The sequence below is a fragment of the Azorhizobium sp. AG788 genome, from assembly GCF_943371865.1.
Taxonomy (GTDB): domain Bacteria; phylum Pseudomonadota; class Alphaproteobacteria; order Rhizobiales; family Xanthobacteraceae; genus Azorhizobium.
Genome location: NZ_CALRWL010000018.1, coordinates 1 through 55538, shown reverse-complemented (window position 1 = coordinate 55538; position 55538 = coordinate 1). Strand labels below are relative to the sequence as shown.

The following is a 55538-nucleotide window of genomic DNA, read 5'->3' as shown; positions in this document are numbered from 1 at the left end:
GCGGAGAATCGCTCCCCCGCCCTGGCCGGCATGCCAGCTCAGAAATAGCTCTGCAGCGGGCGCACCTGGAGATCACCGCCCACATAGGCTTTGACCCCCTGCGCCGCAGCAATGGCTCCGGACAGCGTGGTGTAATATGGCACTTTGTGCAAGAGGGCCGCCCGACGCAGCGAGCGGCTGTCCGACAGCGCCTGCGCGCCCTCGGTGGTATTGAACACCAGCTGCACGCCGCCATTCTTGATCAGGTCGACCACATGGGGCCGGCCTTCCAGCACCTTGTTGATCTTGCCCGCCGAGACGCCATTCTCTTCGAGGAAGCGCTGGGTGCCCGAGGTGGCGATGACCTTGAAGCCCAGTTCCGCCAGCATCTTCACCGTTGGCAGGATGCGCGGCTTGTCGCTCTCCTTAACCGACACGAACACCGTGCCCGATTGCGGCACCTTGGTGCCGCCGCCCAGCTGGCTCTTGGCGAAGGCCACGCCATAGTCGGTATCGAGGCCCATCACTTCGCCGGTGGAGCGCATCTCCGGGCCGAGCACCGTGTCCACGCCCGGGAAGCGGGCGAAGGGGAACACCGCCTCCTTGATAGCGATGTGGTTCAGCTTTTCCTTGGTCAAGGCGAAGCTGGCGAGCTTCTCCCCCGCCATGATGCGCGCGGCGATCTTGGCGATCGGCTTGCCGATCACCTTGGCCACGAACGGCACCGTGCGTGAGGCGCGCGGATTGACCTCCAGGACGTAGATCTTGCCGTCCTTGAGGGCATATTGCACGTTCATCAGCCCGCCGACGCCGAGGGCGAGCGCCATGGCCGCGGTCTGCTTCTCCAGCGCGGCGATGGTCTCTTCGTCCAGCGAATGGGCCGGCAGAGAGCAGGCGCTGTCGCCGGAATGGATGCCGGCTTCCTCGATGTGCTCCATGATGCCGGCGATGAACACGTCGGTGCCATCGCACAGCGCGTCCACATCCACCTCGATGGCGTCCGACACATAGCGGTCGAACAGCAGCGGGTTCTTGCCGAGAACGGTGTTGATCTGGCCGGTCTTGTCGTTGGGATAGCGCGCTTTCACATCCTGCGGCACCAGGCCCGGCAGGGTGTCCAGCAGATAGTCGCCCAACTGGCCGTCGTCGCGGATGATCTGCATCGCGCGGCCGCCCAGCACGTAGGACGGGCGAACCACCAGCGGGTAACCCAGTTCGCTGGCAATGGTGCGGCCCTGCTCCACCGAATAGGCGATGCCGTTGGCCGGCTGGCGCAGCTTGAGCTTGTCCAGCAGATGCTTGAAGCGGTCGCGATCCTCGGCGAGGTCGATGGCGTCCGGCGAGGTGCCGAGAATCGGCACGTCCGCCTCTTCCAGCGCCCGCGCCAGTTTGAGCGGGGTCTGGCCGCCGAACTGCACGATCACACCCTTCAAGGTGCCATTGGTGCGCTCGCGATCAATCAGCTCCAGCACGTCCTCGGAGGTCAGGGGCTCGAAATAGAGCCGATCCGACGTGTCGTAGTCGGTCGACACCGTCTCCGGATTGCAGTTGACCATGATGGCCTCGTAGCCCGCTTCTTTCAAAGCGAAGGCCGCATGGCAGCAGCAATAGTCGAACTCGATGCCCTGGCCGATCCGGTTGGGACCGCCGCCCAGGATCACCACCTTCTGGCGGTCGCTCGGGCGGGATTCGTCCGCCATGACGCCACCGAAGGGCGACTCATAGGTGGAGTACATATAGGCCGTGGGCGAGGCGAACTCCGCCGCGCAGGTGTCGATGCGCTTGTAGACCGGACGCACATCCAGGGCGTGGCGCAGCTCGCGCACCTCCGCCTCGGGCATGCCCGCCAGCGATCCCAGCCGGGCATCGGAAAAGCCCTGGCTCTTCAAGCTGCGCAAGGCGCCCGGCGTGGTCGGCAGGCCGAACGTGCGCACCTTGGCTTCAGTGTCCACGATGCCGCGGATCTGCTCCAGGAACCACGGATCGATCTTGCAGGCGGCGTGGATCTGCGCATCGGTCAGGCCGAAGCGCATGGCCTGCGCCACTTTCAGCAGGCGATCAGGAGTCGGCACGCCGATGGCGGCGCGGATGGCGCTCTTGTCATCGCCCTGGCCCAGGCCCTCGATCTCGATCTCGTCGAGGCCGGTCAGGCCGGTCTCCAGTGAGCGCAGCGCCTTCTGCAGACTTTCCTGGAAGGTGCGGCCGATGGCCATGGCCTCGCCCACCGACTTCATGGAGGTGGTCAGCGTATGGTCGGCGCCGGGGAATTTCTCGAAAGCAAAGCGCGGGATCTTGGTGACCACATAGTCGATGGTCGGCTCGAACGCCGCGGGGGTCGCCCCGCCGGTGATGTCGTTGGCGATTTCGTCCAGCGTGTAGCCAATGGCTAGGCGCGCGGCGACCTTGGCGATAGGGAAGCCGGTGGCCTTGGAGGCCAGCGCCGAGGACCGCGACACCCGCGGGTTCATCTCGATCACGATCATGCGGCCCGTTTCCGGGTCGATGGCGAACTGGACGTTGGAACCGCCGGTCTCCACGCCGATCTCGCGCAGCACCGCCAGGGAGGCGTCGCGCATGATCTGGTATTCTTTGTCCGTCAGGGTCAGGGCCGGGGCCACGGTGATGGAATCACCGGTGTGCACGCCCATGGGATCGAGATTCTCGATGGAGCAGATGATGATGCAGTTGTCCGCCTTGTCGCGGACCACCTCCATCTCATACTCCTTCCAGCCCAGAACGCTCTCTTCCACCAGCACTTCATTGGTGGGCGAGGCGTCGATGCCGCGCTCGATGATCTCGATGAACTCGGCCTTGTTGTAGGCGATGCCGCCGCCAGTGCCGCCCATGGTGAAGGACGGCCGGATGATCGCCGGCAGGCCGACCACTTCGAGGGCTTCCAGCGCCTGGATCAAGGTCTTGATCTGCACCGAACGGGGCGTGTCCAGGCCGATCTTGGTCATGGCATCGCGGAACAGCTCGCGATCCTCGGCCTTGTCGATGGCCTCGGCGGTGGCGCCGATCATCTCCACGTCGAACTGTTCGAGCGTGCCCATCTTCTTGAGCGACAGGGCGCAGTTCAGCGCGGTCTGTCCGCCCATGGTGGGCAGGAGCGCGAAGCCCTTGGAGCGATCGCCTCGCTCCTTCTCGATGATCTTGGCGACGATCTCCGGCGTGATCGGCTCGATGTAGGTCGCGTCCGCCATGTCCGGATCGGTCATGATGGTGGCGGGGTTGGAGTTCACCAGGACGACCCGGTATCCCTCCTCCTTCAGCGCCTTGCACGCTTGCGTGCCGGAATAATCGAACTCGCACGCCTGGCCAATCACGATGGGGCCGGCGCCGATGATGAGGATGGTTTCGAGGTCCGTGCGTTTCGGCATTTATCTCTGGCGCTCGACGGGCGCAAAAAAAGGGCCGCGGGTCACGCGCCCCTGAATGACGAGGGTCCGTCTCACGGACGGCGGCTGCATCACGAGAATGGTGAAATTCTCCCCATCCCGCATGCGGATTGGGCTTCCTTAGACCATAATTGCCCGCGACGGAAGACGCCTCGACAGTTCATGGTCGCGTTGGAGCTTACCCTTTGCTTGCCACCCTCACCCGCCTCGTCCAGCGCCACCGTGCATTCCTGTTGCAATTCGCCACCTTCGTTGGGGTGGGGTTGAGCGCGGCGGTCTGCCATTTCATTACCCTTGCCATCCTCGTGGAACTCCAGATGGCCGGGCCGGTGCTGGCTTCCCTGGCCGGTTTCATCGTCGGCAGCGTCATTTCCTACAGTCTCAATCGCCGATTCACGTTCGAATCAACCCGGACCCATGCGGGCGCCCTGCCCCGCTTCGCCGCGGTGGCGGGCATCGCCTTCGTCATGACCGGCCTGCTGATGGAATTTTTCGTCCACTGGCTGGGGATCTACTACATGTTTGCCCAGATCCTCACGAGCGGCATCGTGCTGGTGTGGACCTTCACCGCCTACCGGCTCTGGGCCTTCGCCCACAAGGCGGGCGCGCGCCGTCCCGTCGCCTGAGTCGCGCTATCTGGGCACGGCGCGGAAGGCCATGCGGCGCTGGTTGTGGCCGATATTGGTGGGCAGGCGCTCCACGGAAAATCCGGCTGCGGCAATCAGCGCCATGATCTCCGGCTCGGCATAGGTGGAGAGGCCCAGGTCTGCCCGCAGCTTGCGGTAGGGGGAGACAGCGGTCCGGGCCAGCCCGACGAAGGCGGCGATGAGGAAGCCTTCCCGAGCAGCAAATGTCAGCAAGGCCGTGGCATCCTGTATGGCGCTCACATCGGGCGGGATCACATCGGCGATCACCAGCGCCCCGTCCGGCGCCAACAGACGCCGCCAGACGGACAGCAGCCCGACGAGGTCCGCCCGGGACAGATATTGCAGCAGGGAATTGACGATCACCACATCCATGCTGCCCGACGGCAGCGCCGCCGTCTCCTCGGGGGAAAGCACGGAGATCTTGGCCTCACCGGCAAAGCGCTGCTTGAGCTTGGCCCGGATGGTGGGGGCAGCGTCCGCCAACGCCAGAGCCCCGCAGGAACGGGACAAGTCCTGCGCCCCCAGCGCTTCGCCGCAGCCATAGTCGAGCACGCGGGCATCCGGCCGCGGCACCAGGGCGGTGATATCCGCCGTGATGCGGGCGTAGTGCACCTGCTTGTGGCGGTCACTGACATAGATGGAATGGGCACCATCCCAGAACGATACCCAATCCATACCTGTCTCCGGTTCACATTTCGCCGCAAGGGACCGGCATGCCGGCATCGAAATACCTTCGGCCGCGCGAACGGCCCAGGGTGCACATCACCACGCCATGGCCCAGAGGCGGCATCATGGCGTCCGGCACCGCGGATGCAACCGCGGCACCGCGAGCACGCCCCTTCTCACTGCGCGGCGAAGGCGATTCCCGCTTCGGTCTGGGCGATGGCGCCATTGACCAGTTCGATGGCGCGATCGCGATGGCCGCCCTTGTTGGGCTCCGCCTGGATCAGATTGGCGCGCGCGGCTCGCAGGGAGGCGAGAGCGGCTTCCATGAACGGCTGATTGGCCATCGCCCGGCTCTCCAGCAGCGCCTGCCCGCCCCACGCGCAGGCCAGGCCGAGAAGAAAGGCGGCGACGACACGAGAATTGGGAGTCCGGCCCATGGTCCTGCTCCAGCTGGGATGCCACCGGGAGAGTCTATGCGGGGACGGCAGCCGCCGGGAAGTCGTCCCCGGCCGGGGGGATGCAAAATTCAGTGGGCAGAGTTCGGTACCTTATTCCGGTCGCCGGGGCCGCTTGGCCCCAGGCGACCGGGATTTGCCGACACTCAGTTATACAAAACCCAGAACTTGCCCACCGTGGGCTTCAACGCGCGCACGTTGCGGTCGCTGGACAAAAAGACCTTCGGCCCCACGACCTTGGCCTGCGCCGAGGCCGGAGCCAGAGCGGATATGGCCAATTGCACATTGAGGTTGCAGCCTCCGGCCAGACCGCTCAGGGCGCCGCCCTGCCAATCGGTGATCACGCCACCGCCGGTGCCGCCGAAGCCCACCAGCCGGAACGGCTTGCCATTGGCCTTTTCCAGGTCGGCGAGGCTGGCGCCGATGCCGATGCCGGAGACGCTCCACGCGGTCTCTTCGCTGAAGTTGGCGCGGGTCGGTCCGGTGTAGCCGAACCCGTCGGCCCAGGCGACGGCCACCCGCAGCTTGGGGTCATTGGGCAGCAGCACGCTCCCGGGGCCAACGCTTCCATCCGGCTGGAGGACGTCCGTGGAGGTCACGACGTTGCTCTGGCCGAAGATGCCCTTCATGGTCACGTCGCTGGTGTTGGGCGCGAACGGACCGTTGCACTGGAACGAGCGTGGCGTCCCGGTGGGCACCGGCACGTTGACGATCGATTCGTAATAGCCGAAGGCGTCGCTTTCCTTCACGACGCCGGTTCCCCAACTGGGCCCGGGCGCCTGGCACCCCGCCGCGAGAAGACCGAATGCCACCGTTCCCGCAACGGCGCGCCCCGTGGTCCACACTGCCTTCGTCATGCCAGCCTCCAACCTGCTTAGGCTTGGTCATAGCCGAGGCGCGGCGAACCGACCAGGGGTGCACCCGAACCGTCACATTACCTTCACGGACCGAAGGCAAGTGTCCGACGCTGGTGGGGGAGTAGGGCGTGATGCGAGTTCAGAGCGAAACCACCGCGGTCGGGGCGCTTCAGCCGGACGTGCGCTCGGTCCAGGATTATCTGGACGAGACGCCGGTCTGGCGCGACGGCACCGACCTCCCCTCAGCGCCCATGACCGCCATGCAATGGCGCATCTGGGGGCTGGCCGCCGCCGGGAAGTTCTTCGAGGGGCTGGTGGTGTTCATGACCGGCGTGGCCCTGCCGCTCATGGGCGCGGAATTCGGCATGACGCCGCTGCAGCACGGGCTGGTGAGTGCGGCGACCTTGTTCGGCATTCTGATCGGCGCACTGACCCTGGGCGGGCTGGCGGATCAGTTCGGCCGCAAGCCCATGTTCGTGTTCGAAATGGCGCTGTTCATGCTGTTCCTGGCGCTGCTGGCGGCGGCGCCGACCTTCGGTTGGATGCTGGTGTTCCTGTTCGGCGTCGGGCTGGCGCTGGGCTGCGACTATCCCACCGCGCATCTGGTCATTTCCGAGAGCATTCCCAGTTCGGCGCGGGGGCGGCTGGTGCTGGGAGCGTTCGCCTTCCAGTCGCTGGGCGCCCTCACCGGCACGGCGGTGGGCTATCTGGTGATGACCTTCGACCCGACGCTCAGTGCGTGGCGGGTGATGTACGCCACCGCGATCATTCCCGCCGCTTTGGTGCTGGCCGGGCGCTTCTTCATCACCGAGAGCAGCCACTGGCTGTTGTCCAAGGGCAAGGTGGCCGAAGCCGAGCACGCCATCCGCAAGCTGCTGCGACGCCACCCGCACTATCCCAAGCATGTGCATCTGAAGTCGCGCCATGTGGAGGGCGCGCCCCGGCCGGAGGCGCATCTGCTGGTGCTGTTCCGCCCCAAGAACCTGCGCGCCACTTTGCTGGCCTCCATCCCCTGGTTCCTCCAGGATCTGGGCACCTATGGCATCGGCATCTTCACCCCGACCATCCTGGCCGCCACCATCGGCGAGCGGGTCGCGGCCAGCCCGCACAATATCACCGCCTTGATCGCCAACGACATGCTTGCCGCCAAGGGGGCGGCCTTCATCGATCTTCTGCTGATCGTCGGCATGATCGCCGCGGTGTTCCTGGCGGACAAGCTCGGCCGCATTCCGCTCCAGGTATTCGGCTTCATCGGCTGTGCCGCGGGGCTCCTGCTGGCGTCCTTTTATGCGGACTTCACCGGCGCGGCGCAGACCCTTTTGATCTACGCCGGCTTCATGCTGTTCAACTTCATGTGCAACCTCGGACCCAATGCCCAGACCTATCTGCTGGCGGGCGAAGTGTTTCCCACCCACATTCGCGGCCTCGGGGCAGGCTTTGCCGCCGCCTTCGGCAAAGTGGGCGCCGTCACCACCGCTTTCCTGTTCCCGATCCTGCTCAGCACACTTGGCACGCAGAACCTGCTTTATATGCTGGTCATGACCTCGCTGCTGGGTGCATTCGTCACCTGGCGTTTGCGCATCGAGACCACCGGCCGCCGGCTGGACGATATCGGCCTCTGACCCTCGGGAACGAGGCCGGTTCAGCCGCCCTTCCCCTTGGGCGGCTGTTCGGGGAGGAGCCGTTTGCGGGGCGGCTCCTCCCCCCATCCATAGCGTTCGTCTCAGGCCGCTCAGCCCCAGCGTTCGCTCACCACCTGCCAGTTGACGCGGTCCTTGAGCACCGCCTCCACATGGGCGGTACGGCGGTTTTCATAGTCCAGATAGTAAGCGTGCTCCCACACATCGATGCCCAGCAGCACCGTCTTGCCGTCGGGCAAGGGGTTCGCCGCATCCTTCAGCCCGACGATGGCGAGGCTGCTGCCATCGCGAACCAACCAGACCCAGCCCGTGCCGAACACCTTGTCGCCCTGCTCCACCATCTTGCGCTGAAGCATAGCGAGGGACTGGAAGTCCTTCTCCACCGCCTGGGCAAACGCGCCGGTGGGGGCGGCCGGGCCGGCCTTGAACGAGGCCCAGTACAGATCGTGGTTCCAGGCTTGGGCGGCGTTGTTGAAGATGTCCGCGTCATTGGCCTTGCGGGCGGCCACGATCACCTCCGGAAGCTTCATGTCCGCATAGGGCGTGCCCCCCGCCAGCAGGTTCAGCTTGTCGTAATAGCCCTTGTGGTGCTTGCCATAATGCAGGCCCACGGTGCGCGCGGAAATGGTGGGCACCAGCGCATCCTCCGCATAAGGCAGCGGCGGAAATGCGAACGGCACGGCCGCGCGGGCCACATGCGGCTTGAGCACCGCCCCGGCCACGGCGGCAGCGCCCAGCGCCAGCGCGGTGCGTCGGCTGAAGGCGGTGCGCGCCGATGCGGGCATTGATTGAGTGAGGATATCCATGGGTGTTTCCTCCGCCGGCCTTTGATGCGGAACGGACCCGCTCTGAAGCCGGATGGGTCAGACGATGGATGTTAAACGCCGCTGCCCCGCAATGGCTCCGCATGGGCGGGCCAGGGGGGTAAACTCTGCTTGAAGCCGGCGAGCGCAGCGCCGCGCGCCCGATCAGTCCGCGGCGGCTTCCAGCACCCGCTCGAAGATCGCCCGCACCCGCACCTGGGTCTCCGTCAGATGCGCATCCAGGGTGGCGAAGTCCGGCAGTTCGCCGGCGCGCGCCAGCAGGGCCTTGAGCGCCGGGCTGGCCTCCGCCGGCACGAATGGGCGGTCGATGGCCAGACGCAGCACCTGGGTGAGATCCTGATAGAGGCGGCAGGCGTCGGACAGGGCCTGGGTATCCTCGGGCGGCAGCAGTTCCAGCCAGCCGGCCACCGCCAAGATGCGCGCGGTGGCGGTGTCCACGATCTCCGGATGGCGTACCGCGTGCACCAGAACCAGATATTGCGCCAGAAACTCCACGTCCACCTGCCCGCCGGCGGCGTGCTTCAGGTTCCAGCGATCGCCCTCGCCCTTTTCCGCGGCGATGGCGCGGCGCATGTCGAGAATGTCGCCGGCAATACGACGCGGGTCGCGGGGGCGCGCCAGGACCTGGAGGATCACCGCCTCCACCCGCGCGGCAAAGGCGGGGCTGGCGGAGATGATCCGGGCGCGGGTCAGGGCCATATGCTCCCAGGTCCAGGCCTCGGTGCGCTGGTAGGCCTCGAATGACCCCAGCCGCGTGGCCACCGGGCCGGCGCGGCCGGACGGACGCAGGCGCAGGTCCACGTCATAGAGCTTGCCGGCATTGGTCAGGCTGGTGAGCGCACTCACCAGCCGCTGGGTGAACCGGGCAAAGTAATGCGCCCCCTGGAGCGGGCGCGGTCCATTGGAGTTGGGCTCGGCTTCCGGGTCGAAATCATAAAGCAGGATCAGGTCGAGGTCGGAACCTGCGGTCATCTCCCGGCTGCCCAGCTTGCCCATGGACAGCACCGCGGTCTCAGCCCCGGCGATGGTGCCGTGGGCCTCCTGGAACCGCGCCCAGACGCGGGCGTGCAGCGCCCGGATGATGACTTCCGCCAGCCGGGCATAGGCCTCGCCCGCCCGCGCCGCCGGCAACGTGCCGGAGGCGATCCGCACGCCGATCAGCACGTGCTGCTCCTGGCGAAACCGCCGTGCGCGATCCAGTTGCTCCTCATCGCTGCCAGCGGCATCCAGAAGCTCGTTGAGACGCGTCTCCAGCGCCGGCTGGTCGGGCAGCACGTCGAAAAAGGCGGGGTCCAGCAGCGCATCCGCCAGGGAGGGACGCCGGGCCAGGGTTTCCCCGAGGCGCGGGGCCGCGCTGACGATGGTGGCCAGCAGGCGCACCAGATCCGGATTGTGCTCCAGCGCCGCCAGCAGATGCGGCCCCGGCAGCTCGCACAGGAAGCTGTCCATGGCCTGGAGGGCGCCGTCGGGATCGCCGCCGTGGGAGAGCTGCTCCAGCAGCAGCGGCACGATCTTGGCGAGGTGCGCCCGCGCCGCATCATTGCGCAGCACGCGCGGCTTGCTGGCCATCCAGGACCGCACCGTGCGGCTGGCGGCCACCGGCTCGCGGAAGCCCAGGCGCGCCAGGGTGGCCAAAGTGGCGCGGTCGTCCGTCTCGATGGGAAAGGTCAGTTCGCCATGCAGGAAGGCCGGCGGCGCATTGTCCTCGAACAGTTGCGCATAGTGCCGCTGCACCCGCTGGAGGCGCTCCACCAGCGCGGCGGCAAAGGTGTCGCGGTCAGCATAGCCCATGAAATGGGCAAAGGCCTCCAGCGCCGGGCGCTGCTCGGGCAGGGAATGGGTCTGCGCATCGGCGACCATTTGCAGGCGGTGCTCGACCCGGCGCAGGAACACATAGGCCTCGGCCAGATCGTCCCGCACCTCCGGAGCGATCCAGCGGTCCGCCACCAGGGTATCCAGCGCCTCAAGGGTGCGCGGCGAGCGCAGGCCGGGATCCCGCCCGCCGGCAATGAGTTGCTGGGTCTGGACGAAGAACTCCACCTCGCGGATGCCGCCGCGCCCGAGCTTCACATTGTGCCCCTCCACCGCCACCACATCGTGGCCGCGGAAGGCATGGATCTCGCGCTTCATGGCATGCACGTCGGCGATGGCCTGATAGTCCAGCACCCGCCGCCAGACGAACGGCACCAGATCGGCCAGGAACGCCCGTCCCACAACAAGATCCCCGGCCATCGGCCGCGCCTTGATATAGGCCGCCCGCTCCCAGGTCGCCCCTTCCCGTTCGTAATAGGCCAGCGCCGCGGCGGTGGAGAGCGCCACCTGCGTGGAGCCGGGATCGGGGCGCAGGCGCAGATCCACCCGCAGCACATAGCCGTCCTCGGTGCGCTCCTGCAGCAGGCGCACCAATGCCTTGGTCAAGCGCACATAGACCGGTGCCGCCTCCATGCCGGTGGCCAGCGGCGCCACATCGCGATCATAGACCACCACAAGGTCCACATCGCTGGAGTAGTTCAGTTCGCCGGCGCCGTGCTTGCCCATGGCGATGACCGCGAGCCCACAGCCGATGCCTGGCGCATCGAGATCGGCGATTTCCAGCCGCCCGGCCGCTGCGGCCTCGCGCAGCAGGAAATCCAGCCCGCACGAAATGGCGGTGTCGGCGATGGCGGTCAGAGCCGTGGTCACGGCCATCAGGGGCAGCACGCCACCGATGTCCGCCAAGGCGATCACCAGCGCCGCCTCGTTGCGCATGCGGCGCAGGGCGCGCATGGCGCCCGCCTCATCCGGCGCGGTTCGCACGGCGGCACGGGCGTCGGCCACCAGCGCGGCGATACGCTCGCGGGGATCGGCAGCCAGCGCCCGCAGCAGCCGCTCCGGCTCGCGGCGGATCACGTCCAGAAGAAAGGGCGCGTTTTCCGCAATGGCGAGCACGACCCCATGGGCCACCGGATGCGCGGCGAACGCCGCCTCCAGCACCTGCCGGCGATCCGTCTCCAACCGCTCCAGCGCGTGGGCCAGCTTGATCTTGGCCATATCCACGTCGGCAATGACCGGCATCTCCCGCATCGCGGATGCGAGATCGGGCCAGAGTGACGAATCCGGTGCGACCGTAGCTGTCATTGCCTGCCTTAAAGGCACGACGCACGGGCGCTGCGCAAGCCCATTGGCGGCAACGAACCGCGAAAGCCGGGGTTGAATTTGCTTTTCTTATGACGCCGGCAATGGGTCTAAGCCACTTCAACTATGAGGGAAGTTGTTCGCCGGCGCTCAGGGCGCCTTGGCCGGCAGGCGCAAGGTCGCACGCAGGCCCGGTCCCGCATCGGAAAAGCTCAGCTGCCCTCCGTGCAACCGCGCCACCGCCGACACCAGCGCCAGCCCGAGGCCTGAGCCGGGCCGCGAGCGGCTGGCCTCCAGCCGCACGAACCGTTCCACCACCCGGTCGCGGTCGCCATCGGCGATGCCCGGTCCGCTGTCGGTGACCTCAAGTACGGCGAACGCGCCGTCGCGCACCAAGGTCACGCGGATCAGCCCGCGGGCGCCATCCGCCGGGCGGCCATATTTGATGGCGTTGTCGATCAAATTGGAGAGCGCCTGCGCCAGCAATTCGCGCATGCCGTGAATGCTCATGGGGACGATCTCTGTGACCAGATCGAGCCCCTGCTCGTCGGCCAGCGGCTCATAGAGCTCGGCCACATTCTCCGTGATGTCGGCCAGATCCACATCCACCATGCTGTCGCGCGCCTGGCCCGCCTCTGCCCGGGCGATCATCAGCAGCGCATCGAAGGTGCGGATGAGGCCGTCGCTCTCCTCGATGGTGGTCTCCAGCGCCCGGCGCCATTCCTCCTCGGAGGTGGCCCCGCGCAGTGCTTCCTCGGCCCGGTTGCGCAGGCGGGTGAGCGGGGTCTTCAGATCGTGGGCGATGTTGTCCGAGACTTCCTTCAACCCGGCCATCAGCGCCTCGATGCGCTCCAGCATGGTGTTGAGGCTGCCGGCCAGCCGGTCGAACTCATCCCCCGAGCCATCCACCGTCAGGCGCCCGGTGAGGTCGCCCGCCATGATGGTTTCCGAGGTGGCGGTCATGGAATCGATGCGCTTCAGCACCCGCCGGGTGACGAAGATGCCGCCGGCCAATCCCATGATGAGGATGAGCACCAGCGCCACCTGCGCCGGGCGCACCACCAATTGGCGCAAGGTATCGCGATCCTCGATGTCCCGGCCCACCAGCAGGCGATAGCCGCCGGGCAGCATGAACACCTCGACGAAAGCGAGGTTCTCCTTGGCCCCCGGCTCGTCGGAGCGGCGATAGGCGGTCACGCGGGTGCCCGGCTGGTCGAGAAGGCCGATGGGCAGTTCGGAGACGTTGGACGCCAGCACTTCGCCGGCATAATTGGTCAGAAGATAGATGGAGGAGCCGGGGCGGCGCGTGCGCCGGTCGATCACCAGCACCAGGCGCTGCACGCCGCCGACGCGGTACTGATCGGCCAGGAAGCGCACCTCCGCTTCCACCTTCTCCGAGACCTGGCTCTCGATCAACTGGCTGGTATGCCAGGCCACATAGGCGATCATCGAGACCGCAAAGACCGCGAACACCAGCAGATAGACCGCCAGCAGCTTGAAGCCGGTGGTGCGGACGAGGCGGGAGAGATTGCGCCTGATCTTGGGGTTGCGCTTGAATTTCAGTCGCTGCGCGAACGTCATGGCCGGCAGGCCCGCATCAGCGCGGGTTTCCCCACCGCCGCAGGACCGCTGGTCTCAGCGCCGGCCATCACACCGCGGGCCATGTCAGCGCATTCCCACCCGGACCATATAGCCGGCGCCCCGCACCGTATGGATCAGGGGCACGTCAAACCCCTTGTCGATCTTCGAGCGCAGCCGCGACACATGCACGTCGATCACATTGGTCTGCGGGTCGAAGTGATAGTCCCAGACGTTTTCCAGCAGCATGGTGCGGGTCACCACCTGCCCGGCGTGGCGCATGAGATATTCCATCAGCCGGAACTCCCGCGGCTGCAAGGGAATGTCCTTGCCCGCCCGCGTCACCCGGTGCGCCAGCCGGTCCAGTTCCAGATCGCCGACCCGGTAGACGGTCTCCGCCGCCTGCGGCGCGCCGCGCCGGGACAGCGCTTCCACCCGCGCCAGCAATTCGGTGAAGGCATAGGGCTTGGGCAGATAGTCGTCGCCACCGGCGCGCAAGCCCACCACCCGGTCATCCACCTGCCCCAAAGCGGAGAGGATCAAGACCGGCGTGGCATCGCCGCGACCGCGCAATTCCGCCACCAGCGACAGGCCGTCGCGGATCGGCAGCATGCGGTCGACCACCATCACGTCGTATTTGCCGTCGAGCGCGTGGGCGAGGCCGTCTTCGCCGTCGGCGGCGTGATCCACCACGTGGCCGGCCTCACGAAAGGCCTTGCGCAGATAATCCGCCGCGTCGTGGTCATCCTCGACGAGGAGCAGTCGCATGGAGAGGCTGAAGTCCGTTTCAAGATTCGGGTTCATGACACTCTAGCCCACGATCTGCGCCCAGCGCATCAGGTTGTAGGGACATTCCCCGCGACGGAACCTGGAACGGCGCGGGAAGCTGTGCTTTCCGCGCCGATCGGGCGTTGGCGGCGTTTGCGGCGACGGAAGGTACCGCTTCGGCACCAATGAAAAAGTCTCCCGATCGGGCAGCCGCGGTGAAGCCGCTTACCCGATCGGGGGGCGCGCCGCGGTTCCCCCGCGCACGGCGCACCATCTGGCCGGCATCCCGATCCGCATACGCTTTACGCGCCGACCTGGGACACCCACCGGAACCCTTGAGGGCGGCCCGCGCCGCAAGGCGCGGGACGCTTTCTACCGCTCGGTTCAGCCGCGGGCCTTGGGGTCGATGGCGATGGCGACGAAGCGCACGCCCTGCTCACCCTTCACCCGCATGAGCACCGCCTTGCGGTTCTCGGTCTTGGCAGCGGCAAGGCCGTCGCGCACATCCGCCGGGCTGGAGACGGCCTTGCCGCCCACATCCAGGATCACGTCGCCGGAGCGGATGCCACGGGCGGCAGCCGGTCCGTTGGGATCCACTTCGGTGACCACCACGCCGTCGGCGCCGGCACCCTTCACGCTCTTGGCCGGAGCCAGTTGCAGCCCGAGGCGGGGCACGTCATGGCCGGGAGCGCCATTGTCATTGAGGCTCGCGGTCTGCTGCTCGCCGGGAAGCTGCTCCAGCTTCACGTCCAGGTTCATGGCCTTGCCGTCACGCATCACGGCGAGGGCAACGCTGGTGCCCGGCTTCATCATGCCGATCTTGCGGCTGAGGTCGCGGGCATCCTTGATCGGCTCGCCATTGAGCTTGGTGACCACGTCACCGCTCTTCAGGCCGGCCTTGGCACCTGGGGTGTCCGGCTGCACCTGCGCCACCAGCGCACCGTCGGCAGAGCTGAGGCCGAGACCGGAGGCGAGGTCATCGGTCACCGGCTGGATCTGGACGCCGATGTAGCCCCGCGCCACCGAGCCCGACTGGCGCAGCTGGTCCACCACCGTCTTCACCGTCTCGGAGGGGATGGCGAAGGCGATGCCCACATTGCCGCCGGAGGGCGACACGATGGCGGTGTTCATGCCGATGACGTTGCCCGAGAGGTCGAAGGTCGGTCCACCGGAATTGCCCCGGTTGATCGGCGCGTCGATCTGCACGAAGTCGTCATAGGGACCGGAGCCGATGTCGCGGCCACGGGCCGAGACGATGCCGGCGGTCACCGTGCCGCCGAGGCCGAAGGGATTGCCCACCGCGATCACCCAGTCGCCGACCCGCGGCACGGTATCGGACAGCTTCACCCACGGCAGGTCGGTCTTGCCGTCGATCTTCAGCAGGGCCACGTCGGTGCGGGAATCCGCGCCGATGACCTTGGCGGTGTATTCCTTGCCGTCGGTGAGGGTCACGTCCACCTCGGAGGCGCCGTCCACCACATGGTTGTTGGTGACCACATAGCCGTCGGCGGAGATGATGAAGCCGGAGCCCTGGCCCACGACCCGACGCTGGCCGGGCTCACCACGCGGTGCGCGCTGGGGCATCTGGCCCTGCATGCCACCGGGACCGTTCTCGAAGCCGAAGCGCTTCAGGAAGCGCTCGATCTGCGGGGGCACGTCGCCGCCCATGCCCTCGTCGCCGCCCATGGCCATCTGCTGGGCGCCGTCCTTCTTCACCTTCACCGAAACCACGGCGGGCGAAACCTTCTGCACGATGTCGGCGAAGGAGAAGGTGCTGGCGGACAGCGCGGGGGACACCGGCGCCTGGTTGGTCTGGGCAAAGGCGGGAGTGCTCGGGTAGCCGAACTGGCCGACCGCCACGCCTGCAACCGCCAAGCCGACAACGCCCGCCAGCAGGGCGGTCCGACGGCGCTTCGTCAAAGAAGGGAAATTCGTGGAGCGGGTCATGCGCTGTGCATCTCTCTCTGGTGTGCGACCGCCCTTGCGGGCCGGCTTGAGAGAGAAACTAGGCCTTGCCGCCTTACAGGCCCCTGGCGGCAGAGTTACCGTTTTGTAAGGCGCGTCACGGCTGCGTGAGCGGAAACGGTAGCCGGCGGAGCGAGCCGGTCGCCTTAAGCGCCGTCGCGGCCACCCGGATCGGGCTGGCCGGCCAGGAGCGTCTGGACCCGCGCCTCTTCTTCCGGCGTCAGAGCCGTGAGTTCCTTTGCATCGGTGCGCCGACGGCGCCATGCGACCACCGCCGCGCCACCGCCCAGCAGCAGCACGATCGCCGGCGTGCCCCAGAGGAGAGCGTTGCGCCAGGAGAACACCGGACGCATCAGCACGAACTCGCCATAACGCGCCACCAGGAAAGCCAGCACTTGGCTGTCGCTGTCACCGGCCTTAAGACGGTCGCGCACCAGCAGGCGCAGATCGCGGGCCAGCGGCGCATCGCTGTCGTCGATGGACTGGTTCTGGCAGACCATGCAGCGCAATTCCTGCGACAGCTCGCGGGCGCGGGCCTCCAGCTTGGGGTCCGGGAGCACCTCGTCCGGAAGCACCGCATGGGCTGGGACCGACAGCAGCAGCGCCACGCCCACAAGCAGGGGCGCCGTCACGCGTCGGATGATGTTGAAAATGCCCACGGCCCTACTCCGCCGCGACCGGCGCGGCTGCACGGCGGCGCGCCGGCTTCGGCGCCCCCACCCGCAACCGGCGATCCGCCAAAGAGAGGCCGCCGCCCAGGGCCATCACCACGGCGCCGAGCCAGATCAGCGTCACAAGGGGCTTCCAGGTGACGCGCACGGAAACCGCGCCGTTGGTCTCTTCCTCGCCCATGGAGAGATAGAGCTGGCTGAAACCGAAGGTGCGGATGCCGGATTCGGTGGTGGCCATCTGCCGGGCAGCGAACATCCGCCGTGAGGCTTCCACCGTGCCCTGCGACAGGCCGCCGGAGCGGATTTCGAAGATCGCCGTGCGGGCGGTGAAATTGGCTCCCGCGCGATTCTCGATGCGGGCGAAGGTCAGGTCCCGGGTGCCGATGGTAATGGTGTCGCCCAGCTTCACCGAAGCGATGCGCTCCAGGCTCCAGGTGGTCTCGGAGACGATGCCGATCAGGCACACCCCCACGCCGAAATGCGCCACCGCCGTGCCGAAGGTGGAGCGCGGCAGACCGCGCAAGCGTGCCCAGGCCACCGGCGCCGAAACCCGGCCGATGCCCGCGCGCTCCACAATGTCGGTGAGGGCGCCGGCCATGATGAACACCGCAAGCCCGATGGCCACAGCCGCCAGCACCGGCCCGCCTTCCGCCGCCGCCGTGACCACGCCCGCGATCACCGCGAAACCGGCGGCCAGGGTCAGGCGCTGCGCCACACCCAGCAGATCGCCCCGCTTCCAGGCCAAGAGCGGGCCGAACGGCATGGCGAACACCAAGGGCAGCATCAGCCCGCCGAAGGTGAGGTTGAAGAAGGGCGGGCCCACCGTGATCTTGGCGTCGGTGAGCGCTTCCAGCGCCAGCGGATAGAGCGTGCCCACGAACACCGAGGCGGTGGCGGCGGTGAGGAACAGATTGTTGAACACCAGCGCGCCCTCGCGCGACACCGGCGCGAACAGGCCGCCCTGGCGCAGTTCACCCGCGCGCAGCGCGAACATCAGCAGCCCGCCGCCGATGAACAAAGTGAGAATGCCCAGGATGAACACGCCGCGGGTGGGATCGCTGGCGAACGCGTGCACCGAGGTCAGCACGCCCGAGCGCACCAGGAAGGTGCCGATCAGCGACAAAGAGAAGGCGAGGATCGCCAGCAGGATGGTCCAGATCTTCAGCGCGTCGCGCTTTTCCATCACCACGGCGGAATGCAGCAAGGCGGTGGCGGCCAGCCACGGCATCAGCGAGGCGTTTTCCACCGGGTCCCAGAACCACCAGCCGCCCCAGCCCAGCTCGTAATAGGCCCAGTAGGAGCCCATGGCGATGCCCAGGGTCAGGAACAGCCAGGCGGCCAGGGTCCAGGGCCGCACCCAGCGCGCCCAGGCGGCATCGATCCGCCCCTCGATCAGCGCCGCCATGGCGAAGGAGAAGGCGATGGAGAGGCCCACATAGCCGAGATAGAGCAGCGGCGGATGAATGGCGAGGCCGGGATCCTGCAGCACCGGATTGAGATCGCGCCCTTCCGCCGGGGCGGGGATCATGCGCAGGAACGGATTAGACGTGAGCAGGATGAAGCCCAGGAACGCACTGGCGATGGCGCCCTGCACGGCCAGCGCATTGGCCTTGAGGCGATCGGGCAGGTTGCTGCCGAACAGCGCCACCATGCCGGCGAACACCGCCAGCACGAACACCCACAGCATCATGGAACCCTCATGGTTCCCCCAGGTGCTGGTGATCTTGTAGACGAGCGGCATCTGCGAGTGGGAATTCTCCACCACATTCACCACCGAGAAATCGGAGGTGACATAGACCGCCACCAGCGCGCCGAAGGCGAAGGTGACGAACCCCAGCACCGCCAGCGCCACCGGCGCGGCCACGCCCATGAGAACCGCGTCGTCCTTGGCCGCGCCCCAGGCGGGCACCACCATCTGCACCAGAGCCAGGGCAAGGGCGAGGATCAGCGCATATTGGCCGAGTTCCGCGATCATGGGGCGGGGCTCCGGGAGGAGGCGGAGGCGGGCGTCGCCGCGGGCAGGATGGAGGACGGCACCGCCGCGCCGGACGGCGCCGGCTTCGGGGTGGCGGGAACGCTCTGCTGCGGCACCGGTCCGCCGGGCTCGCCTTCCTTCCAGTGGCCGGACTTCTTCAGCGCATCGGCCACCTCGCGGGGCATGTAGCGCTCGTCATGCTTGGCCAGCACGCTGTCGGCGGAAACCGTGCCGTCCATCTGCAGCACGCCTTCGGCCACCACGCCCTGCCCTTCCCGGAACAGGTCCGGCAGCAGGCCGCGATAGGCCACGATCACCTGATGGTTGCCGTCGGTGACGGCAAACCGCACCGCGGCGCCGGTCTTCTCGACACTGCCCGGCTCCACCAGTCCGCCGAGGCGCACCCGCCCGCCCGGGGCGATCTGCTTCTGGGCGATCTCCGTGGGGGTGCGGAAGAAGACGATGGTGTCGTTGAGGGCGGTCAGGATCAGCCCGGCGGCGAGCGCCAGCACACTCAATCCGGCACCGATCAGGACGAGGCGGCGGCTTTTGCGCGTCACGACTATTCGCCTCCCAGCCCGAGTTCGGTGCGCGCCGCGTCGATGCGGCGGGCGGCGTCATCATCGCCGGCAAAAGCCGTACGCGCCGATTGCAGCGCCGCCGTGGCCTTGGCCTTGTCGCCCAGAACACTCCAGGCGCGGGCCAGACGCAACCAGCCGTCCAGATCCTTGGGATCGGCCGCCAGCCGCTCTTCCAGCCGCGAGACCATGCCTGCGATCATGGCGGAGCGCTCCTGCGGGCTCTGCCCGGCGGCGGCGGCCACGTCCTGCGCGGTGGGACCAGGGGCTTGCGGGCTCGCAGGCGCAAGGCGCGGCGAGGTGGCCGAGACCGTCGGCGGGGAGGCCGGCGCGACGCCCAGCCGCGCCAGGGCCGCTTCCAGCATGGGGCGCCAGGGTGCGCCGGCCGGGGCCTCCTGAAGCATCTGCCCCCAGATGGCCACCGCATCCGCGCGCCGGCCATCCTGCTCCGCCGCAAGGCCGAGGAAATAGCGGGCCTTGACCGTGTGTGGGTCCAGCGTCACCGCGGCGGTGAAGGCCTTGGCGGCTTCCTGGGTCACCATGCCATCGGCGCCGGCGGTGAGGACTTCGCCCAGGGCCGCCTCGCGCTCGACGCTGGGGCCGAGAATGCGGATCGCCTGCCGGTAGGCGCGCGCGGCATCATCCATGCGGCCCATGCGGGCATAGACCGGGGCGAGAATCTCATAGCCCTGGCCGTCATTGGGATTGCTGGCCAGATGCTCCTCCACCCGGCGCACCAGGATGGCGACATCATTGGCATCCGGCGGCGCCTTGAGGCGCTCCGCCAGCGGCGCACCGGGCAGCGCGGGAGAACCGACATAGACATAGAGCCCGGCACCGAGCACGGGCACGAACAGCAACACACCGATGGCGGCCCAGCGCCGCCGCACGGTGCCGCTGTCGATGGACGGACCCGGCGCGGACGACAGGGCGTCCGCGGCCAGGATGCGCCGGCCGACCTCGATGCGCGCGGCCTCCGCCTGCTCCGCCGGCAGGCGACCGGCGGCCTGGTCACGGACGATTTCCGCCAGTTGGTCGCGATAGACCGCCACATCGGCGTCGCGCGCATTGCGCCGCGCACGCTGCCGGCTCAGCGGCCACAGCACCGCCATCACCGCGGCGGCGGTCATCAGCGCGAACGCGACGAAGAGCGGAATGGAGGTCATGGTTCCCTGCGGTTAGCGGAGGCAAGGGCAAAAGCAAAGGATGCTTTCGGTCGCGGCGGCGCCGCGCCGCAGGGGCTCACGCACCCGTCATTCCCTGCCGGCCTCCAAATGGTATCAGAGGATGCCAGATTCCGACCGTTGCCAGCATCCCGCCGCGGTGGGCTCAGTTTACCGACACCCAGGTGCCATCCGCATTGCGGCAGGAGATGCCGCGGGCATTCTGCGGCTTGCCCTGGATGTAAATGGTATGGGAATAATCGCGACACTGCGGATTTCCGGGCCGGGCATAAGCCGGGCCGGCGATGACCGTGCCATAGGCGCCGCTCTCCCCGCGCCATCCCACCGGGGTGCCGGGACCGCCATATTCCAGCGCCTTCATTTCCGCCGCATAGGCCCGCTGACGATCCTGCTCGTCCAGCCCACCGCCGATCACCCCGCCCACCAGCCCGCTCACCGGCGCGCCCGTGGCGACACCGGCCGATCCCCCGGCGCCGGTCAGCGCGCTGGTCATTGAGCCAGCGGTGGCCCCTGCGACGACCTTCGGTCCGGCGCTTGGGTCACTGGTGCATGCCGCCACCGCGGCGGCAGCAAGCAGGACACAGAGGAGCTTGGGCGCGTTCATACCATCAGCCTTCGCGTGCTGTTTCCTTATCGGAAGCGGATCGCTTCCGGCGACAGAACCGGACATTTAGGCGAAAAGGAGGCTCAGTGCACGCGGCACGATGAGCCCCCACCCGGCGATCTGCTGCGCGGCTGACGCCGGGCACGGGGCGGATCGGCGCGACGCATGGACGATGACCGCGCTCATGCCGCCGGCAGGACCAGTTCGGTGCGCAGCCCGCCGAGCGGCGCGGTGTTCATTTCGAACCGGCCGCCGTACAGCGCCGCCAATTCATGGACGATGGACAGGCCGAGGCCGGAGCCGGGCTTGGATTCGTCCAGCCGCCGCCCGCGCCGGCCCACCTCCGCCCGCTTGCCGGGGGTGAGGCCGGGGCCGTCGTCATCGATCATCACCCGGAAGAACACCCGCTCGCTGGGGCCGCGCGGCGGATCGAGGGACACCTTGACCTGAACCCGCCCCGCCGCCCATTTGCAGGCATTGTCGATCAGATTGCCGATCATCTCCTCCAGATCGTGGCGCTCGCCGCGAAACCGGATGTCCTCATTGGCCACCTCCAGGTCGATGGCCAGGTCCTTGGTGCGATGGATCTTCTCCATGGTGCGCGCCAATCCGGTCACGATCGGGCCGATCTCGCACACGGTGCCCACCAGCGAGACGCGGGCAGCCATGCGCGCACGCTCCAGATGATGGCCCACCTGATCGCGCATAATCTCCGCCTGATCGCGCACCCGCACCGCGAGGGGATCGTCGCGGGTGCCGGCCTCGTTCAGCAGCACCGAAAGCGGGGTCTTCAGCGCGTGGGCGAGGTTGCCCACATGGGTGCGCGAGCGCTCGACGATCTCCTTGTTGGCGTCGATCAGCGCGTTCACTTCGCTGACCAGCGGGGCGATTTCCTCCGGATATTTCCCCTCCAGCCGCTCGGCCTTGCCCGACCGCACCGCCGCCAGCGCCTCGGAAATGCGGCCTAGCGGCTTCAGGCCGAACCGCACCTGGAACACCACGGTCAAGAGAAAGGCCAAGCCCAGGACGCCGAAGGTGCCCACCAGCGCCAGATTGAAATTGGTGATCTCTTCCTCGATCTCGGAGGCGTCACCGGCAACGGTAATAAGGTAACGCCCATCCTGCCCCAGATCCAGCAGCCGCTCCACCAGGCGCAAATTCTGGTTGTCGGGCCCGGGGGCATAGCCTTCGCGGACGCCGCCGGGGCGTTCCTCGACGCCCAGGGATTCCAGGGTCGGCAGGCCACCCTCGGGCAACGAGCGCGAGCGGCGGATCGCCGGCTTGGCCACATCCAGCCGGGTCATCTGCCAATACCAGCCGGAAAACGGAAACACGAACAGCGGGTCGGTCAGCCCCTGCGGCTCCGCCACCGCGCCCGCCCCCGCGGTTCCCGCGGTGCTGGCAAGGCCGCCGACGATGGTCTTCAGATAGATGTCCAGCCGGCGGTCGAACGCCCGCTCCGCCCCGGCGCGATACATGGACGACAGCACCACGCCGACCACCAGCAGGATCAGCGCGGTCACCACCACGGCGGACAGAAACAAGCGAAACGCCAGCGAACCTGGAGCGCGCGGCAGGTTCATGACGGGCGCGGGGCCCGCCCCCGGAGACCGCACCGCCGGACACCGTCCCTCATCGCAGCGGCTCTGGCGATGTCAGCAGATAACCGAGCCCCCGCACGGTCTGGATCACGTCGCAATCGATCTTCTTGCGCAGCCGCCCCACGAACACTTCGATGGTGTTGGAATCCCGGTCGAAGTCCTGCTCGTAGAGATGCTCCACCAGTTCGGCGCGGGAGACCACCCGCCCGGCATGGTGCATGAGATAGGACAGCAGCCGGTATTCATGGCTGGTGAGCTTCACCAGGGTTCCGCCCACGGAAACCCGGCCGGAGCGGGTATCGAGCCGCACCGGCCCGCAGGTGAGTTCGCTGGAGGCGTGGCCGCTGGCCCGGCGCAGCAGCGCCCGCAGCCGCGCCAGGACTTCCTCCATATGGAACGGCTTGGCCACATAGTCGTCCGCCCCGGCGTCGAACCCCTGGACCTTGTCGCTCCAGCGATCGCGGGCGGTGAGAATCAGCACCGGCATGGTGCGCCCCGCCCGCCGCCAATGCTCCAGCACCGAGATCCCGTCCAGCTTGGGCAAGCCGATGTCCAGCACCACCGCGTCATAGGGCTCGCTGTCGCCGAGGAAATGGCCTTCTTCGCCGTCGAACGCGCGGTCAACCGCGTAGCCGGCTTCCCCCAATGCATTCACCAACTGCCGGTTCAGATCCGGGTCGTCTTCGATCACCAGCAAACGCACGTTTCGTCCCCACCCCGCGTCCCCCGACTTGCGCCAACCATGCCAGAGCCGCGCGTCCGTGTCAGTGGCCTTGGCGCCACAAATCACCGTTGGCCCCCGGTCGAGCCCTGGGCGCCCTGCGGTTCAGCGCCAATGGCACAGGGTCCGCCCCACCGCATTGTGCGCCTTGGCCTGGCGAATGGTCTCGTCCGTATCCGCCACGGACCAGCGCAATGGCCTGGCGGCCCGGCAAAACACCTCAGTCCCGCCGCCATCCGTCGCTGTGGCGCAGCCGGCCAGGGTCGTCAGCGTCATGCTCAGCAGCGCGGCGCGCCGCATCCGCCTGATCCACCGCAGCTTGGGCATCGCGCTCTCCTTTTGCCTGCCGATCCGTCCATCCCGCCTGGGCGCCGCGGCGATAGGCCAGCAGGACGGCGGCGAGCGCCGCTGCCGCCAGCGCCACGCGCACGCCCAGCACCCGCGCCAGAGCCAGCACCGCGGCCCCGGCAAGGCCCGCCCAGAGCCACCACGGCACCCCATAGGCCAGCCACAGGCCAAGCGCGCTCACGACGCGCTCCCCGCCGGCGCCGGCGCCGGGGCGAGATCCAAAGCGTCGGCACGCTGGCGGCGCCGATGCTCGCCCCACCACACCGCCCCCAGCGCCGCCAGCGTGACCAGAACGCCCAGCACCGTCAGGCCGGTGAACACGAGCGCGATGGTGGGCGAGGCCCCCGTCAGGGGCTCCAGTTGGCGGGCCGCCTCGCCGGTGGCCGAGGCGAGGACACCGCCCGCGGCCGCACCGGTCGCCGCGTCCGGCCGTGGCGCCGGCCGCGCGCTGGCCAAGGGCGCCTTCGCGCTGCCGCCGGCGGGGCGCGCACCTGCCTCCATCCCCCGGACCGGCACCATGGCGGCATCCTCGGCGACGGGCACGGCCCCAGACTGCGCCCAGGCGTGGCCGATGCGGCGCACTTCCGCCACCCGCCGCCCCCAGCCGGCACCGAACACCGGCCAGGTGGTCAGCCGCTTCAGCATGGCCAGGCGACGATCACAGATGTCATCCACCATGGCGCCCAGGTCGGCGCACCGCGCCGCCGCCGCCAGGGTCACGGCCCCCACCTGCCCATCGGCGGGCAGCCCCAGGGCGCGCTGGAGCCATTTGGCCGCCTGTCCCGGCCCGGAATTCACCGCGCCGTCGAACACCACATAATCGAGGCCGGCGGGCAGATCGTCGCCCCGCACCGCGTCCCAATACTGGCTGCGGTAGATGGCGATCAGTTCGCCCCGCTCAATCTGCCGCACCGGGCGCAACGGCTGTCCATGCCGCGTGCGATAGCCGTCGTAAACCCGCTGGATCACCCCCTGCATGGTGGGTCCGCCGGGGTCGGCGGGATGGTTGGAATAGCCTCCCTCGTGGCCGAGGACGCGCGCGAGCGCAGCCTCAAAGCTGGACGCAGCCATGGACGTCTCCTATGTGTGGTAGAAAGAATGGCGCGCCGAATCCGGCCATTGGTCCGGAACGGGGCATGGCCGCGGCGGCCGACATGTAGTGGGGCGATGCGATGGAGCGGGCGTTGGGCGGGTTATTCCTGGCCCTGACCCTGGCAGTATTGACGTTCGTCTTTTACCTGCATGCCAATTCACTTGGCCTGCTGTACTGGCGTACGCATAGCGGCAACGAACTCATCTGCCACTATTACTCCGGGCTGGGACTGACCGACGTGTCGTTCCACAATTCACAGCGGCACTGCCCCATCTGGCGGCAGATGTTCTAGCTGCGCGCGGGCGTCCTCAGGCGCCGGGCATCGGCATGGCACGAAAGTCCTGCGGCGGCACCTCGGCCACCGGCAGCAGCGCGAGCTCCGCGTGCCGGGCGTGGTGCGCCGGGTCCTCCAGCACCGCCACCGGCAGCACGAAGCGCACCCCATCCGCCAGCGCCAAGGGCCAGAGCGCGGCCCCCTGCGTGGTGGGGCCGCGGAGAGGCTCCGCCTGGGCGGCGGTCAGGATCAGGAAGCGATCGGCCATGTCAGGCTCCCACGGCTGCAAGATAGGTCTGGAGGGCGGCATGGAGCGCGCCCATCTCCACCGCCGTCAGCGCCCCGCCCATGAATGCCGCGGCGATGCGATCGGTGCCGTTCACCAGCGGTGAGCCGACGTTCACCGCCAGCAGGTAGAATTCCAGATTGGGTGGTGCCTGCGAGGCGCGCGCCCCCACTTCCACCGTCACCCCATCCTTGTACCGGACAACCGACGCGGCGTCCGCCCGCGATGCCGCCACCAGGCCCGCATCCAGAAAAACGGTGTAGTGGGCCACCGAGGTGATGCCGGTCTCATTCAGCTGACACGCGCAATAGCCGCCGTCCTCCGGCGCATAGCGGGCGATGTGACCGCCGCGATAGTCCGGCAGGGAGAGCGCCCCCATGGCCAATCCGCGCCGGCCGTTCTGGCCGATATAGACACCAAAACTCGCGTTGTTCTGCTGGAACATTGTGCCGGCGCCCGGAATATAGCCGGTGCGCAAATAAGACGTCGCGCCGTCGCTGGTATAGCCGCGATTGGCGGTGAAGGCCGGACTGTTGACCTCGGTCAGGCCATAGCTGGCGCTGATCCAGTTCAGCCGCGCCGCCTGGGCATCGGGCGCCGCCAGGACATAGAGCGCATCGAGCTTCGCCCACACGCCTGCGCTCATGAGCGTGTCCACCAGCCGGTCCGCCAGCCATTTTCGCGAGGTGGACGGCGCGCTGACCATGCGCGCCACCACCGCCGCCGCCTCGGGCCGCATGAAGGCATAGGGCGCGACCGGCTCCACCGTGGGCACGTCGCAGACCAGCACATGGATCGCCACCCGCACCATGCCGCCGGTGAAGGCACCCCCCATGGCGCTGAGCAGGATCGGGGTCTCCGCATAATAAGCGGTCGGGCCGATGACGCCGGAATTGGTGTTGCCCGCGCCCACCCCCAGCGAACCGCCGAACTTGCTCGGCTCGGACGCCGTCCCGCAAGTGTAGGCGCTGGCGCCGCTGATGGTCTCCAGGGTGCGGGTGGAGACCCCCAGCACCACCGCGCGATTGGGAATGGCGATGGTGGTGCCCACACTGGCGCCGAACAGATAGACGTCCTGCTCCAGCACCCGCGCCGATACCATGCCCCGGTGCGGGCTCGCGGCCAAAGGCGAGACCCAGGCCCCGGTGCCGTCGAACAGAGCCAGGCGCCGCTCATCGACGATATAGGCGAGGAAACCGGCGGCGCAGGGGAGGAAATCCCAGGCCCCGCTTTCATAGGCGGCGATCATGCCCGCACGGCCGGCGAAAGCGCCGGTGGCACCCGCCGGCACATGCCAGCGCCCGCCTTCCGCAGGCGCGGATGGCGGCGCGGTGGTGGTGACGCTTTCGAGCCTCAAGTGCACAAGGGCATCCAGCTGCCGCAGGGCCTCATTATGGGTGACATGCTTCTGCGCCTGCGCCGCCGCCAGATACGGCAGCGCCAGATTGGCGGTCGTCTCGGACGCCATGGGGTGATCCTTCGTTGATCGGGGGATAAAAAGGGCTCAGAGCGTCAAGATCGCGGTGGCGGCGGTGCGCGGCCCCAGCACCGCCGACAGTTGCGCGATGCGCACCGCGAGGATGCCCTGCATCGCGCCGAAATCCGCCAGTTCGCTGGCGGCGGGATAGACCAGCGTGCTCTCGGTGACCTCCACGGCGCGCACCACCTCGGCCCCGGATAGGATCTCCACCCGATAGCGCTCGCTCGCCTCGCCGAGGGGGATCTCCACCGGCGCCCACCCATCCCCATCCACCCGGCTGCGCCGGATCCAGGACAGGGTGATGCCGGCGCCGGTGCGCACCGCGGCCAGATGCACCGGCGCCAGGGGCGCCAGCGCGGCGCCGCCGGCGGTCGCCGAAAATTCGGCGATCATGGCGTCGCCCTGGTCACGATCGCCGCGACCCACCCGATACAGATAGGGCCGCCCCAGGTCCGACAGGCTGGTGGCCAGCGGCACCAGCGCCTGATCCAGCAGCACCACTTGCGTGCCGGCGGGCCAGGCAACCGCCCCGGCGGCCTCGGTGCCGGCCTGTCCGCGCAACAGGCCGGACAGGCGATAGACCGAGGTCTCCAGCAAGTCGGCCTCCGCAAACTGGATGATCTCCAGCGGGCGCCCCGGAGCCACCAGCGCCAGAGCATTGGCCTGGTCCAGCACCTCGGCCTCGCTGCGGCCCACCAGCACGCCGGAATTGAGCCTCACCCGCAGCGCGGTCCAGCGGTCGAAGCGCCAGAGCGGGCCGGGGGTGAGATCGTCCAGCGTCACCCCGAGGGTGGCGGGGGCGCTGACGGCCCCCACCGCCGTGAAGCTGGCGCCGTCGGCGGAGCGCCACACCGAGAGCGTGCTCGGCCAGGGGGCGGCGGCGGCGGCGAGATATTGCAGCACCGGCGGGTCGCTGCCATCCAGCGCCGGCAGATCCAGGGGCAGCACCAGGGGTGGGCCGAATGCCGCCGGCACCACCGCAACGCCCCCCTGTGCCGGCCGCAGCGCCGCCTGAAACACCGTGGCATCGATGGAGCGGGCGGTGACCGCCCGCGCACCGCTGTCGCTGATCTGGGTGATCTCCAGCCGTCGGGTGCGGCCGTCGCAGGTCAGCTCGATCACATCCCCCGGCAGCAGCGCCGTTTGCGACGGCGGAACTGCGAACTCCGCCCCCTCGCGCCCGGCCCACAGATCCTGGAGCCAGATGTCGGCGGCGCGCACCATCATGGCGTCATTGGCCATCACCGCCACTTCGGCGCGGGCCACATGCCGGCTGTTGCCCGCGAGCCGCCGCGAGGACACGGTGCCGTGGCGATAGTCCGCGCCGCCATCGCCGAAGCTCAATTGCACCTCGAGCGGCAGTTCGCTCTCCTGGGTGCGGGTGAGGACCAGTGGCGCGGCATCCTCCCGCGCCACCAGATCCGCCTCGCTCAGCACCGCCACCGGCGTGCCGCCGCGCGGGCGAAACACGATGCGCCCGTCCTGCTCGGTGGCATTGAAGGCGAAGGCGCGGGCCAAGGGCTCGATGGCGGCGCGGGCGGACATGGGCTGGTCCACCACATAGCCGTCCACGATGCCTTCCAGGGCATCGGTCCTGATGTCGGCGATGCCGTGATCGGCGCAGATGGCGGCCACCAGAGCGTGGAGGGGCGCGGTGCCCATGCGCCCGGTGAGCCAGTGGCCGGTCTCCCAATTGGCGCCATCGCTCCACACTGCGGTGGCGAGGGGAAATTGCGGAAACGGCCGCGCATCCCAGGTCCACACATAGATGCCGCCGGGATCCACCATGTGCCCGCCGGGCAGATCGGCGGACGGGTTGTCCTCCTCGCTGGCACCGAACACCGGATCGAAGGCGGCGCTCACCGCTTCCAGCATGCGGCGCTGGGCAAAGTCGTCGCGGCTGGCGTCGGAGAACGGCGGGAAGCCCCCCTCCGAAGACTTGGCATCGGGAAAGGTGCTGGGCCGGTTCGGCCCCTTGTTCACCGCTCCGCAGCCGGTCTCCATGAGGCGGATGGGCTTGCTCCGCGGCACCCATGCGGTGCTGGCACCCTCGCGCACGCCGCCGGGACGGGGATGGTGCCCATTGCGCCACCAGTTCCACAAATCCTTCTGCCGGAACACCCAGGCTTCGCCATAGGCGCCGTCGGTGATGGGGGTGCGGATCTGCGCGGCGCGGGCGCCGTCATCGGCATAATACCAGTCATAGGCCTCGCCGCCGCGCAGCCGGCCCTTGAGATAGGCGCGGTCATAGATGCCGGGGGCGAGCGCCGCATCCAGATGGCCGCTGCCGTCGCGCCAGTCGGCCAGCGGGGCGTAATAATCCACGCCCACGAAGTCCACGGCGGGCGAGCCCCACAGCCCATCCAGCGGAAAGGCCACGGTGCCGTCGGCGAAGGTCTGGGCGCCATATTCATCCCAATTGGCGCCATAGGAGACCTTGGCGCCGGACGGCCCCACCACCGCCTTCACGTCGGCCGCCAGGGCCTGCAGGTGGTCGGCGGCGGGGAAGCTGCCGCCCGGTCCGCGCACGCGGGTCAGCGCGGCCATCTCCGAGCCGATGAGCATGGTCTCAACGCCGCCCACCATGCGCGCCAGGGTGGCGTAATGGAGGATCATGCGCCGCAGGCTCCATTCCGGCGGCCCGAGATAGAGGATGAAATTTCCGACCGCCACGAAGTGGCTCGCCTGGGCCTGGCCGAACAGCGCATCGACCTGCGCCTGCGCCCACGCGGTGCCGTCGGGCGAGCCGATGCGCCCCGGCGCGGGGTCGCAGGTGATGCGCCCGCGCCAGGGATAGGGCGCCTGGTCCGGCCCCAGGGTCCAGGGATCGGACAAGCCGTTGCCGGGGGGAATATCCATCATGATGAAGGGGTTCAGCGTCACCTGGAACCCGCGCGCCTGGAGCGCCTGGATGGCGCCGATCACGCTCTCGTCGGAGGGGGTGCCGCCATAGGCCGCCGATCCACCCACCCAGGAGACGGTGGCCACATCGCTGCGCGACAGGCCGGCGACGAACCAGTCCGCACCGGAGGTCGCCTTGTCGGTGCGCTCCACCTTGGGCTCCACCCGGCAGGCGCCGGCGCGCAGATCGCTGCCGAACCAGGTGACCACCAGCGACACCCGCCGCACGTTCGGGCATTGCGCCTGGAGCTGGTCGAGGGAAGCGGCAAGATCCGTGGCGGCGCTGGCGGCGTGGCGGTTCTCCGGCGCATAGGCCCCCGCCCCCACCACCCGCTGCACCAGGCGCGGCTGATAGCCGAATTCGGTGGCGCCGGGGATCAGGGTGACGGCGCGGATCTGCGCCTCCAGCTGGCCGATGGAACGCTCCACCTCCACCGTGATCTGCGGCAGCCGATTGCCGAAATTGGCCAGCGGCAGACGCTCGAACACCACATAGGCCAGGCCCCGATAGGCGGGCGTGTTGCCCGCGCCCTGCTTGGCCTCGATCCAGGGATCGGGCGGCTGGTCCGCCGTGCCCAGATAGGTGCGCAGGGTGACGGCGGTGAGGTCCAGCGGCTTGCCGTCCGCCCACACCCGGCCGATGCGCGAGATCGGCCCCTCGCACAGGGCCAGGGCGAAACTGGCGTAATAGAGATAGCTGATGGTGGTGGTCTTCTGCGCGCTCTGGCTGGTGCTCTTGCCGCCGGCGCGGGTGGTCTGGGATGAGACCACTTCCTCCAATTGCGTCGCCCAGATCACCTGGCCGCCGAGGCGGGCGCGGCCATAGATGCGCGGCACGCTGGCGCCCGCATTGGAGGTCATCACATCCAGGCTCGCCAGCCGCGATCCGGTGGTGGTGGTGGAGCGCGATCCGCCCAGCAAGGTCTGGTCGATCATCGCCCCGCCCAGCGCCCCCAGCGCCCGGCCGGCAATGGCACCGATGGGTCCGAACAAAGCGCCGCCGATGACGCCGCCCGCCGCGCCGAGAAGGAGCGTCGCCATGGGAAATCTCCGAGGATGAAAGGAGGATCAGGTCACGCCGGGGAAGGCGAACACGAAGGCCAGATGGCGCTGCCACCACGGCGTCAGATGGCCCTCGCACACCGCCACGCCGTCATAGGCATGGACCATGTGCGCGGGGGTGGTGAGGATGGCGCAATGCTTGGCCGGCAGATGGGCGCGGAAGCGGAACAGCAGCACGTCGCCGGGCTGCCGATGGGTCATCTCCACCGCCTGGAGATGACGGCGCGCGGCGCCCGCGAGGCTCTCCGCGCGGGCCGCCTCCGCCCAGTCCGGCGCATAGGCGCCCAGCGGTTCCGGCTCGCTGCCGTGGAGGGCGCGCCACACCCCGCGCACCAGGCCCAGGCAATCGGCCCCCTGCCCTTTGGCGGAGGCGCGATGGTGATAGGGCGTGCCGATCCAGGCCCGCGCCTCGGCCACGACGCGGGCGCGGACGGGATCCAGTTCCGGCGCGCTCATGCCAGGGTGCTGCCGTCGTAGCTGGCCTCGCCGGGCACGGCGACGGCCAGCACGAAGTCATTGCCCGGCATGTGCGGACAGCCGCGAAAATTCAGCGCGTTGGAGAAGCGGTCGCGGCAGGTGGCGAAGGTCTTGTCGCAGCCGGCGGTGATGTCGAAGGCATCGCCCGGCAACACCGGCGCGGGCGGGCGCTGCCACAGCTGGAGCGCGGCGATGCCGGCGTCCAGATCGTGCACTTTCACCTCGGTGATGAAGCCGGTATTGGCGCCGGTGGTGAAGCGGCAGCGGCCACGGGTGAACCAGCCGTCCGGGTGCCACAGGCCCGCCACCTGCATGCGCCCCGACGCGTCCACCGCCACCACCGAACCGTCGGCGCGAAACTGCGACAGGCCGAGGTTCACGCCGCAGCGTCCATCGCCCAGGTCCGCATCGCACAGGGCGCCGAAGACCCGGCCATTTGTCTGGTTCAGCGCATCGGACAGGGCACGCACTTCGGCGGTGAAGGCCTGCCCCTCCCGGCGCACCTCGCCGATGGTGCCGCGCCGGAGCAGCGCGTGACTGACGGGGTTGGACCAGTCGATCAGCAACAGGTCGATGGCCGCGCCGTCATACTGTCCGGCGGCCAGGTCCGCCTCCTCCAGCGTGACGGCGCTGAGCGCGCCGGACACCTCGGTGCCGGTGACGCTGAGGCCTTGCGCCTGGGTGCTTTCGGACGATGCGATGCCGCTGGCCGCATGCAGCACCAGGCCGTCCACCACCAGGTCGCGATCGTGATCGGTGAAGCCCAGCACGCGGCCATCGCGGCGGGTCAGCCGCCAGCCGTGGCAGAGCGTGGTGACACCGCCGCGCAGCTGCGCCGCCAGGCCCTCGGGCAAGGCCCTCATGACAGGCTCCTCATGACACGCTCCTCATGGGGTGATCTCGACGATGGGAATGCGCGGGATGTCGCCCGCCGCGAAATGCGAGAGATTGATCTCCAGATAGTCGGTGTCGAAGCGCACCGGCACGTGGAAGCGAAAGCCCGCCGTGACCGGTACGCCCGGCCCCGGCGTGTGTCCCGGCGCCAGCGTGACGAGGCCGATGGAGAGGTCACAGGAAAAATGCAGGCCCTCCACCAGTTCCACCCCGCCCACCGCCACCCGCACGCCCGTCTCTGGCTTGGTGATGGCCCGCACATAGGGGGCGTGGAGGGCGCCATAGGTCTTCACCAGGGAGAAGGCGAGACGGGCGCCGTCGCCGCTGCCGATCACCTGATCGAAGGCGGTGACCGGGGTGCCCGGCGGGCTGGATGCGGCGTCCAGGGGATCGCGCCAGCGGAAGCCGTAAAGCCGCCCCCGGCGCTCCTCGAAAAAGGCCAGGACCGCATGCAGCGCGGCGAGGGATTTGACCCCGTAGCCGGCATCCCAGCGGCGGCGCGAATCAGCGCGCCGGGTGTTGCGTTCCTCCCGTCCGGTGGCGGTGGTGACGATCTCCGTCACCCGTTCCGGACCACCCGCGGCACCCAGGGCCACGTCGATCGGAAACAGAACCTCATGAAAGGTCGGCATCTTCTGTCTAATCCCCTCAATTCTGGCACGAATTCAATAAAAACAGTCTTGACATAGTTGAGGCACACGCTTTGACTTCGGATCCGTCGTAAAGGATGGAGCCAAGTGATGGCCACGAAGACCCAGAAGACGACCATCGCCGCCAAGGCACCGGCCGCGAAAAAAACCGAAGCCGCTCCCGCGCCGGCCGCAAAGCCGGCCGTGGCTAAGGCCCCCGCCAAGGCACCTGCGAAGACCGCAGCCAAGGCCCCCGCGACCGCCGCGCCCAAGGCCGCTGCGAAGCCCGCAGCCGCGAAGGCTCCCGCTCCCAAGGCGGCCGCAGCGAAGGCTGCCGCTGCTCCCAAGGTTGCCGCTCCGAAGGCTGCTGCCGCGAAACCCGCTGTGGCGAAGACCGCCGCCGCCAAGCCCGCCGCCGCCAAGCCCACAAAGGCGGCTGCTGCACCTAAGGCTGCTGCTCCCAAGGCTGCGGCTGCGAAGGTCGCCAAGGCGCCCGCCGCGAAGGCCGAGCCGGCCAAGGCTCCGGCGCCCAAGGCGGTGAAGGCCGCGGCCCCGAAGGCGGCTGCCAAAGCCCCCGCCGCGAAGGCTGCGGCACCCAAGGCTGCCCCGGCGCCCAAGACCCCGGCGCCCAAGGCCGCTGCAGCTCCGAAGGCACCCGCCAAGGCCGCTGCACCCAAGGCCAAGGCTCCGGCCGCCAAGGCCGCTGCCAAGCCCGCCGCCAAGGTGGCGCCGGTGGAAGCCGTAGCCGCCCCGAAGGCGCCCGCTGCGAAAGCCAAGGCGCCCGCCAAGGCACCCGCAAAGAAGAAGTGACCACCCGCCGCGCCCGCGCCTTCGGGCCGGATGCGGCAGGGCAGACGGGAGCCGGCGCCGGTTCGGCGCGGCATCCTGTTTGAGCAGACCACCAGTGCGTGTCGCCGTTGCCGGCGGGCGCTCCACGAGGCTGTTCGATGGCGTCACGGGCCGGTGGGGTGGAGCCCCCTCATCCGCGCCCGCCCAGCCCGTTCCGCCGGATGCCGCCGGCCGCGCAAGCGCGCACGCGGCGCAGCCAGGTGCAGCAGTCAGGGTCAGCAGCCAAGTGCGGTGGCAGGTGCATCGGTCATCGCCGACCGGCCGCAACGGCTGGCCCGACCCACGATCTCCCGCCCATGATGCCCCGAACAGAATTGCGCCCGCCGCCAGAACGCGGCGTTGCTTGCGGTCCTCGCCCGGCGGCAAGGTTTCGTCCGCATGCGCAAGGAACGGTCGCCGCCATCGGCCACCGCGACGCAACGACGCGCCACATTCCCCAGGGTCGAGCACCGGCGCAACCGTGCAGTCGCCTTGGATATGACACCGGCCCGCCCTAGGATAGCACCATCGGCGTGCGACGAGAGGCGCCACACGGGAGTGTAAGCATGGTTGAAACTCCGGCCCTGATCATCCGCGCCATCCAGCACGCGGCCCTGGGTTTTGCCCTGCTGGTCGGTGCGGCGGCCGGTGCGCGGGCGGAAGACGCCAAGGCCGACACGGCCGCCAAATCCTCAGAGGCGTGCCCGCAGTTTGGCGCCGGCTTCACGCGGCTGCCGGGGTCGGACACCTGCATTCAGATGGGCGGGGCCATGCAGTTTTCCGCCGGGCGCGGCACCGGCATGGGCAATGCGCCCAACCAGGGTGCGCAAGTGACGCCGCAAGCCAGCAACACGTCCACCGTCCAGCCGGCCATCGATCCCTGGAAGCAGGCGCGCTGATCGCCGGCTCAGATCCGCCGCGCCCCCGCGCTACAGGCTCCGCTGCCCCCGCGCCACCGCGCGCGCGATCAGCCCCGACACATAGGCATCGGAGCGGCGGAACGCCCCCGGATCCGGGGTCGAGACAGTGACCTGCACCGTGGTATTGCCCCCCGCGCTCTGGGTGCGCACCCCCAGCGCGCCATCGGCGCCGCGGGCCAAAGGCAGGATCGCCTCGGCGCCGCGCTCGCCCATCAGGCCGGTGCCGTTGGACATGGGGAAATAGGTCGGCGCGGAGACCACGCCGCCATCGGCAAACGCCCGCACCCGCCCCGCCTCCACCACCCCGCCATCGGCGAAGGCGGTTGCCCCGGAGGCCGCACTCCCCAGCGCACTGAGCCCACTGCCTCCGAGCACCTGCCCGAGCGTGCTGGTGAGCCCCTGCTCCAGCGGCTTCAGCGCCACATTGAGCGCCAGATTGGACAGCCGCTGGCCGAGGCTGGCGATGACATCGCCCACATCGCGCCCCTTCACCGCGACACTGGTGAAGGCATCGCTCAAGGCGCTGCTGAAGCTGCGGGCGGGGGTCTGCGCGCTGGCCAGCGCCGCCGAAACCTGCGTGCCCAGATCGCGCACGGAGGTCTCCGCCTCCGCCACCCCGGCGGTGAAGGCGCTGGTGTCGGCGGTGATCGCCACCGCGACCGTATCGATCGTGTCCATGGGTGCTCCTTTCCAATGGGATGGCGCGACACGCGCTCATCCTCTCGGCCACATGCTATCGGCCCCATCCGCGCGCCCTCAGCGGGCCGCGCGATCCGGATCGGGAAACCGCCCCATCAGCGCGTGCAGGCCGGCGCGATCCAGCGCGCCGCCGGCCCGTGGCGCGGGGCCACGCAGCCCATAAGCGGCGGCGGCCAGTTCGCGCGGGGTCATGCGCCAGAACGCGTCCGGGGGCAGCCGCAGACGTCCCAGCCCTAGCCCCATGGCCTCGCGCCAGGGAAAGGCGCGGGCGGAATGGGGAGCGGGGCTCAGCGCGCCTGCGGCACCGGAGGGCGGGCGGAATCCCCCGCGCCGGTGGTCGGCTCGGCGGCGCCGAAGGTGGCGGTGAGCAAGGCCGACACCAGCCGGGCAAAGCCTGCCGCCCCGCCCTCCGCCCGCATGGCGGCCACCTCCGCATCGGAGATGGTTTCGCCTGCCCCGCGCAGGCCGGCGGCGATCACCCGCACCAGGTCGGCGGCGGACAGGCGGCCGCGGGAAAACCGCTCCGCCAGCGCCACCAGATCGTCCACGGCGAAGGCCGCTTCCAGCTCCGCCAAAGCGCCGAGGGTGAGCACGAGGGTGCGCGGGCGCCCGTCGAGCATGGCGGCGATCTCGCCGCGATGGGCATTGGCCATGGCCCCGCTCACAGCGCCGCGAAGGTCAAGGCCCCGGCGCTTTCCAGCGTCAGGTCGAAAGTGATCTCGCGGTCATGTTCCGCCGCCACTTCCAGCGCCGAAATCTGGAACAGGCCGGTGACGGTGCCGAAATCCGGGATCACCACCTGGCAGTCGCGCAGCTCGCCATCGAAGAAGGCAGCGCGGACCAAGGCATCGGAGGCGGCGTCCTTGAACACGCCGGCGCCGGAGATGCTGGCCCGCTTCACCCCAGCCCCCGCCAGCAATTCGCGCCAGCGGCCGACGCTGTCGGAATGGGTCACGTCCACGGTCTGGGCGTTGAACGCCAGGGTGCGCGAGCGCAGGCCCGCCACCGTGACATAAGTGGCCCCGTCCATCATCTTCAGCAGCAGGTCTTTGCCCTTCTGCGCGGCCATGGATCTTCTCCTGTGAAAGGGGTTTTTCGCGCACATGCGCAGAGCGTTGGGTCTGAGCCTCAGAGTGGCTCGGTGATGGCGCGAAACCGCACCAGGCCATGGAAGGTGCGGCCATCGCTGTCGCGGCGGATCTCGGCGGTGGTGGCGCGCAGATTGGCGAGGCGATGGCCGTCCAGCGCCAAGGGCGCCTCGTGCAGCGCCTCCTGCACCGCGCTGGCGATGGCCAGCGCCTCCGCCCGCCCGCCCTGGCGGGAGAACACATGCAAAGTGAGCGCCTGCTCGCTGCCGCCCTCGGTGGCGGTGGACCAGTCGGAGACCACCGCTTCCCCCAGGGTCACGAACGGAAAGGCCGCATCCTTGGGCGGCACGTCATGGATGGCGTTGCCCACCAGCGCCTGCAGCGGCGTGTCGGCGGCGAGCCGGGCATGGATGGCCCCGCGCAGAGCACGGGCGGCGCCGAGCGGGGCGTTGGAAGCGGCCGTCATGGCGTGCCTCCGTCCGTGCCGGCGGCCGGTGTGGCATCGGGCGCGCCATCGCCCGCCGTGCCACCATCACCCGCCTTCAGCGCCGCCACTGCCGGCAGCAGCCAGGGGTCCGGCGGGGTGGCGAGCGTGCCGGTCTCGCGCGCCACCGCGGCCGGGTCGATGCTGCCCACCCTGCGCGCATGGGCGGTGGCCTCGATGGTGGGGGCGCGACCCAGTTTCGTGGCGGCCACACGGGCCAGCCTGGCCGCCGCGGCGTCCAGCGCAGCGCCCACCGGCGCGGCGGGCACGCGCCGCTGGAGGCGCTCGGCGAGACCCTCCAGGCCGGAGATGCGGGCAGATAGGATCATGACTGCTCCTCGCGACAATGCACCAAGGTGAACCGGCTGCGGCCGTCGGGATCGGAGGTCGCCTCCACGCCCAGGCGGCGGGCACCGGCGCGCAGAAGGTCGCCGGCGGCGATGGTGTTGGGCGCGCGCACCGTCACCCGCACCGTGGCGAGGCCGAAGCGGCGCTCCTCCCCCAGCGTGCCAGTGGCGGCGGCGGTCTCGATGCTGCCCCACAGGCGATCCACGGTGACGAAGGTGCGGGTGACGCCGCCCAGCCCGTCCGGGGTTTCCACCGCGGTCTGATGATCGATGCGATGGCGCAGGGCGCCGATGGCCGGGGCGCTCACAGCCGCACCAATTTGTACGGCGCCAGCAGCGCCGCCACCGTGGCCGGCAGGCGCACCGTGTCGCCGGGGGCATCGCGGTGCTCGTGGAAATGCGCCAGCACCAGCCGCACCGCCTGGACCAGATCTTCGGGCACGTCGGCGGCCAGTTCGCCATAGCCGGCGGACAGCTCGATCTCGATGCCGGCCCAGCGGGCGCCGGGCTGCGGCATCTGCGCCGGGTCCAGATGCACCAAAGCCGGCGTGCGCGCGGTGGTCAGGCGCAGCAGCGTCAGGTCCAGGTCTTGCGCAGTGCCGTCGGCGGCCCGCACCCGCGCCGCCAGCAGCGCCCGCACCGGCGCCACCGGCAAAGCGAACACGCCGCTGGGCGGCCAGGCATCGCGCACGATCCGCCAGCTCTGCGCCATCAGGGCGCGACCGGTGGCCGCCTCCACCACGCGGCGGGCGGCGGCGATGAGGGCGGAAATGAGCGCGTCTTCCGCGTCCGTATCGATGCGCAGGAAGGCCTTGGCCTCCCCCAGGGTCAGCGGCTCGAGGGCAGGGCCGGAGATACGTTCGGTCATGGGGTCTCCTGGGCGAAGGGCGAGGAATGGGACGACGCGCCGGGCCGGCCCGGGGCCAGCACGCGCGGAGGTGCTCGGAAAGCGCCCGTGAAGGGCGGGATTGACCGCGCCGCGCGCGGCGGTTCAAAACAGGGATTGCCGCTGTCGATGGAGGTTCCGTGCCGCACCGCGTTCCGTTGAGCCGAGTTCCGTCGAACGAAGGTCCCGCCACCGCCGTTTCCGTGCGTCAGGCCTGCGCGCGCCAACCCTGCGCGCCAGGTCGCAGCGTGTTCGGCATTGCCCTGCTCTGTGCGGCGGCGCTGCTGGGCAAGGCCGGGCCGGCGCAGGCCATCATCGGCGGCCGGCCGGGCGGCGGGGTGGCCACGGCCCATACGGTGATGATCGTTTCCACCCGCGGCGCCTCCTGCAGCGGCACGCTGATCGCGCCGGACCTGGTGCTCACCGCCGCCCATTGCCTGGCGCCGGCGGGCAATTATGCGGTGGCGCTGGTGGGCGGGGGCACGCCCCGGCTGGTGCCGGCGCTGCGCATCGCCATCCACCCGCGCTTCGACCGCGAGCAGTTCCACACCCGGCGCCCGACGCCGGACCTGGCGCTGATGAAACTCTCCGAAGTGCTGCCCGCCAGCTTTCGCCCGGCGCGGCTCTCGGCGGACCCGAGCCTGCCGGCGCGGGGCACGGACTTCCTCATCGCCGGCTACGGCATGGAGGCGGACGGCGCCGAGGCCACGGCGGGAACGCTGCGTTCGGTCAACCTGCCGTCCATCGGCACCACCGGGGGCATCATGGTGCGCCTCGCCCCGGTCATGGGGCTGGTGGGTGCCTGCACCGGCGACAGCGGCGGCCCGGCCTTTCTGGGCTCGGTGCTCACCGGCGTGGTGGGCTGGGCCACCGGCCCCGGCGGCACCCGCGGCTGCGGCGGCGTCACCGGCGTGACCCTGGTGGGCCTCCACCGCGACTGGATCGACAGCACCGCCGCCAAGCTGGGCAGCCCGCTGAAGGAGTGAGGGGCGGCCTCTTCGCTCCTATCAACGCGGGCGATAGCGGCACCCGTTTCACCCCCCTCCCTGCCCTCCCCCGCAAGGGGGGAGGGTTCTGCCGCGCTCCGGCGGAGCGGATGCGCGGAAAAAGCGCGCCGCTCCCCCTCCCCCCTTGCGGGGGAGGGTTGGGGTGGGGGGTGAAACGGCTGGGGAAGAGCGCCCGACCAAAAGCCAGGCACCCATTGACGAAAGCCTCCCGAACGGAAGGCCCCTCCCCCACTCAGCTGGCGGCGAACTTCAGCAGCTTGATGGCGTCGAAGTCCTGCACCCCGCCGCCCACACGCTTGGTGGTGTAGAACAGCACATAGGGCTTGGCGGAATAGGGATCGCGCAGCACCCGGACGCCAGCCCGATCCACCACCAGATAGCCGCGGCGGAAGTCGCCGAAGGCGATGGAGAAGGCGCCGTCCGCCATGTCCGGCATGGCTTCGGCCTCCTGCACCGGGAAGCCCAGCAGGCTGGCGGGCTGGCCGGCCACCGCCGGCGGCGCCCAGAGATAATCGCCGGTCGTGTCCTTCAGCTTGCGCACCGCCGCCTGGGTGCGGCGGTTGAGCACGAAGGTGGCGTTCTGGCGATAGCCGCCCTTCAGCGCATAGACAAGATCCAGCAGCGGATCGGACGGATTGGCGGCGGCGAACGCCCCCGCCGCGCCGGTGGCGATATAGCCGGTCTTGCCCCAGCTCCAGGCGCTTTCCGCCGCCTTGGGATAGGACAGGAAGCCGGTGGGCTTGGTGACACCGTCGCCGCTGACGAAGGCGGTGCCTTCCTGGTCGGCAAACGCGCTGTCCACCTCGCCGGCGATCCACTCCTCGATGTTCACCTGGCCATCATCCAGCAGCGCCTGGGTGGCGGCGGGCATGGCGTAGAGCTCCATGGCCGGGAAGGTGAGTTCCGCCAGCACCGGGCTGTCGGTCTGCGCCCGCGCGGCGGTTTCCGCCGCCCAGCCCACGGCCGGTCCGGCGGTCATGAACGGCTTCTTGTAGAGACCGGCGCCGATCACCCGCACGCTGGCCAGCGCCCGGATGGGCGAGAGCGCGGCGAGGCGGCGGCCGATCTCCTGCTCGGTCTCGAACGGCACCAGATAGCCGCCATCGGCGCCGGAACCGGACGACAGGGCTTTGGCCTCCAGCGCCTTCAGGCCGCCGGCCTCGCCGTGGCGCACATAAGTGGAGAAGGCATCGCCATGCTCACGCTCGGAGGCGGCGCGCAGGCGCCCGCCGCCCAGGGCCGGGCGCTGGCCCTTGAGCGACATGTCATCAAGGCGGGCGGTGTGCAGGTCCAGCACGCCATCGATGCGCGCCAGCTTCTCGGCGGTGATCGGATCGACGGCGCCGTTGCGCTCGATCTGCGCCAGGCGGATCTCGTTGGTCTCCTTATAGGTCTCGAACGAGCGCATCAGCGTGTCGAGCGCCGACTGGCTCTCGGGCGCGGCCACCTTGGTTTCCGGGGCAGAGACAATATGGGTCATGAAGGCATCCTAGGGTGCGGAACGAACAGGAAACCGCGCGCCCGGCGCGGCGGGGAAAACGGCTCAGACCGCCACCAGCAGCGGCCGCAGCCGCGCGGCGGCGCGGGTGACGGCGGCAGCGGCGGCGCGGGTGCTGGCGGGCAGCGCCGGCTGCGGCGCCGGAACGAAGGCCGGGGTAAAGGCCGGCGCGTTGGCATCCAGCGGCACGCGGATGCGGGCCTTGGGCTGCATGGGGAAGGTGACCACCGACACCTCCCACAGATCGATGCGGGTGATGCGCCGCACCCGCGTGCGCGGATCGGTGCGGGCCTCCACCGCCTTGAAGCCGATGGACAGGCCATCCAGCGCCCCGGCCTGCACCAGGGCCGCCACGTCGCGGGCGCGGGCCACCTCCAGGGTGAGGCAGCCGCGCACCTTGAGCCCGATGGCATCCTCGGTGAGCGACGCCCACACCCCGATGGGCTCGGCGGGATCATGCTGATAGAGCAGCCGCACCCCGGCGGGGCCGCGCCGGGCGAGGCTCTCGGCAAACGCGCCGGGGGCGATGACATCGCGGCCCAGATCCACTTGGTCGAACAGGCAGGCATAGCCCTCGAAGCTTGCCACCGGGGCGGACGACGGGAGGATCTGCGCCATCACGGGGCCTTGCGCCCGGCGGGGGCGGATTTGCGCCGCTTGCCGCGCTCCAGCCGCTCCAAGGTGGCGACGAAATCGCGGAACACATTGGCCGAGGGCGGCGCCGCGGCGGGGCGCGCGGGGCCGGGGCCGAGCGCACGGATGCGCGGCGCCGGCGACTTGACGAGAAACGGGGCTCGCATGGCGGATGGGTCTCCAGGGGTGGGTTAAGGCTTCGACAGACGGCCCCGGCCTGCGGCGAGGGCCGCGTGGATTTCGCTCACGCGCCGCGCGGGCTTGACCCGAAGGGGCTCAGTCCTCATCGGCGCGGGCGTTGAAGCGCGCCAGTTCGCGCACGAAATCGTCCATGCGCTGATGGGCGCGGGTGAGCGCGGCGAGCGCCGCCAAAGCCGCGCCGGACGCGCTCACCGCCCAGGCGGCGAGCGCCAGATGGGCGAGGTCGCCGCGCTCGGCGAAGATGCGGATCACGCTGTCCATGGCGGGCCTCCCGATCCGGCGCTCATGCGTCAGCCGGGCCGGCGGGGCCATAGCCCACCGCCGCGCGCTTCTCCCCGTCGCTGAGGAAGGTCGCGGCGCCCACCCGGCTCCACAAGTCCGAGCGCTCGGCGGCGAGCGCCTCCACCTGGTCCAGATCGGGCACGAAACTGAGCGGGCGCCCATCAGCCGCCGCCAGCCAGGTGCTGAGCGCACCGGCGACGCGCTTCACCAAAGGCAGCACGCTCTGCCGCCACAGCACCCGGTTGGCCTCGGCATAATTGGCAAAGGTGTTGTCGCCGGGAATGCCCAGCAGCATGGGCGGCACCCCCAGCGCCAAGGCGATCTCCCGCGCCGCGCCGGCGCGGGCCGCCTCGAAATCCATCTCCTTGGGGCTGAGGCCGAGCGGCTTCCAATCCAGACCGCCCTCCAGCAGCATGGGCCGCCCGGCATTGCCGGACCCCTGGAAGCTGGCCTCCAGCTCGCCCTTGAGCCGCTCGAACTGGTCGTCGGTGAGGCTGCCGGTGCCGCCATAGATCAGCGCGCCGGACGGGCGGGCGGCATTGTCCAGCAGCGCCTTGTTCCAGTCGCCGGCGCTGTTGTGCAGGTCCAGCGCCTGGGCGGCGGCCTCCAGCGGGGCGAAGCCGTAATGATCGTCCAGCGGGTTGAACAGGGCCAGATGCAGGATCGGCGGCAGGTTCGCGCCCGGTACCAGACTGTCCTGGGCAATGCGCAGGGTGCGCCCGTCCAGCGTATAGTCGAACGCCTCCGGCCAGCCGCTGGGGCCGGGCACCACCTTCATGCGGTCGGGGCGCAAAGCATAGAGCTCGCGCACCTGCCCCTCCAGCGCCACCGCCTCCACATAAGCATTGCCGGCCACCAGCAGATGGCCATAGACGCTCTCCAGGAATTCGGTGCCGGTGGCGCGGGGATTGGGCCGGGCCAGGAGGTCCAGCAGGGGATGGGCATCGATCTCGCGCGGCCCGTCCATGAGGAGGAGCGGCACGCTGGCGGCGGCCTCGCTGATCAGCCGCACAGCCCGATAGGCCACCGCGTTGCGGGCGAAGCCCTCGCGGGCAAGGCCCGCATAATCGCGCGGCGACCAGCGCGCCCGCCCGGTGGTGAGCAGCGCCACCAAAGCGGCGGTGCGGCTGGCTTTTCCTTCCGGCGGGCGGGGTCGGAAGGCATCGAACAGGGACGCGAGCATGGCAGGCTCCGGGAAGGCGGCAATGGCCGCGACAGGGAGGGGACCGGGCACGGGGGCGCGTTGCCGGCCCGGCGAAGAGCACGACAGGCGGCCGCACGCCGGGGGGAGGAGATGGGGCGTTGGGCCGTGGACGCGGAGGCGCTCAGTGCCTGCCGGGGTCGGCAGCGGGTTATGCTAAGTGGATGCTCAAAAACCCCGCACCCGCGGCACCGGTGCTTTCGGCCCCAGCGCCAGTTCGGTGAGCGCCCACACCAAAGCGTCGAGCCGGTCCGGCGAGCGGCCGGAGGACAGGCCGCCGGGGCCGAAATCGCACAATTCGTCTTCCAGCGCCGCGAAGGCGCCCGCATGGTGCACCCGGCCCTGCTCATAGAGCGCGGCCACCGGCTCGGCGCGCAGATATTTGCCGCGGGTGGCGCGCACGGCAATCACCGGCACGCCCGCATCCACCTCCCCCAGCACCGCGCGCACCATCTCGCCGCCCTGGTTCACCTCGGCCACCACCGCGTCCGCCTCCAGGCGGCGGAACAGGTCGATGGCGCGGGCCGCCCATTGCGCCGGGCGCAGGCCGGCGGCGCTCTCATCCGCCAGCACATGCAGCCCGCCCAGCGCATCGATGCCCGCCCCGACGATGCCACAGGCATCCGCGCCTGCCCGCGAGGAGGCGGGCGGGTCCACCGCCACCACCACCCGCACCAAGGGGGGCGCCGTCGCCTCGCGGGCCGCCTCCAAAGCGGGGCGCGACCACAAGGCGTCGGGGCGATCCTCGATGATCTCGCCCTCCAGTTCCTGCCGGCCGAGGCGCGTGCCGCCATAGCGCTGCAGCACCGCCGCCAGGAAGGACGGCGCCAGATGAAAGGCGTTCTGCGCCGTGCGCGCCCGGCTCACCACCGTGGCGGGATCGCCCAGCAGCCGGCGCAGCAGCGCCGAGGGGCGCGGGGTGGTGGTGATCATCTGGCGCGGCTGGTCGCCCAGGCGCAGGCCGAATTGCAGCATGTCGAAGGTGGCCTGCCCGCGGCGCCATTTGGCCAGTTCGTCCAGCCAGGCGGCCTCGAACTGCGGACCGCGCAGGCTTTCGGGATCTTCCGCCGAAAAGCCCTGGGCCACGGCGCCATTGGGCCACACCAGCCGGCGACGGGTGGGCTCCCAGGCCGGGCGCTCGCCATCGGGATGGATGGCCAGGAGGCCGGAGACCCCTTCCACCATCACCTCGCGCACATCGGCCATGGTCTCGGCCACCAATGCGATCCGCCCCACCGGGCGTTCCGCGAACGGCGCACGGCCCAGCGCCAGCCCGCGCACCCATTCCGCCCCGGCACGGGTCTTGCCCGCGCCGCGCCCACCCAGCACCAGCCAGGTGGACCAGGGGGCGCCAGTGGCGGCGGTGGCGGGCGGCAATTGATCGGGCCGCGCCCAGAGCTCCCAATCGGTGAGCAGGCGCTGCGCCCCGGCCTCGCCGATCTCGCTCAAGAAACGCTGCGCGGCGGCGGGGCGGGCCATGCACGCCACCAGCGCCGCGCGCAGATCATCGGGCGGCACCGGGGGCGCCGCTTTCATGGACCCATCCGCCGTTTTCCGGGTCATGGGCGCGCCTCCGCAGACATGGGTTCAAGGGTCAGGCCAGGGACGCGCCCCGGCGGCGCTCGGTCTCCAGTGGGTGCGGACCTGCGATGGAACGAAGCCGGCACATCCGCCACCATCCGATTCGGACCCGCTTTGATCGCACGCTGTTCCGCGCGCGGCGGCGGGGCGTCCCGGCATGGGACAGGGACGCCTGGCCCCTGCACCCCGTCCGAGACCGACAGGAACGAAGCCGGCACATCCGCCACCATCCGATTCGGACCCGCTTTGGTCCCACGCTGTTCCGCGCGCGGCGGCGGGGCGTCCCAGGATGAGACGGCGCCCGCGCCCCACGTCGTCCCGGCGGACCCCGCCGGAACGAAGCCGGCACATCCGCCGCCGTCCGATTCGGACCCGCTTTGGTCCCGCGCTGTTCCGCACGGGGCGGCAGGGCGTCCCAGCGTGGGACAGCCTCTCCGAGGCCCGAGCCGCGTCCAGTCCACACAGGAAAGGAGAGTCGCGGGCGTGGAACAGACGCAGCACAGCGCGCCGCATCCGATTCGGACCCGCTTTGGACGCCGGCTGTTCTCCACGCCCCCGACCGCCGTCCCGATCTGGCACAGGGCCAGACGCCGGGACCAGACGGCGCGCACCGCCCGGCACGCGCTAGTCCGGCGGCGGCGACGACCGGCCCTCATGGGCGGCCTTCGCGCCTTCGGGCTGCGCGTCATCGGCATCGCCGTCGTCGCGCAATTGCGCCAGGCGCCGGGCCAGTTCGCGGCGGAAGGTGTCGGGGTCGCGCGCCGCCTCCGGGGTCGCTGCGCCCTTGGCCGGGGCCTCGGGCCGGGGCCGCTGGGCGACGGCTTCCAGCGCGGTCAGTTCCCGCAGCACCCGCGCCAGCACCGCCAAGGCGCGGGCTTCGCGCTCCGCGTCGCGCCGGGCGGGCTCGCCGCCGTCTGGCGCTGCGCCCTCGGCGGACAGGGCGGCGGCGCCCAGGCGGGTTTCGATGTCGCCGATCTGGCGCTCCGCCGCCTTCCACAAGCGGCTCATGAGCCGGCGGCGGGAGTCGGCGCCGGGCGGGCGGGCCAGATCCGCCCGGCGCCGCCGCGCGGTGGGCGTCGCAGCGGGGCGGCCGGGCTTGCGCGCGGCGCCGGCCTCGCGATCCAGCCAATAATAGATCTGCCGGGTGCTGAGCCCGGTCTCCTGGCTGATGGCCTTGATGGGCTGGCCCTGCGCATAGAGCGCACGGGCCCGCTCCGCCGCTTCCGGCGAGGTGCGTGGCATCATGGGGATCTCCGAAGCGGGATGGCGCGCTGGGCGTCGGTGGCGGGCACGGCTGCGGACGCAAACCCGGGGGCGCGGACGGGAGGCCGGGCCGAGCAAGCAGCGGGGTCAACCGATGGCAGGGCACCACGGTGCGGACGATGAGAAGGAGCTGAGGTGCAAGCACGACACCCGTCGCCTGCCCCCGGCATGGACACCATAGGGGACCTGAAGGGCGGCGGACGAGGTGTCAGATCGGAACGAGGCTGAGGCCGGAAGGCCGGAAGGCCGGAAGGCCGGAAGGCCGGAAGGCCGTGCTGGTCGGGCGCAACTCTGGAACGTGGGATCATGATGCCGAAGCAGCGCATCGCTGTCAAGGCATATTTTCCTAGGTATTTTATCTTTTGAGCCGAGACCGCCGGTGCGGCGGGATGGGCCCTTACGCCCCCAGGGGCGGCCGGGGCTGGCGCCGCATGGCCAGCAGCGCGTCCAGGCGCGCCCGCGCCCGCAGATGCGAGATGGCGGTCACGTTCGGCGCGTCCACGCAGACCCGGCGCAACTGATAGGCCGTGTTCCAATGGCAGCCGCAGCGGGTGCAATAGGCGGTGCGATCGTCAAACGTGTGGTCGCCTTCGACAGCGTCAAGGCTCGCGTGGATATAGGTCGCCATCTTCGCTCCTCCCAAGCGTGTGGTTTCGATTGGTGCCGACCATAGCGCGGCAGCGTTGCGCGACGCTGCCGGAGATTCTGCCATTGCAAGGGTTTTCGCGTGGTTTTGGCTCCATTTTGGAGCCATCGCACTGCACCAAAGCGGCCCCGCGCCGCCCTTGCCAAGGCAGGCCTGGATCGCTAATGATACATTATATCATTTATGCGGAGCCCCCCATGACCGCCGTAGATCCGCGCCTGCCCGTCACCGTGCTTTCGGGCTTCCTTGGCGCCGGCAAGACCACGCTACTGAACCATGTGCTGGCCAATCGCGAGGGCCGCCGGGTGGCGGTGATCGTCAACGACATGTCGGAGGTGAATATCGACGCCGAGCTGGTGCGGGCCGGCACCGCCGGCCTGTCCCGCACCGAGGAAACCCTGGTGGAGATGACCAATGGCTGCATCTGCTGCACCTTGCGGGACGACCTGCTGGTGGAAGTGCGCCGCCTGGCGGATGAGGGTCGCTTCGATGCCCTGCTGATCGAAAGCACCGGCATCGCCGAGCCCCTGCCCGTGGCCGCCACCTTCGAGTTTCGCGATGAGGCGGGCGTCTCCTTGTCCGACATCGCCCGCCTCGACAGCATGGTGACGGTGGTGGATGCGGCCAATCTGCTGAAGGACTATGCCAGCTCGGACTTCCTGCGCGATCGCGGCGAGAGCCTGGGCGAGGACGATGAGCGCACCCTGGTGGACCTGATGGTGGACCAGATCGAATTCGCCGATGCCATCGTGCTGAACAAGGTCTCCGCCACCTCCCCGGAGCAACTCACCTTGGCGCGGGGCATCATCAAGGCGCTGAACCCCACCGCCACCCTGATCGAGGCCGACTTCGGCCAGGTGCCGCTGGACCGTCTGCTGGACACCGGCCGGTTCGATTTCGACGCCGCCCACCAGCACCCGCTCTGGTACCGCGAGCTAAACCACTTCACCGACCATGTCCCGGAGACCGAGGAATATGGCGTCGGCAGCTTCGTCTATCGTGCCCGCCGCCCGTTCCACCCGCAGAAATTCTCTGACTTCCTGCAGGTCACCTGGCCGGGGCTGATCCGCGCCAAGGGCATGTTCTGGCTGGCCACCCGCGATGCCCATGTGGGCGAGATGAGTCTCGCCGGCGCCATCTGCCGGACCGAGGCGCTGGGCTATTGGTGGGCCGCGGTGCCCAAGGACCGCTGGCCGGACGACGCCGGGTGGCGGGCCGAGCTGAAGCGGCACTGGGCCGCCTTCTATGGCGACCGCCGCCAGGAACTGGTGTTCATCGGCATGGATCTGGACGAGGCGGCGATCCGCGCGGCGCTGGACTCCTGCCTGGTGGGGCCGACCGATCCGGCGGCGCTGGACTTCGCCGCCCTCGCCCATCTGCCGGACCCGTTCCCGGTGTGGGGCCAGGCGGCAGCCTGAGGGGCGCTGGGCGCGACGCCCAGTCTCACGTCCGCTGCGAACCGCAGCCGGGCCGGCGCCAGCCGCGCCCGGCGCGCGGCCGTGGCGCGGCGCGGCGCGGCGCGGCGCCTCAAGCTGTGAAGCCGTTGAACTTGCGCAAGGATCTGTCGACCATGGCTTCCGGCAAATAGCGCCGCAGCGCCCGCACCTGGCTGGACTGCTTGCCCGCCGCGTAGCGCAGCTTCGGCTTGGCAGCCGTCGCGGCGGTCAGCACGACATCGGCAACCACCTGCGGCGGATCGCCCGCCTCCACCCCCATGCGCATGAGATTTTCGCTGCGGGTGCGGGCCGCCGCATAGACGGCCAGCGGCTGATCGGCCCGGGTGAGGTTTTCCTCGAAGGCGGTGCGGGTCAAGCCGGGCTCCACCACAACGACCCGGATGCCATATTCGCGCACCTCATGATCCAAGGATTCCGAATAGCCTTCGATCGCATGCTTGCTGGCGGCATAGAAGGCGTTGAAGGGCGCCGGGATCAGCCCAAGGATCGAGCTCATGTTGACGATGCGGCCGCGCTTGCGGGCCCGCATGACCGGCAGCACCGCATTGGTGACCCGCGCCACCCCGAACACATTGACATCGAACAGGCGCTGGGCCTGGGCAACCGAGGACTCCTCTGCGGCTCCGAGCAGGCCGATGCCGGCATTGTTGACCAGCAGGTCAATGGTGCCGGCCTCGCGGACGATGCTGTCCACAAGGGTCTTCACCGAGGCCGCGTCGGTCACGTCGCAGATCCGCATGGTGATGCCCGGCTGGTCGGCCACCGGCTTGCGGCTGGTGCCGAACACCTGGTAGCCGGCCTGCGCCAGGGCCTGCGCCGTCGCGAGCCCGATGCCCGACGATGCCCCCGTCACCAGTGCGATGCCTCTGTCTGTCTTGCTCATGACCATCTTCCGTCTCGGGCTGGTTTGCCGTTGCCGAGGGTGATACTATCAAAACAGTATCAAGTCACTACTGAAAAGATATGAACGACGAAAATCCCACGCTCCCCTGCTGTCCTGTCGCCCGTGGCCTCGAGTCGGTGGGGGATGCCTGGAGCATGCTGATCCTGCGCGACGCGCATCTGGGCCTCACCCGGTTCGATCAGTTCCGCAAGAGCCTCGGGATCGCCCCGACCATGCTGACCAAGCGCCTCGCCGCTTTGACCCAGGACGGCTTGCTGGAAAAGCGCCTCTATTCTGAACGCCCGCCGCGCGAGGAGTATGTGCTGACCGAAGCCGGCCGCGACTTCCTGCCGGTGCTGGTGATGATCGGCGCCTGGGCGCAGCGCCATTGCGGCGCCGACCTCGCCCGCTATGTGGACGCTGAGACCGGCATCGAGATGCAGCCCATCGCCATCGACGCCGTGACCGGCGCCAAGCTCGGGACCCGGCCTTTTCGCATGGAGCCCGGCGAGGGCGAGCGCTGACCGCAGGCTTGGGCGCGGGTTCCCTCTGCGGGCGGCCCGATGGCGGCGGGGTCAGTCCGGCGCGTCGGTGGCCTCGTTGACCGCCGCCGCCAGGCTGCGCCGCCGGCGGTGGCCGGAGATGTCGGCGCCCGCATCATGGGGCAGCCGGGCGTTCCAGAAGGTGGCGCCCATGGCGATGGTGGTCACGGCGATGAAGGCGGCGGAGAAGTCCGCCAGGCCCGGGACGCTGCGGCCGTTCGCCTCCATGGAGAGATAGAGCGCGAAGCCGGCGACGCAGATGCCCATGGACAGCATCAGCTGCTGGAACGTGGTGTAGAAGCTCGACGCGGAACTCATGCGCGCGGCGGGAATCTCGTCGTATGCCACGGTGTTGTAAGAGGTGAATTGCAGGGACATGAAGAAGCCCCCCGCGGTCAGCAGCACATAGAGGCTCCACTCCGGCCAGGACGGGCGCATGAGGGCACACAGCGCATAGACCGAGGCGCAGATCACCCCATTGACCAGCAGCGTGTTGCGAAAGCCGAACCGCCGCAACACCTTGGGCGCCACCCCGCGCATCAGCAGCGAGCCGCAGGCGGTGGACAAGGTGATCAGCCCGCTCTGGGCCGCGCTCATGCCGAACCCCAGCTGCAGCATCAGCGGCAACAGGAAGGGATGGGCCCCCTGGGTGATGCGGGTGATGTTGCCGGCGATCACCGAGAGGCGGAAAGTCTCTATGCGCATCAAGGAGATATCGAGGATCGGGACGTCGCCCCCGGCGCTCATCCGGCGGGCATGGCGCAGATAGAGCGCCCCGCTCGCCAACCCCACCGCCATCAGCCCCAGGGTCACCCGCAGATCCGCCTCGCCCCGGCTGGACAGCTCGAAGGCAAACAGCAGCCCGCCCAGCGAGATGCCCGACAGCAGCAGGCCGATGCCATCGAACTTGCCCGGCCGCTCGGCCTTGGTATTGTTGATGAACAGGCTCACCAGCACCAGCCCCAGCACGCCGATGGGCAGGTTGATGTAGAAGATCCAGCGCCAGTCCAGATAGGTGACCAGGAAGCCCCCCACCGGCGGCCCCACCACCGGCCCGATCATCGCCGGCACCAAGAGCCAGGACATGGCCGAGACCAGATCCGCCTTGCTGGCCGAGCGCAGCAGCACCAGGCGCCCCACCGGGATCATCATCGCCCCGCCCATGCCCTGGATCAGCCGCGCCACCACCAGGAAGCTGAGGCTCTCCGCCTGGGCGCACAGCAGCGAGCCCAGGGTGAAGACGGCGATGGCGGTGCGAAAGACCGTGCGCGAGCCGAACCGATCCGCCGCCCAGCCGCTGGCCGGGATGAAGACCGCCAAGGAGAGCAGGTAGGAGGTCAGCGCGATGCTCATGTGCGGCGCGGTGACCTTGAAGTCCCGGGCCATGGCCGGCAGCGCGGTGGCGAGAATGGTGGCGTCCAGCTGCTCCATGAACATGGCGCTGGCGACGATCAGGGCTATGGCGCGATAGCCGGGCTGCGGGCGCGAAGTCTGGGGGGCGGGCATGGAAAACTCATCACAAACCGCCGCTGCGAAGGCGGCCGGAGGACGGCACACGGCGGGACCGGGCTGATATATGAGGTTTAGGCCTTGATCCGGCGAGGGAAAAGCGCGCATTGCGCATGGCTCGCCCGCCAGCCCCGAAGTGAGCGGGCATCAGGCCCTGCCAGAGGGCTGGGCTCAGTCCCGGCAAGCCCGGTGGCGGCGCTCTCCCAAGCGTACACCGTGCCGCCCTCCGGTTCTGATCCCTCCGGTCCCATGGCCGGTGCGGTTCCTAGCGGCGGCCGCGCGTCTTGGGCGCCCCGCCCCCGGCAGACGTGGCGGCTTCGCGCGTCGCCGGGTTCGGCGCGGCCCTCGCCCCCCGCGGCCAGCGCACCGGCCAGGACACCAGATGATCCATCAATTCCATCACCGCAAAGCTGTCTTCGGAGCCCGCCGTGCGCCCGGCCACGGAGATGCCCGCCTGCGTCACCGTGGCGGGATCGCCGGAGACCAGAGGATGCCACCAGGGCAGATCCTTGCCCTCGTCCAGCAGGCGATAGGCGCAGGTGGGCGGCAGCCAGGCCAGATCATGCACCGCCTCCGGGGTCAGGCGCACGCAATCGGGCACCTTCTCTTGGCGGTTGGGATAGTCCGTGCAGCGGCAGCTCTGCCCGTCCAGGAGCCGGCAGGCCACATCGGTATAGGCCACCTGCCCGGTATCCTCGTCCTCCAGCTTCACCAGGCAGCAGCGGCCGCAGCCATCGCACAGGCTCTCCCATTGCTCCGAAGACATCAGGGCCAGAGGCGTGGTGCGCCAGAACGGAGTGTCGGTCATGCCCCTCCCTAGACCATGAGGCCGAAAAGGGGAAACCGGCCTTCCGATGATCTGATACGCGCGCCGCAAAGGGGACACTGGGGGAATGCGCGGTGCCCTGCAACCTTTCGGCGCCGGGAGGTGCGGGGGTGGCGCAGGAACGGTAACGCAATCATGATGTTATCGTGCCTCTCGCTCAGGACGCCCCGGCAGGCTATAGACAGGGCAGCGGGCCTGCGGTCGTTTTCCGGCCATAGGTGCCTGCCATGAACGATGATCGCCGTGTTGCCACGGTAAGCGAGATGGTCCTCCTGCGGTGAGCGAAGGCGAGCATTCCTCCCTCCGAACGCGGCTGCGCAACGCGCTGCTGGACCTGGATTCGCGCGTCGACAGCGGCCTGTTCCGCCTGGGCGACCTGACGCGCCGCGCCATCGCCGCCTATTCCGCCTTCATGGAGCGCTTCTCGCTCAGCGGCATCCCGCGATTCCTGGTGGGCATGGCGTCCGAGGGCTTCACCTTGGGCGCCGCGGGTACGGTGCTGATCCTGGCCCTCGCCCTGCCCGCATTTCGCGAAACCTCGGACGACTGGCTGAAGCGCACCGAACTGGCGGTGACCTTCCTCGACCGCTACGGCAACATCCTGGGCGAGCGCGGGGTCAAGCAGAACGACACCGTGCCGCTGGAGGACTTCCCGGACAATCTCATCAAGGCGACCCTGGCCACCGAGGACCGGCGCTTCTACGAGCATTTCGGCATCGACGTGGCCGGCACCATGCGTGCCCTGGTCACCAATGCCAGGGCCGGCGGCGTGCGCCAGGGCGGGTCATCGCTGTCGCAGCAATTGGCAAAGAACCTGTTTCTCTCCAATGAGCGGACCATCGAGCGCAAGATCAAGGAAGCCTTCCTGGCCCTGTGGCTGGAAAGCCGCCTGACCAAGAGCCAGATCCTCAAGCTCTATCTCGACCGCGCCTATCTGGGCGGTGGCGCCTATGGGGTGGACGCGGCCGCGCGCTATTATTTCGGCAAGTCGGTGCGCGAGGTGAACCTCGCCGAGGCGGCGATGCTGGCGGGCCTGTTCAAGGCCCCCACCAAGTTCGCGCCCCATATCAATCTGCCCGCCGCCCGCGCCCGCGCCTCCACCGTGCTCGACAATCTGGTGGATGCGGGCTTCATGACCGAAGGCCAGGTGTTCGGCGCGCGGCGCAACCCCGCCACCCCCATCGACCGGCGCGACCAGGCGGTGCCGGACTATTATCTCGACTATGCCTTTGGCGAGGTACGCAAATTCGTCGAGACCCTGCCTAAGAGCGTCAATGAACGCTCATTCGTGGTGCGCACCGGGCTCGATCCCAATATCCAGCTGGTGGCGGAAGCCGCCCTCGACCAATCGCTGCGGGAATTCGGCAAGGACTACAAGGTCACCCAGGGCGCCATCGTCATCATGGAGCCCAACGGCACCGTGCGCGCCATGGTGGGCGGGCGGGACTATGGCGAGAGCCAGTTCAACCGCGCCACCGACGCCCTGCGCCAGCCCGGCTCCTCGTTCAAGCCGTTCGTCTATACCACCGCTCTGCTGGGGGGCATGAAGCCCAACACCATTGTGGTGGACGCCCCCTACTGCAACGGCAACTGGTGCCCGCAGAATTACGGCCGCAGCTACATGGGCTCCATCCCGCTCATCACCGCGCTCCAGCATTCGCTGAACACGGTGGCGGTGCGGCTGGGCGACAAGTTCGGCCGCAGCAACATCATCGATCTCGCCCACAAGATGGGCATCAATTCCGAGTTGAAGACCTCTCCGGCTTTGCCGCTCGGCGCCGCCGAGGTGACGCTGGTGGATATGGCCACCGCCTATTCGGTGTTCGCCAATGGCGGGCGCAGCGTCTATCCCCATGCCATGGTGGAAATGCGGGTCGGCGACGGCGAGGTCCTGTGGCGGTTCGACCGCGACGCCCCCAAGCCCAAGCAGATCCTGCCGCAGAACATCATCGACGAGATCAATCCGATGCTGAACAACGTCATCGAGAACGGCACCGGGCGGCGGGCACGGCTCCAGGGCATCAAGGTCGCCGGCAAGACCGGCACCACCAACGCCTACCGCGACGCCTGGTTCATGGCCTTCACCGGCAATTATGTGGGCGGGGTCTGGTTCGGCAATGACGACTACCAGTCCATGAACAAGATGACCGGCGGCACCTTGCCGGCCATGACCTGGCAAAAGGTGATGGCCTATGCCCATCAGGGTATCGAGCTGAAGTTCATTCCCGGCGTTGGCAACGCCCCCGCGCCCAAGCTGGAAGAAACGCCCAACACGCTCCAGGTGCCGGGACTGGAAGCCAACCAACGGCCGGTCACGCTCTCGCCCAAGGCGGCGGAGGTTCTGGTGCGGTTGGAGCGCCTGTTCAAGGAAGCCAGCCCCCTGCCTGCCCGTCCCGCCGGCCCCACGGCGTCAGCGGCGCCGGTGCCCAACCGCGCCAACTGAACCCCAACGAGCCCCCCGTGCGCGCCTTGCCCCTGGCCATGACCTTTCTTGCCGCCGCCGCCCTCGGCCTTGGGGCGACGTGGATGGCTGTAACCTCGTCGCGCGGCATGGACATGGTGCGCGCGGGCGCTTGGCAGGGCTGGCCGCGCTCCGGCACGGTCCAGGCCGATCCCTATGCCCGCGCCGCCATCTCGCGCTCCGGCGAGTTGCCGCTGGAATTGGCGGACGGCCTGCTGTTCCTTGCCGTCCAGGACAGCGCCGGCGCCCCGCTGGATGGCCGCTGCGAGATCCGCATCACCGGCCGCCTGCCCCAGGCGCGGCTGTGGACGCTCACCGTCATGGACGCCAAGGGCGGCCTGATCGAGAATGATGCCCGCCGCTACGGCTTCACCTCGTCGGAACTGGTCTATAGCGCCACCGGCGACATGAACGTGGTGCTGAGCCCCAGGGCCCGGCCGGACAATTGGGTGCCCACCGGCGCCCGTCCCCGGCTCCAGGTGGCGCTGCGGCTGTTCGATGCGCCGTTCAGCTTCGCCTCCGGCACCCAGGACGGCTCGATCCTGCCGCGCATCGTCACGGAGCGCTGCTCATGACCGCCTCCGGCGAGCCCCGTTCCTTCCCGCCCGCAGGCCGGCGCAACGGCAAGGGCCTGCCCCAGGTGTGGACGTGGCGCGTGCCGGCCACCGCCACGCGGCCATCGGTGCTGGTGGGGCTGGCGATCATCCTGGTGCTGGCGGGCCTCGTGCATCTGATCAGCATTCTGGCGATGCCTTTCCTGGCGGAGCAGGATGCCTATCGCCGGCTGGCCAAGGATCGGCCGGTGAATGAGATGGTGCTGCTGCCCGACACCACGCCCGCCGGCGGGGCCTTGCCCATGCTGGACCCGGCGTTCGTGCATGCTGTCTGCCTCTACAACCTGGGCAAGCAGCCGCTGAAGGTGCGGGTTCCGGCTACCGCGGACTATACCTCGGTGTCGTTCTACACCGCGCGCGGGGTCGGCTTTTACGCGCTCAGCGACCAGGCGGCCGGGCGCGTGATCGAACTGGACCTCATGACCTTGGCGCAACGCGCCGCCATGCCCGAGGATGAGGAGATTACCGCCGCCGACCGGCTGGTCGTAGCCTCTCCCTCCACCACCGGCATCGTACTGGTGCGGGCCTTCTCACGGGATCGCGACATGCGCGAGGTGGTGCGCCGCCAGCTGGAAGCGGCAACCTGCGCGCCCGCGCCCTCCTGAACAGCACTCAGCGCGCGCGCTGACCACCGCCGGAGGCAACCGGACCCTGGCGCTTGCGCGGCAGCCGCGCGGCCTTGGCGGCCACAGGCGCAGGCTCCACGTGCCGCTCGATGCGGACCACCGGCAGGATGATGATCTGCGCCGAGGCGCCGCTGACAACCTTGGTTGATCCGCGCGGGGTGATGGGGAATGGAATAACCGTGCTCATTGTTTCCCTCCGGTTTTGATCTTCGTGACTAACCTCGGATCGGACGCGAAGGTTTCCTGGGGCTTGATTGACGCAGCAGAAGCACAAAAAATGCAACCATTAGGCCGTGTACAAAGAACTGCACCATTCCGGAGGGAAATTAGATCCATTTCAGCGACAAATAGCGACCAACAGATAAGTCCTCTTTTTTTCTTGCTTTT

Annotated in this window: 55 protein-coding genes; 11 read left to right on the top strand and 44 right to left on the bottom strand. The window is 69.3% G+C overall.

The window, feature by feature from the left end; all coding sequences use genetic code 11:
* Positions 1-38 precede the first annotated feature (38 nt).
* On the bottom strand, positions 39-3359 hold the full coding sequence (gene carB, locus AAG816_RS12680; RefSeq protein WP_341989999.1) for a carbamoyl-phosphate synthase large subunit: 3321 nt from the start codon (positions 3357-3359) through the stop codon (positions 39-41).
* Positions 3360-3562: 203 nt separating this feature from the next.
* Here carB and AAG816_RS12675 point away from each other — a divergent pair, with 203 nt between their 5' ends.
* Positions 3563-4003, top strand: a complete 441-nt coding sequence (locus AAG816_RS12675; protein WP_341989998.1) for a GtrA family protein — start codon at positions 3563-3565, stop codon at positions 4001-4003.
* 6 nt (positions 4004-4009) lie between these two features.
* On the opposite strand, the gene AAG816_RS12670 is transcribed toward AAG816_RS12675, so the two are convergent.
* The 3 genes from AAG816_RS12670 to AAG816_RS12660 all read right to left on the bottom strand — a co-directional run bounded on the left by AAG816_RS12670 (position 4010) and on the right by AAG816_RS12660 (position 6002).
* Positions 4010-4699 (bottom strand): methyltransferase domain-containing protein, encoded by a 690-nt coding sequence (locus tag AAG816_RS12670; protein ID WP_341989997.1) that lies wholly within the window; start codon positions 4697-4699, stop codon positions 4010-4012.
* 167 nt (positions 4700-4866) lie between these two features.
* Positions 4867-5127 (bottom strand): hypothetical protein, encoded by a 261-nt coding sequence (locus tag AAG816_RS12665; protein ID WP_341989996.1) that lies wholly within the window; start codon positions 5125-5127, stop codon positions 4867-4869.
* Between the two features lie 164 nt (positions 5128-5291).
* On the bottom strand, positions 5292-6002 hold the full coding sequence (locus AAG816_RS12660; protein ID WP_341989995.1) for a hypothetical protein: 711 nt from the start codon (positions 6000-6002) through the stop codon (positions 5292-5294).
* A 131-nt stretch (positions 6003-6133) separates the two neighbouring features.
* On the opposite strand from AAG816_RS12660, the gene AAG816_RS12655 reads away from it, so the two are divergent.
* Positions 6134-7624, top strand: a complete 1491-nt coding sequence (locus AAG816_RS12655) for an MFS transporter (protein WP_341989994.1) — start codon at positions 6134-6136, stop codon at positions 7622-7624.
* Positions 7625-7734: 110 nt separating this feature from the next.
* Here AAG816_RS12655 and AAG816_RS12650 read toward each other — a convergent pair whose 3' ends face one another.
* From AAG816_RS12650 to AAG816_RS12585, 14 genes are all read right to left on the bottom strand, one after another.
* Complete coding sequence (locus AAG816_RS12650) at positions 7735-8448, bottom strand: superoxide dismutase (protein ID WP_341989993.1); 714 nt, start codon at positions 8446-8448, stop codon at positions 7735-7737.
* A 162-nt stretch (positions 8449-8610) separates the two neighbouring features.
* The gene (locus tag AAG816_RS12645) at positions 8611-11583 is read right to left on the bottom strand and encodes a bifunctional [glutamine synthetase] adenylyltransferase/[glutamine synthetase]-adenylyl-L-tyrosine phosphorylase (protein WP_341989992.1); all 2973 of its coding nucleotides are present in this window, start codon (positions 11581-11583) and stop codon (positions 8611-8613) included.
* Positions 11584-11730: 147 nt separating this feature from the next.
* On the bottom strand, positions 11731-13161 hold the full coding sequence (locus tag AAG816_RS12640) for an ATP-binding protein (protein ID WP_341989991.1): 1431 nt from the start codon (positions 13159-13161) through the stop codon (positions 11731-11733).
* Positions 13162-13245: 84 nt separating this feature from the next.
* On the bottom strand, positions 13246-13962 hold the full coding sequence (locus AAG816_RS12635; protein WP_341989990.1) for a response regulator transcription factor: 717 nt from the start codon (positions 13960-13962) through the stop codon (positions 13246-13248).
* A 348-nt stretch (positions 13963-14310) separates the two neighbouring features.
* On the bottom strand, positions 14311-15873 hold the full coding sequence (locus tag AAG816_RS12630) for a Do family serine endopeptidase (protein WP_341989989.1): 1563 nt from the start codon (positions 15871-15873) through the stop codon (positions 14311-14313).
* A 164-nt stretch (positions 15874-16037) separates the two neighbouring features.
* Complete coding sequence (locus AAG816_RS12625) at positions 16038-16550, bottom strand: cytochrome c-type biogenesis protein (RefSeq protein ID WP_341989988.1); 513 nt, start codon at positions 16548-16550, stop codon at positions 16038-16040.
* A 4-nt stretch (positions 16551-16554) separates the two neighbouring features.
* A complete protein-coding gene (locus AAG816_RS12620) occupies positions 16555-18537 on the bottom strand; it encodes a heme lyase CcmF/NrfE family subunit (RefSeq protein WP_341989987.1) in 1983 nt (660 codons plus the stop codon).
* Positions 18534-19097 (bottom strand): cytochrome c maturation protein CcmE, encoded by a 564-nt coding sequence (gene ccmE / locus AAG816_RS12615; RefSeq protein WP_341989986.1) that lies wholly within the window; start codon positions 19095-19097, stop codon positions 18534-18536. Before ccmE ends, AAG816_RS12620 begins: the two co-directional genes overlap by 4 nt.
* A gap of 2 nt (positions 19098-19099) precedes the next feature.
* The gene (gene ccmI / locus AAG816_RS12610; protein WP_341989985.1) at positions 19100-20281 is read right to left on the bottom strand and encodes a c-type cytochrome biogenesis protein CcmI; all 1182 of its coding nucleotides are present in this window, start codon (positions 20279-20281) and stop codon (positions 19100-19102) included.
* Between the two features lie 163 nt (positions 20282-20444).
* Positions 20445-20792, bottom strand: a complete 348-nt coding sequence (locus AAG816_RS12605; protein ID WP_341989984.1) for a hypothetical protein — start codon at positions 20790-20792, stop codon at positions 20445-20447.
* A 293-nt stretch (positions 20793-21085) separates the two neighbouring features.
* On the bottom strand, positions 21086-22486 hold the full coding sequence (locus AAG816_RS12600; RefSeq protein ID WP_341989983.1) for a sensor histidine kinase: 1401 nt from the start codon (positions 22484-22486) through the stop codon (positions 21086-21088).
* Between the two features lie 49 nt (positions 22487-22535).
* The gene (locus AAG816_RS12595; RefSeq protein ID WP_341989982.1) at positions 22536-23207 is read right to left on the bottom strand and encodes a response regulator transcription factor; all 672 of its coding nucleotides are present in this window, start codon (positions 23205-23207) and stop codon (positions 22536-22538) included.
* Between the two features lie 238 nt (positions 23208-23445).
* Complete coding sequence (locus tag AAG816_RS12590) at positions 23446-23754, bottom strand: hypothetical protein (RefSeq protein WP_341989981.1); 309 nt, start codon at positions 23752-23754, stop codon at positions 23446-23448.
* The gene (locus AAG816_RS12585; RefSeq protein ID WP_341989980.1) at positions 23751-24644 is read right to left on the bottom strand and encodes a glycosyl hydrolase 108 family protein; all 894 of its coding nucleotides are present in this window, start codon (positions 24642-24644) and stop codon (positions 23751-23753) included. The genes AAG816_RS12590 and AAG816_RS12585 overlap by 4 nt, the downstream gene beginning before the upstream one ends.
* 101 nt (positions 24645-24745) lie before the next feature.
* Between AAG816_RS12585 and AAG816_RS12580 the strand changes: the two genes are divergently transcribed.
* Positions 24746-24958 carry a hypothetical protein gene (locus AAG816_RS12580; RefSeq protein WP_341989979.1) on the top strand — a complete coding sequence of 71 codons (213 nt, stop codon included), beginning with the start codon at positions 24746-24748 and terminating at the stop codon, positions 24956-24958.
* A 16-nt stretch (positions 24959-24974) separates the two neighbouring features.
* Here AAG816_RS12580 and AAG816_RS12575 read toward each other — a convergent pair whose 3' ends face one another.
* From AAG816_RS12575 to AAG816_RS12550, 6 genes are read right to left on the bottom strand one after another with little or no spacing between them, the layout of a single operon-like run.
* Complete coding sequence (locus AAG816_RS12575) at positions 24975-25208, bottom strand: hypothetical protein (RefSeq protein ID WP_341989978.1); 234 nt, start codon at positions 25206-25208, stop codon at positions 24975-24977.
* 1 nt (position 25209) lies between these two features.
* Positions 25210-26694 carry a DUF2793 domain-containing protein gene (locus AAG816_RS12570; protein WP_341989977.1) on the bottom strand — a complete coding sequence of 495 codons (1485 nt, stop codon included), beginning with the start codon at positions 26692-26694 and terminating at the stop codon, positions 25210-25212.
* Positions 26695-26730: 36 nt separating this feature from the next.
* Positions 26731-30648 carry a glycoside hydrolase/phage tail family protein gene (locus AAG816_RS12565; protein ID WP_341989976.1) on the bottom strand — a complete coding sequence of 1306 codons (3918 nt, stop codon included), beginning with the start codon at positions 30646-30648 and terminating at the stop codon, positions 26731-26733.
* Positions 30649-30675: 27 nt separating this feature from the next.
* Positions 30676-31125, bottom strand: coding sequence for an NlpC/P60 family protein (locus tag AAG816_RS12560; RefSeq protein ID WP_341989975.1), 450 nt, complete (start codon positions 31123-31125; stop codon positions 30676-30678).
* Entirely contained in the window at positions 31122-32009 is an 888-nt protein-coding gene (locus AAG816_RS12555) for a DUF2163 domain-containing protein (protein ID WP_341989974.1), read from the bottom strand. The genes AAG816_RS12560 and AAG816_RS12555 overlap by 4 nt, the downstream gene beginning before the upstream one ends.
* A gap of 24 nt (positions 32010-32033) precedes the next feature.
* Entirely contained in the window at positions 32034-32672 is a 639-nt protein-coding gene (locus tag AAG816_RS12550) for a DUF2460 domain-containing protein (RefSeq protein ID WP_341989973.1), read from the bottom strand.
* Positions 32673-32780: 108 nt separating this feature from the next.
* Here AAG816_RS12550 and AAG816_RS12545 point away from each other — a divergent pair, with 108 nt between their 5' ends.
* Both AAG816_RS12545 and AAG816_RS12540 read left to right on the top strand, forming a co-directional pair.
* Positions 32781-33479 carry a hypothetical protein gene (locus AAG816_RS12545; RefSeq protein ID WP_341989972.1) on the top strand — a complete coding sequence of 233 codons (699 nt, stop codon included), beginning with the start codon at positions 32781-32783 and terminating at the stop codon, positions 33477-33479.
* 584 nt (positions 33480-34063) lie between these two features.
* Positions 34064-34396, top strand: coding sequence for a porin (locus AAG816_RS12540; RefSeq protein ID WP_341989971.1), 333 nt, complete (start codon positions 34064-34066; stop codon positions 34394-34396).
* Positions 34397-34426: 30 nt separating this feature from the next.
* Here AAG816_RS12540 and AAG816_RS12535 read toward each other — a convergent pair whose 3' ends face one another.
* The 8 genes from AAG816_RS12535 to AAG816_RS12500 form a co-directional block, all read right to left on the bottom strand.
* The gene (locus AAG816_RS12535; RefSeq protein ID WP_341989970.1) at positions 34427-35095 is read right to left on the bottom strand and encodes a phage tail tape measure protein; all 669 of its coding nucleotides are present in this window, start codon (positions 35093-35095) and stop codon (positions 34427-34429) included.
* 78 nt (positions 35096-35173) lie between these two features.
* Entirely contained in the window at positions 35174-35407 is a 234-nt protein-coding gene (locus AAG816_RS12530; RefSeq protein WP_341990041.1) for a rcc01693 family protein, read from the bottom strand.
* Positions 35404-35769, bottom strand: coding sequence for a gene transfer agent family protein (locus AAG816_RS12525; RefSeq protein ID WP_341989969.1), 366 nt, complete (start codon positions 35767-35769; stop codon positions 35404-35406). The genes AAG816_RS12530 and AAG816_RS12525 overlap by 4 nt, the downstream gene beginning before the upstream one ends.
* A gap of 8 nt (positions 35770-35777) precedes the next feature.
* Positions 35778-36185 carry a phage major tail protein, TP901-1 family gene (locus AAG816_RS12520; RefSeq protein WP_341989968.1) on the bottom strand — a complete coding sequence of 136 codons (408 nt, stop codon included), beginning with the start codon at positions 36183-36185 and terminating at the stop codon, positions 35778-35780.
* A gap of 59 nt (positions 36186-36244) precedes the next feature.
* Positions 36245-36670, bottom strand: coding sequence for a DUF3168 domain-containing protein (locus AAG816_RS12515; RefSeq protein WP_341989967.1), 426 nt, complete (start codon positions 36668-36670; stop codon positions 36245-36247).
* Positions 36667-37017, bottom strand: coding sequence for a hypothetical protein (locus tag AAG816_RS12510; protein WP_341989966.1), 351 nt, complete (start codon positions 37015-37017; stop codon positions 36667-36669). Before AAG816_RS12510 ends, AAG816_RS12515 begins: the two co-directional genes overlap by 4 nt.
* Positions 37014-37343 (bottom strand): head-tail adaptor protein, encoded by a 330-nt coding sequence (locus AAG816_RS12505; protein ID WP_341989965.1) that lies wholly within the window; start codon positions 37341-37343, stop codon positions 37014-37016. The genes AAG816_RS12510 and AAG816_RS12505 overlap by 4 nt, the downstream gene beginning before the upstream one ends.
* Complete coding sequence (locus AAG816_RS12500) at positions 37340-37903, bottom strand: head-tail connector protein (protein WP_341989964.1); 564 nt, start codon at positions 37901-37903, stop codon at positions 37340-37342. The genes AAG816_RS12505 and AAG816_RS12500 overlap by 4 nt, the downstream gene beginning before the upstream one ends.
* Positions 37904-38169: 266 nt before the next feature.
* Here AAG816_RS12500 and AAG816_RS12495 point away from each other — a divergent pair, with 266 nt between their 5' ends.
* The gene (locus AAG816_RS12495; protein ID WP_341989963.1) at positions 38170-38907 is read left to right on the top strand and encodes a trypsin-like serine protease; all 738 of its coding nucleotides are present in this window, start codon (positions 38170-38172) and stop codon (positions 38905-38907) included.
* A 253-nt stretch (positions 38908-39160) separates the two neighbouring features.
* Here AAG816_RS12495 and AAG816_RS12490 read toward each other — a convergent pair whose 3' ends face one another.
* From AAG816_RS12490 to AAG816_RS12455, 8 genes are all read right to left on the bottom strand, one after another.
* A complete protein-coding gene (locus tag AAG816_RS12490) occupies positions 39161-40408 on the bottom strand; it encodes a phage major capsid protein (protein WP_341989962.1) in 1248 nt (415 codons plus the stop codon).
* Between the two features lie 63 nt (positions 40409-40471).
* The gene (locus AAG816_RS12485; protein ID WP_341989961.1) at positions 40472-41044 is read right to left on the bottom strand and encodes an HK97 family phage prohead protease; all 573 of its coding nucleotides are present in this window, start codon (positions 41042-41044) and stop codon (positions 40472-40474) included.
* The gene (locus AAG816_RS12480) at positions 41044-41226 is read right to left on the bottom strand and encodes a hypothetical protein (RefSeq protein ID WP_341989960.1); all 183 of its coding nucleotides are present in this window, start codon (positions 41224-41226) and stop codon (positions 41044-41046) included. The genes AAG816_RS12485 and AAG816_RS12480 overlap by 1 nt, the downstream gene beginning before the upstream one ends.
* 109 nt (positions 41227-41335) lie before the next feature.
* Positions 41336-41521: a hypothetical protein gene (locus tag AAG816_RS12475; RefSeq protein WP_341989959.1), complete on the bottom strand. Its 186-nt coding sequence runs from the start codon at positions 41519-41521 to the stop codon at positions 41336-41338.
* Between the two features lie 22 nt (positions 41522-41543).
* A complete protein-coding gene (locus tag AAG816_RS12470; protein ID WP_341989958.1) occupies positions 41544-42725 on the bottom strand; it encodes a phage portal protein in 1182 nt (393 codons plus the stop codon).
* A 186-nt stretch (positions 42726-42911) separates the two neighbouring features.
* Complete coding sequence (locus tag AAG816_RS12465; RefSeq protein ID WP_341990040.1) at positions 42912-44222, bottom strand: terminase family protein; 1311 nt, start codon at positions 44220-44222, stop codon at positions 42912-42914.
* Between the two features lie 726 nt (positions 44223-44948).
* Positions 44949-45569 carry a helix-turn-helix domain-containing protein gene (locus AAG816_RS12460; protein ID WP_341989957.1) on the bottom strand — a complete coding sequence of 207 codons (621 nt, stop codon included), beginning with the start codon at positions 45567-45569 and terminating at the stop codon, positions 44949-44951.
* Between the two features lie 415 nt (positions 45570-45984).
* Complete coding sequence (locus AAG816_RS12455; RefSeq protein ID WP_341989956.1) at positions 45985-46215, bottom strand: hypothetical protein; 231 nt, start codon at positions 46213-46215, stop codon at positions 45985-45987.
* Between the two features lie 215 nt (positions 46216-46430).
* Between AAG816_RS12455 and zigA the strand changes: the two genes are divergently transcribed.
* Positions 46431-47651, top strand: a complete 1221-nt coding sequence (gene zigA / locus AAG816_RS12450; protein WP_341989954.1) for a zinc metallochaperone GTPase ZigA — start codon at positions 46431-46433, stop codon at positions 47649-47651.
* 109 nt (positions 47652-47760) lie between these two features.
* Here zigA and AAG816_RS12445 read toward each other — a convergent pair whose 3' ends face one another.
* Positions 47761-48573, bottom strand: a complete 813-nt coding sequence (locus AAG816_RS12445) for an oxidoreductase (protein ID WP_341989952.1) — start codon at positions 48571-48573, stop codon at positions 47761-47763.
* 80 nt (positions 48574-48653) lie between these two features.
* On the opposite strand from AAG816_RS12445, the gene AAG816_RS12440 reads away from it, so the two are divergent.
* Entirely contained in the window at positions 48654-49097 is a 444-nt protein-coding gene (locus AAG816_RS12440; RefSeq protein WP_341989951.1) for a helix-turn-helix domain-containing protein, read from the top strand.
* A 51-nt stretch (positions 49098-49148) separates the two neighbouring features.
* On the opposite strand, the gene AAG816_RS12435 is transcribed toward AAG816_RS12440, so the two are convergent.
* Both AAG816_RS12435 and AAG816_RS12430 read right to left on the bottom strand, forming a co-directional pair.
* Complete coding sequence (locus AAG816_RS12435; RefSeq protein ID WP_341989950.1) at positions 49149-50732, bottom strand: DHA2 family efflux MFS transporter permease subunit; 1584 nt, start codon at positions 50730-50732, stop codon at positions 49149-49151.
* 157 nt (positions 50733-50889) lie between these two features.
* Positions 50890-51432, bottom strand: coding sequence for a YcgN family cysteine cluster protein (locus AAG816_RS12430; protein ID WP_341989949.1), 543 nt, complete (start codon positions 51430-51432; stop codon positions 50890-50892).
* A gap of 295 nt (positions 51433-51727) precedes the next feature.
* On the opposite strand from AAG816_RS12430, the gene AAG816_RS12425 reads away from it, so the two are divergent.
* The 3 genes from AAG816_RS12425 to AAG816_RS12415 are packed head-to-tail and all read left to right on the top strand — an operon-like array spanning position 51728 to position 55130.
* On the top strand, positions 51728-53893 hold the full coding sequence (locus AAG816_RS12425; RefSeq protein ID WP_341989947.1) for a PBP1A family penicillin-binding protein: 2166 nt from the start codon (positions 51728-51730) through the stop codon (positions 53891-53893).
* Positions 53894-53910: 17 nt separating this feature from the next.
* A complete protein-coding gene (locus AAG816_RS12420; RefSeq protein ID WP_341989946.1) occupies positions 53911-54486 on the top strand; it encodes a DUF1214 domain-containing protein in 576 nt (191 codons plus the stop codon).
* Positions 54483-55130, top strand: coding sequence for a DUF1254 domain-containing protein (locus tag AAG816_RS12415; protein ID WP_341989945.1), 648 nt, complete (start codon positions 54483-54485; stop codon positions 55128-55130). The genes AAG816_RS12420 and AAG816_RS12415 overlap by 4 nt, the downstream gene beginning before the upstream one ends.
* Positions 55131-55137: 7 nt before the next feature.
* Here AAG816_RS12415 and AAG816_RS12410 read toward each other — a convergent pair whose 3' ends face one another.
* Positions 55138-55338, bottom strand: a complete 201-nt coding sequence (locus tag AAG816_RS12410) for a hypothetical protein (protein ID WP_341989944.1) — start codon at positions 55336-55338, stop codon at positions 55138-55140.
* Between the last annotated feature and the right edge of the window lie 200 nt (positions 55339-55538).

What these genes read in the sequence shown, in the direction of transcription:
- AAG816_RS12520 (WP_341989968.1), bottom strand. Translation starts at nt 36,185, where the DNA reads ATGGCCGCGCAGAAGGGCAAAGACCTGCTGCTGAAGATGATGGACGGG.
- AAG816_RS12550 (WP_341989973.1), bottom strand. Translation starts at nt 32,672, where the DNA reads ATGCCGACCTTTCATGAGGTTCTGTTTCCGATCGACGTGGCCCTGGGT.
- AAG816_RS12665 (WP_341989996.1), bottom strand. Translation starts at nt 5,127, where the DNA reads ATGGGCCGGACTCCCAATTCTCGTGTCGTCGCCGCCTTTCTTCTCGGC.
- AAG816_RS12575 (WP_341989978.1), bottom strand. Translation starts at nt 25,208, where the DNA reads ATGGCCGATCGCTTCCTGATCCTGACCGCCGCCCAGGCGGAGCCTCTC.
- AAG816_RS12515 (WP_341989967.1), bottom strand. Translation starts at nt 36,670, where the DNA reads ATGACGGCCGCTTCCAACGCCCCGCTCGGCGCCGCCCGTGCTCTGCGC.
- AAG816_RS12570 (WP_341989977.1), bottom strand. Translation starts at nt 26,694, where the DNA reads ATGGCGTCCGAGACGACCGCCAATCTGGCGCTGCCGTATCTGGCGGCG.
- AAG816_RS12600 (WP_341989983.1), bottom strand. Translation starts at nt 22,486, where the DNA reads ATGAACCTGCCGCGCGCTCCAGGTTCGCTGGCGTTTCGCTTGTTTCTG.
- AAG816_RS12525 (WP_341989969.1), bottom strand. Translation starts at nt 35,769, where the DNA reads ATGGCCAATGCCCATCGCGGCGAGATCGCCGCCATGCTCGACGGGCGC.
- AAG816_RS12440 (WP_341989951.1), top strand. Translation starts at nt 48,654, where the DNA reads ATGAACGACGAAAATCCCACGCTCCCCTGCTGTCCTGTCGCCCGTGGC.
- AAG816_RS12555 (WP_341989974.1), bottom strand. Translation starts at nt 32,009, where the DNA reads ATGAGGGCCTTGCCCGAGGGCCTGGCGGCGCAGCTGCGCGGCGGTGTC.
- AAG816_RS12580 (WP_341989979.1), top strand. Translation starts at nt 24,746, where the DNA reads ATGGAGCGGGCGTTGGGCGGGTTATTCCTGGCCCTGACCCTGGCAGTA.
- AAG816_RS12545 (WP_341989972.1), top strand. Translation starts at nt 32,781, where the DNA reads ATGGCCACGAAGACCCAGAAGACGACCATCGCCGCCAAGGCACCGGCC.
- AAG816_RS12645 (WP_341989992.1), bottom strand. Translation starts at nt 11,583, where the DNA reads ATGACAGCTACGGTCGCACCGGATTCGTCACTCTGGCCCGATCTCGCA.
- AAG816_RS12430 (WP_341989949.1), bottom strand. Translation starts at nt 51,432, where the DNA reads ATGACCGACACTCCGTTCTGGCGCACCACGCCTCTGGCCCTGATGTCT.
- AAG816_RS12510 (WP_341989966.1), bottom strand. Translation starts at nt 37,017, where the DNA reads ATGATCCTATCTGCCCGCATCTCCGGCCTGGAGGGTCTCGCCGAGCGC.
- AAG816_RS12490 (WP_341989962.1), bottom strand. Translation starts at nt 40,408, where the DNA reads ATGACCCATATTGTCTCTGCCCCGGAAACCAAGGTGGCCGCGCCCGAG.
- AAG816_RS12635 (WP_341989990.1), bottom strand. Translation starts at nt 13,962, where the DNA reads ATGAACCCGAATCTTGAAACGGACTTCAGCCTCTCCATGCGACTGCTC.
- AAG816_RS12475 (WP_341989959.1), bottom strand. Translation starts at nt 41,521, where the DNA reads ATGGACAGCGTGATCCGCATCTTCGCCGAGCGCGGCGACCTCGCCCAT.
- AAG816_RS12640 (WP_341989991.1), bottom strand. Translation starts at nt 13,161, where the DNA reads ATGACGTTCGCGCAGCGACTGAAATTCAAGCGCAACCCCAAGATCAGG.
- AAG816_RS12585 (WP_341989980.1), bottom strand. Translation starts at nt 24,644, where the DNA reads ATGGCTGCGTCCAGCTTTGAGGCTGCGCTCGCGCGCGTCCTCGGCCAC.
- AAG816_RS12500 (WP_341989964.1), bottom strand. Translation starts at nt 37,903, where the DNA reads ATGACCGAACGTATCTCCGGCCCTGCCCTCGAGCCGCTGACCCTGGGG.
- AAG816_RS12470 (WP_341989958.1), bottom strand. Translation starts at nt 42,725, where the DNA reads ATGCTCGCGTCCCTGTTCGATGCCTTCCGACCCCGCCCGCCGGAAGGA.
- AAG816_RS12445 (WP_341989952.1), bottom strand. Translation starts at nt 48,573, where the DNA reads ATGAGCAAGACAGACAGAGGCATCGCACTGGTGACGGGGGCATCGTCG.
- AAG816_RS12535 (WP_341989970.1), bottom strand. Translation starts at nt 35,095, where the DNA reads ATGGACACGATCGATACGGTCGCGGTGGCGATCACCGCCGACACCAGC.
- carB (WP_341989999.1), bottom strand. Translation starts at nt 3,359, where the DNA reads ATGCCGAAACGCACGGACCTCGAAACCATCCTCATCATCGGCGCCGGC.
- ccmI (WP_341989985.1), bottom strand. Translation starts at nt 20,281, where the DNA reads ATGACCTCCATTCCGCTCTTCGTCGCGTTCGCGCTGATGACCGCCGCC.
- AAG816_RS12455 (WP_341989956.1), bottom strand. Translation starts at nt 46,215, where the DNA reads ATGGCGACCTATATCCACGCGAGCCTTGACGCTGTCGAAGGCGACCAC.
- AAG816_RS12410 (WP_341989944.1), bottom strand. Translation starts at nt 55,338, where the DNA reads ATGAGCACGGTTATTCCATTCCCCATCACCCCGCGCGGATCAACCAAG.
- AAG816_RS12620 (WP_341989987.1), bottom strand. Translation starts at nt 18,537, where the DNA reads ATGATCGCGGAACTCGGCCAATATGCGCTGATCCTCGCCCTTGCCCTG.
- AAG816_RS12670 (WP_341989997.1), bottom strand. Translation starts at nt 4,699, where the DNA reads ATGGATTGGGTATCGTTCTGGGATGGTGCCCATTCCATCTATGTCAGT.
- AAG816_RS12465 (WP_341990040.1), bottom strand. Translation starts at nt 44,222, where the DNA reads ATGGCCCGCCCCGCCGCCGCGCAGCGTTTCTTGAGCGAGATCGGCGAG.
- zigA (WP_341989954.1), top strand. Translation starts at nt 46,431, where the DNA reads ATGACCGCCGTAGATCCGCGCCTGCCCGTCACCGTGCTTTCGGGCTTC.
- AAG816_RS12650 (WP_341989993.1), bottom strand. Translation starts at nt 8,448, where the DNA reads ATGGATATCCTCACTCAATCAATGCCCGCATCGGCGCGCACCGCCTTC.
- AAG816_RS12480 (WP_341989960.1), bottom strand. Translation starts at nt 41,226, where the DNA reads ATGCGAGCCCCGTTTCTCGTCAAGTCGCCGGCGCCGCGCATCCGTGCG.
- AAG816_RS12660 (WP_341989995.1), bottom strand. Translation starts at nt 6,002, where the DNA reads ATGACGAAGGCAGTGTGGACCACGGGGCGCGCCGTTGCGGGAACGGTG.
- AAG816_RS12540 (WP_341989971.1), top strand. Translation starts at nt 34,064, where the DNA reads ATGGTTGAAACTCCGGCCCTGATCATCCGCGCCATCCAGCACGCGGCC.
- AAG816_RS12630 (WP_341989989.1), bottom strand. Translation starts at nt 15,873, where the DNA reads ATGACCCGCTCCACGAATTTCCCTTCTTTGACGAAGCGCCGTCGGACC.
- AAG816_RS12485 (WP_341989961.1), bottom strand. Translation starts at nt 41,044, where the DNA reads ATGGCGCAGATCCTCCCGTCGTCCGCCCCGGTGGCAAGCTTCGAGGGC.
- AAG816_RS12460 (WP_341989957.1), bottom strand. Translation starts at nt 45,569, where the DNA reads ATGATGCCACGCACCTCGCCGGAAGCGGCGGAGCGGGCCCGTGCGCTC.
- AAG816_RS12655 (WP_341989994.1), top strand. Translation starts at nt 6,134, where the DNA reads ATGCGAGTTCAGAGCGAAACCACCGCGGTCGGGGCGCTTCAGCCGGAC.
- AAG816_RS12605 (WP_341989984.1), bottom strand. Translation starts at nt 20,792, where the DNA reads ATGACCAGCGCGCTGACCGGCGCCGGGGGATCGGCCGGTGTCGCCACG.
- AAG816_RS12565 (WP_341989976.1), bottom strand. Translation starts at nt 30,648, where the DNA reads ATGGCGACGCTCCTTCTCGGCGCGGCGGGCGGCGTCATCGGCGGCGCT.
- AAG816_RS12435 (WP_341989950.1), bottom strand. Translation starts at nt 50,732, where the DNA reads ATGCGCGCTTTTCCCTCGCCGGATCAAGGCCTAAACCTCATATATCAG.
- AAG816_RS12415 (WP_341989945.1), top strand. Translation starts at nt 54,483, where the DNA reads ATGACCGCCTCCGGCGAGCCCCGTTCCTTCCCGCCCGCAGGCCGGCGC.
- AAG816_RS12560 (WP_341989975.1), bottom strand. Translation starts at nt 31,125, where the DNA reads ATGAGCGCGCCGGAACTGGATCCCGTCCGCGCCCGCGTCGTGGCCGAG.